Raw genomic sequence first — 56,824 nt, 5'->3', positions numbered from 1 at the left:
AAGTCATTGCAGGTTACACGAGAAGGCGGTTGAAAGCAGTGCGAGGAAGAATGTTTGGCAGAAAAAAAACCTGCGCATCTGCGCAGGCCGGTGCAAGATAATCAGTACGAAACGCGTACTTAAAAACTCACCTATCAATACCTCTGGGACCCTGATTGTCAGGTTTTTTGCCCCTGCCGCACCAGCGATAAAACGCAAGGGAATAAACCTAAGTGCAACCAGTTATTGCCATTTTCGCTATCTGTAACAGCGGCGAGCGGTGGACAGGAAGAGGGGGATCTGCTGCGGGGGGCGAGAGCGTTTCACGGGAGCGGAACGCGACATCTTCCGCCTGCGGGCAAAAAAAAACCTGCGCATCTGCGCAGGCTGGTGTAATTAGAGTGGCCAACGTAACGTTAGCTCCACCTATCAATACCTCTGGGATAGCCAGAATATCAATGCAATGAACGGATAAACCAGCGAACATTCGCAACAGCTAATCGCAAAGTGTAAGCAAAGGTGTGAATGTTCCCGCCGCCGTTTCATTCGTCTGCGTTCCTGCGCTTGTCGCGGTGTAACTTTTTCACCATGAAGGCAAATCTGCATCACATTTGCGCGAAGCCAGGCGCCTCCAGCCTTGAATCTGCCGCACTTTCCCGTAACATAACCGGTATGTAAACGCTTACCCTATAAAAGGTCTGGTATGGCGACAATTAAGGATGTAGCCCGACTCGCTGGAGTGTCCGTCGCTACCGTATCCCGCGTGATCAACAACTCCCCCAAAGCCAGTGAAACCTCGCGCCAGTCGGTGACTGCGGCGATGGAAACGCTCAATTATCATCCCAATGCAAATGCGCGCGCGCTGGCGCAGCAGTCGACGGAAACCGTCGGTCTGGTGGTGGGCGACGTGTCCGATCCTTTCTTCGGCGCTATGGTCAAAGCCGTCGAGCAGGTGGCCTACAACACCGGTAACTTTTTGCTGATCGGCAACGGGTATCACAGCATTAAAAAAGAGCGCCAGGCAATTGAGCAGCTTATCCGCCATCGCTGCGCTGCGCTGGTGGTGCACGCGAAAATGATCCCTGACGACGAGCTCGCCGGGTTGATGAAACAGATCCCCGGCATGGTGCTGATCAACCGTATTCTGGCGGGTTTTGAACAGCGTTGTGTCGCCCTGGACGACCGCTACGGCGCCTGGCTGGCGACCCGTCATCTGATCCAACAGGGGCATACCCGTATCGGCTACCTCTGTTCCAACCACGCGATTTCTGATGCTGAAGATCGCCTGCAAGGCTATTACGCAGCGTTAACGGAGAGCGGTCTGCCCTGTAACGATCGGCTGGTGACCTTTGCCGAACCTGATGAAAGCGGCGGCGAACAGGCCATCACCGAACTCCTGGGACGCGGCAGGAATTTTACCGCTGTCGCCTGCTATAACGACTCGATGGCCGCCGGTGCGATGGGGGTGCTGAATGATAATGGTATCGACGTCCCGCGCGAGATTTCGCTGATTGGCTTCGATGATGTGCTGATCTCTCGCTACGTTCGCCCGCGCCTGACGACGGTGCGTTATCCCATCGTCACCATGGCAACCCAGGCCGCCGAACTGGCGCTGGCGCTGGCGGATCAGCGCCCGGCGCCTGAAATCACCCATTTATTCAGCCCGACGCTGGTTCGCCGTCACTCGGTAATGGCGCCATCGGAAAGCGATAAGTCGTAACGATACAGGCTGACGGCGGTGGCCGGGTAATCCAGCCCTTCACCAATATACTGCCAGCCAAAACGCTCATAAAAATCGCGGCAGGCGGAGTAGAGATACAGCTGCGGGTGCCCAAGCCGGCGGGCATAGTCGATCACATGCTGTTGCAGCTGTCCCGCGATTCCCCGTCCGCGCGCATCCGGGGCGACGTACAGCGCCGCCATCCACGGGAACAGATCCTGACGGCTGATTAAGTCGCAGCGCCACAGCCCCACCGTCCCTACAAGCGTCTCCCCTTCGACGGCGATAAAGGTGAGCGGCAGCGCCTCCGGCGTCTGGCTGTGGGCAACGAGAGTCGCAAAAAAAGGCAGCGGCAGCGTTTCGCCGCCAAAGGCCTGCCAGAGCCACATCGCCACCTGTTCGGCGTGCTGCGGCGCGGCGTATAAGGGCTGAATATGCATAACCGATCCCCTGCTGAAAAATCCTCTGGCTGCCAGTATACCGCGCCCGCAGCGACCGATGGCGAGGACCTCAACGCGTGGAAGCGCCATTTTGCGGACACTTCCTGCAAAAAGCGTGATCGCGATAGTTCTTTGCGCCCGGTTGAGCGCATATCCCTCTGAATGTCTGTGATAAACTGCGGCTTATCACGTGAAATCAGGAATCGATGAATGGCTACAATGCTGGATGTCTCAATTCGCGCAGGCGTCTCTAAAGCGACGGTTTCCCGCGTGTTGAACGGCACAGGTCAGGTAAAAGAGAGCACCCGCCAACAGGTATTCAAAGCGATGGAAGAGCTGGGATACCGGCCAAACTTTCTCGCCCGTTCGTTGGCGAACCGCACCAGCAACAGTATCGGACTGGTGGTTTCTACCTTCGATGGTTTCTATTTTGGCCGCCTGCTACAACAGGCTTCACGCCAGACGGAAGCCTGGGGAAAACAGCTAATCGTCACCGACGGCCACGATGCTCCGGAACGCGAAGAAGAAGCGGTGCAGATGCTCGCCGACCGCCAGTGCGACGCAATCATTCTCTATACCCGCCACATGAGCGAAAAGAAGATCATGTCGCTGATCGAATCCATCGATATGCCGCTGGTGGTGATTAACCGCGACGTCAGCCTGGCGCGGGAACGCTGCGTGTTCTTCGAGCAGGAAGATGCGGCCTTTCAGGCGGTCAATTATCTGATTACGCAAGGGCACCGGGATATCGCCTGCATGACCGTGCCGATGCATACCCCCACGGGCAAAGCCCGTCTGCAGGGATACCGCAAGGCCCTGAAAAAGCATGGTATCGCGTGGGATCCGGCGAAAGTTAAATACGGTGATTCGACGATGACCCGCGGCTATGAGCTGTGCCGCGAGCTGCTTGATGAGAAAACAACGTTCAGCGCGCTGTTTTCATGTAACGATGATATGGCGCTGGGCGCCTCAAAAGCGCTGCATCAGGCGGGGCTGCGGATCCCGCAGGACGTTTCGCTGTTCGGCTTCGACGATGCCCCGAGCGCAAAATGGCTGGAACCCGGCCTGTCGACGGTCTATCTGCCGATCGATAATATGATCACCACCGCGATCGATCAGGCGATCAAGCTCGCCAACGACCAGCCGATCGAAACGATCCCGCCGTTTACCGGTACGCTGGTATTGCGTGAGTCGGTAACGACGGGGCCATATTTTTAGAACAGCTCTAAGGCCAGCAGCTCCTGAATCGTCTGCCGACGACGGATCAGCCGTGCGCTGCCGTTGTCGAACAGCACTTCCGGCAGCAGCGGACGGCTATTGTAGTTTGAGGACATTGACGCGCCATAAGCCCCCGTATCATGCAGCACCAGATAATCTCCCGGCGCGACTTCAGGCAGCAAACGCGTCTCCACCTTGCCCCCTTCCTGCTGAGTAAAGACGTCGCCCGATTCGCACAGCGGCCCGGCCACGACGGTGTCGATAAGCGGTGCGGCGCTCAGGTTGCGGCCATCCGCCGCCAGAGCGGTAATATGGTGATAGCTGCCGTACATTGACGGACGCATCAGATCGTTAAAACCGGCATCAATCAGGACAAAGTGGCGGCTTCCCATCTCTTTGACGCTACGTACCTGAGAGACCAGCACCCCGGATTCGGCCACCAGGAAGCGACCCGGTTCGATTTCCAGCTTCACCGGATGGCCGAGATGTCGGGCGATCTGCTCGCGCGCGGCGTTCCACAAGCCGTAGTAGTGATCGGTATCGATCGCCTCTTCACCTTCGTGATAAGGGATCGACAGTCCGCCGCCGGCGGAGATCGCCTGCAGATCCTGCCCAAACTCAACCACCTGACGCACCATCGCGCCGCAAACCTGTTCCAGGTGGCCATAATCAACCCCGGAGCCAATATGCATGTGGATCCCCACCAGCTGGAGCTGATAGCGACGCATCACTTCCAGCGCCGCCGGCAGATGGCTGTACCAGATCCCGTGTTTGCTGTTTTCGCCGCCGGTGTTGGTTTTTTGGCTGTGGCCGTGACCAAATCCCGGGTTGACGCGCAGCCAGACGCGATGGCCTGGAGAGACTTCCCCCAGCTGGCTCAGCATATCGACTGAACCGGCATTAACCGGAATCTGCAGGGCCTTGACGCGCTCCAGCGTCGCCTCGTCAATCAGGTCGGCGGTAAAAACGATATCTTCCGGGTGCTGCTGCGGGTCATACCCCGCCGCCAGCGCACGTTCAATCTCCCCGAGGGAGACGGAGTCCACCTTAACGCCCTGCTCACGCATCAGACGCAAAATATGGATATTGGAGCAGGCCTTCTGGGCAAAACGCACCACGTCGAACTGGCTGAGCTGGGCTATCTGGCGGCGGATAATCTGCGCGTCATAGACCCACACCGGGCAGCCAAACTCGGCAGGCAGACGGAGCAGGTTCTCGGCAGTCAGGTCGGTATCGGTAGCGTAAAGCGAGCGTGGCATAGTGAACTCCGGCGTTATTGTGTTGTGCGCGTTTTTTTATGATTACGCCATAGCCTGAAGAGAATAAAAAATATCGTTTTATCGTGACTCTATGCAAAAATGATATGGATACCGTCCATCCGCCGAGAGCCGAAATGCCTGCCGTCAATTTACGCCATATTGAAATCTTCCATGCGGTGATGACCACCGGCAACCTCACCGAGGCGGCTCGTCTGCTGAATACCTCTCAGCCGACCGTCAGCCGCGAGCTGGCACGCTTTGAAAAGGTGATCGGGCTGAAGCTGTTTGAACGCACCCGCGGGCGTTTGCAGCCGACGGTGCAGGGGTTGCGGCTGTTTGAAGAGGTTCAGCGCTCCTGGTACGGACTGGACCGTATCGTCAGCGCCGCCGAGAGCCTGCGAGAGTTCCGTCAGGGCGAACTGTCTGTCGCCTGCCTGCCGGTGTTTTCTCAGTCGTTTTTGCCGCTGCTGCTGCAGCCCTTTCTGGCGCGCTATCCCGAGGTCAGCCTGCAGATTGTGCCGCAAGAGTCCCCCCTGCTGGAGGAGTGGCTCTCCGCCCAACGTCACGATCTCGGCCTGACGGAAACCCTGCACACGCCCGCCGGGACCGAACGCACGCCGCTGTTAACGCTCAACGAGGTCTGCGTGCTGCCGCAGAGCCACCCGCTTGCCAGCAAGCAGGAGCTGACTCCGGCCGATTTCCACGGTGAAAACTATATCAGCCTGTCGCGCACCGACAGCTATCGTCAGCTGCTTGATGCCCTGTTTGCCGAGCATCAGGTGAAGCGCCGGATGGTGGTGGAGACCCACAGCGCGGCCTCTGTTTGTGCGATGGTGCGGGCAGGCGTCGGGATCTCAGTCGTCAACCCGCTGACCGCCCTCGACTATGGCGAAAGCGGCGTGGCGGTGCGCCGCTTTAGCGTCGACGTACCGTTCACCGTCAGCCTGATCCGCCCGCTGCACCGCCCGGGCTCGGCGCTGGTCGAGACATTTATTCAGCACCTGCAGGGGAGCCTGCCGCGGATTCAGGGTCCGCTGGACGCGATGCTTAAGAGAGCATAAACGTCACCGCGTCCGCGGCGTGAATCGCGGCGGTATCGAACACCGGCAGCGGGCTGCTCTCCACCGGCACCAGCAGGCCAATCTCGGTACAGCCGAAAATGACCCCTTCTGCGCCCTGCTCCGCCAGCGCGTCAATCACCTGCAGGTAATAATCGCGGGAGTCGTCATTAAACGCGCCCAGGCACAGCTCATCAAAAATAATCCGGTTAATGCGTTCGCGATCGTCAGCTTCCGGAATCAGCGTCTCAATAGCAAACTGCGCCTGCAGGCGCCCACGATAAAAATCCTGCTCCATGGTATAGCGCGTTCCAAGCAGGGCAACCCGCTTTTGGCCTTTGGCGGTAATCGCCCGCCCGGTGGCATCGGCGATATGCAGGAACGGCACCTCACAGCGCGTTTCGATGGCCTGCGCCACTTTATGCATCGTGTTGGTACACAGAACAATCCCTTCCGCCCCCGCCTGCTGCAGGCCAACTGCCGCCTGCGCCAGCATCTCGCCGGCGCGATCCCAGTCTCCTGCGGACTGGCAGGCTTCGATCTCATGGAAATCGACGCTGTGCAGCAGCAGACTCGCCGAATGCAGGCCGCCTAAATGTGCTTTGATACCTTCGTTGATCAAACGGTAATAGGGAATGGTGGATTCCCAGCTCATGCCGCCCAACAGGCCAATCGTTTTCATCATCCGCTCCTGGTTATGCTTTGCTCCAGTGAAACAAACTTGTGATCAACTTTCCACTTCTCTTGTCGATCGTTTCTTTCCCGACGATTCTGCGATAAATTAAATGAAACATTGTTTCACTTAACTACAGGACTGCCGGATGTTTATTTTTCATAACGAGACCACCCTTGAAGATCTGGGCAATGGCGTGACCCGTCGTATTCTTGCGCACGGTGGCAACATGATGGCCGTAGAGGTCAATTTCGACGCCGGAGCCATCGGTCCAATGCATAATCACCCTCACGAACAGTTGACCTATGTGCTATCCGGCGAATTTGAGTTCACCATCGGAGAAGAGAAACGCGTGGTGCGCGCCGGAGATACGCTCTACAAAAAACCGCATATTATGCACGGCTGCATCTGTCTGAAGCCTGGCACCCTGCTGGATACCTTTACTCCCGTTCGTGAGGATTTCCTGTAAACCACGCTTCCCAGGGGCATATTCGTGATGCCCCCTTTCCCCCCCTTCCTTTCCGCCAGAATAATTTGTTAAAAAATATGTAACAGCAAAATGATTAGCCTGCCACTTATCTTGCTCATCCCTGCACAAGATCCCTTCTTCGGCACTATCTCCAGACACCTGTCAGCTCTGGAGAACGCTCGCCATCTCATTTTTTGAAACATCGTTTCGACTTCGATCACACTTCCGCTATGAATCGAATGACTCTGTAATAAATCGCAATAAAATAAAATTAAAACGGCGTTTTATAAAACTGAGTCACCGGACAAGTAAAAACCGAAACATTCAGGCTCAGCAGGGACGCTGCGAGCAAAAGCCCATAACAAACACAAAGTTAAAAAAGGAAGCCAACGCCAGCTGATACACCCGATACCGATTCACTTTCTGGCCGCGACCGGGCGCAGAAAACCACGACACCGAATCCGTTTTACAAACTCGTAAGCCAGGTAGGTATGTATGAATGAAAACAAGATGTTGGGATTGGCATGGATATCGCCCTATATCATCGGGCTGATAGTCTTTACCGCTTTTCCCTTTGTTTCATCTTTCTTTCTCAGTTTCACTGAGTACGATTTGATGAGCCCGCCGGTGTTTAACGGCATTGAAAACTATCGCTACATGTTGACCGAAGATGGCCTCTTCTGGAAATCCATGGGCGTGACCTTTGCCTACGTCTTTTTAACGATTCCGTTAAAACTGGCTTTCGCACTGGGTATTGCATTTGTCCTCAACTTTAAGCTGCGCGGTATCGGCTTTTTCCGCACCGCTTATTACATTCCGTCGATTCTCGGTAGCTCGGTCGCGATTGCCGTCCTGTGGCGCGCGCTGTTTGCTATCGACGGCCTGCTGAACAGCTTTATCGGCGTGCTGGGATTCGACCCGGTGAACTGGCTCGGCGAGCCGTCGCTGGCGCTGATGTCCGTCACTCTGCTGCGCGTCTGGCAGTTTGGTTCAGCGATGGTCATCTTCCTCGCCGCGTTGCAAAACGTCCCGCAGTCACAGTATGAAGCGGCGATGATCGACGGCGCCTCGAAGTGGCAGATGTTTATGAAGGTCACCGTGCCGCTGATTACGCCGGTCATCTTCTTCAACTTTATTATGCAGACCACCCAGGCGTTCCAGGAGTTTACCGGTCCGTACGTCATCACCGGCGGCGGCCCAACCTACTCCACCTATCTGTTCTCGCTCTATATCTACGACACCGCCTTTAAGTACTTCGATATGGGGTACGGCGCGGCGCTGGCGTGGGTGCTGTTCCTGGTGGTTGCGGTCTTTGCCGCCATCGCCTTTAAGTCATCGAAATATTGGGTGTTCTACTCCGCCGATAAAGGAGGCAAAAATGGCTGATATTCAACAAATCACCCCGGCAATGGAAATTGCGGAGCGCGAAGTTGCCCGCACCCTGCGCCGCGAAAAAGTCAGCCGGACAATCCGTTATGTCATCCTGCTGTTCGTCGGCCTGCTGATGCTTTACCCGCTGGTGTGGATGTTCTCGGCGTCGTTCAAACCGAACCATGAGATTTTCACCACCCTGAGCCTGTGGCCGGCCCACGCGACCTGGGACGGCTTTATTAACGGCTGGAAAACCGGCACCGAGTACAACTTCGGGCACTACATGCTGAACACCTTTAAGTATGTGATCCCGAAAGTCCTGCTGACCATTATCTCCTCCACTATCGTGGCCTACGGCTTTGCCCGCTTCGAAATCCCGTGGAAGAAATTCTGGTTCGCCACGCTCATCACCACCATGCTGCTGCCGAGCACCGTCCTGCTTATCCCGCAGTACCTGATGTTCCGTGAAATGGGCATGCTGAACAGCTATCTGCCGCTGTATCTGCCGCTGGCTTTCGCCACCCAGGGATTCTTCGTCTTCATGCTGATCCAGTTCCTGCGCGGCGTACCGCGCGATATGGAAGAGGCGGCGCAGATCGACGGCTGTAACTCTATTCAGGTGCTGTGGTACGTGGTGGTGCCGATCCTGAAACCGGCGATTATCTCGGTGGCGCTGTTCCAGTTTATGTGGTCAATGAACGACTTTATCGGCCCGCTGATTTACGTCTACAGCGTGGATAAATATCCGATCGCACTGGCGCTGAAAATGTCCATCGACGTCACGGAAGGCGCTCCGTGGAACGAAATTCTGGCAATGGCGAGTATCTCCATTCTGCCATCCATCATCGTGTTCTTCCTGGCACAACGCTACTTCGTACAGGGCGTTACCAGCAGCGGAATCAAAGGTTAAGAGGGAAATATCATGGCTGAAGTTATTTTCAACAAACTGGAAAAAGTTTACTCCAACGGCTTCAAAGCGGTACATGCTATCGACCTGAAAATCGCGGACGGCGAGTTTATGGTGATCGTCGGGCCATCCGGCTGTGCGAAATCCACCACCCTGCGTATGCTGGCGGGACTGGAAACCATCAGCGGCGGCGAAGTGCGTATCGGCGAGAAGATCGTCAACAACCTCGTGCCAAAATCACGCGGTATTGCGATGGTGTTCCAGAACTATGCGCTCTACCCACACATGACGGTGCGTGAGAATCTGGCTTTTGGTCTCAAGCTGAGCAAGCTGCCGAAAGATCAGATTGATGCCCAGGTTAACGAAGCGGCCAAAATCCTCGAGCTGGAAGAGCTGCTCGACCGTCTGCCGCGCCAGCTTTCCGGCGGTCAGGCCCAGCGCGTGGCGGTTGGCCGCGCGATTGTCAAAAAACCGGATGTGTTCCTGTTTGATGAACCGCTCTCTAACCTTGATGCCAAGCTGCGCGCCTCGATGCGTATCCGCATTTCCGATCTGCACAAGCAGCTGAAGAAATCCGGCAAGCCGGCGACCACCGTGTACGTCACCCACGACCAGACCGAAGCGATGACCATGGGCGATCGGATCTGCGTCATGAAGCTCGGGCATATCATGCAGGTCGATACTCCGGACAATCTGTATCACAAACCGAAAAACATGTTCGTGGCCGGCTTTATCGGCGCCCCGGAGATGAATATTCGCCCCAGCAAACTGGTTGAACAGGCCGGGCGCCTGCACCTGACTATCGGCGATGAGCTGCTGCCGTTAAGCGCAGCCCTGCAGGATAAAGTCGCCAGCCATAAAAACCAGCCGCTGTTCTACGGCGTCCGCCCGGAGTTTGTCGCCATCGCCGATGAACCGTTCGCCGAAGGCGGCTGCTCGGGCGAAATGGTGCGGGTCGAGAACATGGGGCACGAGTTTTTCGTCTACCTGAAAGTCGCCGACTATGAACTGACCGCCCGCGTCCCTTCTGACGAAGCGAAGCCGATGATTGAAAAAGGGTTGCATCGCAAGGTGTGGTTCAAATTCGACATGAATAAGTGCCATCTCTTTGATGCCGCCACCGAACAGAATATCTCTCTGTAATCACTGGAGTATTAAAATGAAAAAAGTGCTTTTAAGCGCCGCAATCTCCGCCACTCTGGGCCTTACCGCGTTACCGTCTCTGGCAAAGGATGTCGATCTGCGTATGTCATGGTGGGGCGGCAACGGCCGCCATCAGGTCACCCTGAAAGCGCTGGAGGAGTTTCATAAACAGAATCCGGACATCAACGTTAAAGCCGAATATACCGGCTGGGACGGCCATCTTTCGCGCCTGACCACCCAAATCGCCGGGGGAACCGAGCCGGACGTGATGCAGACAAACTGGAACTGGCTGCCGATCTTCTCGAAGAACGGTGAGGGTTTCTACGATCTGAACAAAATGAAGGATGTCATCGACCTCAGCCAGTTCGATGCCAAAGAGCTGCAGTCCACCACGGTCAATGGCAAACTCAACGGTATCCCGATTTCCGTTACCGCCAGGGTGTTCTACTTTAACGACGAAACCTGGAAAAAAGCCGGCGTCACCTTCCCGAAAACCTGGGATGAGCTGATGGCGGCGGGCAAAACCTTTGAAAGCAAGCTGGGTAAGCAGTATTACCCGGTGGTGCTGGAGCATCAGGACACCCTGGCGCTGCTGAACTCTTACATGATTCAGAAGTACAACCAGCCGGCTATCGACGAGAAAACGAAGAAATTCTCCTACAGCAAAGAACAGTGGGTCGAATTCTTCCAGATGTACAAAAAGCTCATCGACAGCCACGTGATGCCGGACACCAAATACTATGCCTCGTTCGGCAAGAGCAACATGTATGAGATGAAGCCGTGGATTCAGGGCGAATGGGCGGGGACATATATGTGGAACTCCACCATCAACAAATACTCCGACAACCTGAAGCCGCCGGCGAAGCTGGCGCTGGGCGACTACCCGATGCTACCGGGCGCCACCGATGCCGGCCTGTTCTTTAAACCGGCGCAGATGCTCTCCATCGGCAAATCGACGAAAAATCCGGAAGCGGCGGCGAAAGTGATTAACTTCCTGCTGAACAGCAAAGAGGGCGTGGATACGCTGGGCCTTGAGCGCGGCGTGCCGTTAAGCAAAGTGGCGGTGAAATACCTGACCGAAGACGGCACGATCAAAACCGACGATCCGGCCGTATCCGGGCTGAAGCTGGCGCAGTCGCTGCCGACAAAACTCTCGGTATCGCCTTACTTTGATGACCCGCAGATTGTTGCCCAGTTTGGCACGTCGCTGCAGTACATCGACTACGGACAGAAAAGCGTAGAAGAGACGGCCGCCGACTTCCAGCGCCAGTCCGATCGTATTCTGAAACGCGCCATGCGCTAACGGTCGATCATTCTCTCTGCCCTGCAGCCTCGGCTGCGGGGCATTTTTTCGTCAGGAGCGAGTCATGAAAGGCAAAATCATCCCGCTGAATTTCCGTACCACGGAAGACAGCGTAACCGGCCGCCAGGTGATCCGGATGACGCCCCCGCACGTTATCTGCCACCGTAACTACTTCTATCAAAAGTGCTTTACCCGGGATGGCAGCAAACTTATTTTCGGCGGCGGATTCGAGGGCCACTGGAACTACTATTTACTCGATCTGGCCGCGCAGCAGGCCGTACAGCTGACCGACGGGCCGGGCGATAATACCTTCGGCGGTTTTCTATCCGACGACGACCGCACGCTGTGGTATGTGAAAAACAATCGGCAGCTGCGCCGCGTGGATCTGGCGACGCGGGAAGAGCAGGTGGTTTACACAGTGGATGACGACTGGGTCGCCTATGGTACCTGGGTGGCAAACAGCGATTGCAGCAAACTGGTCGGCATCGAGATAAAAAAAAGCGACTGGCGGCCGCTGACCGACTGGAGTAAATTCCGCGCCTTTTATTTTACCCAACCCGAATGCCGCCTGATCAATATCGACCTGCATAGCGGCGAGCGCCGCGTTGTCCTGCAGGAGAAACGCTGGCTGGGCCATCCGATTTACCGGCCGTTTGATGACCAGACCATCGCGTTCTGCCACGAAGGACCGCGCGATGCTATCGACGCCAGGATGTGGCTTATCAACGCTGACGGCAGCAATATGCGCAACGTTCGCCAGCACCAGCCGGGAGAGAGTTTCACCCATGAGTTCTGGGTGCCGGATGGCTCCGCGCTCTATTACGTCGCCCACCGGGAAAACGATCCGCATCGCTATCTCTACCGTGCCGACCCCACCACCCTGGATAATCGTCAGCTGCTGACCATTCCTCCCTGCTCGCACCTGATGAGTAACTACGATGGTTCGCTGGTCGTCGGCGATGGCGCGCCGCATCATACCGGCGATATTCAGCTGAACGATCCGTTTATCTGGGTATTTGACGTGCAGTCCGGTACGCAGCGGGCCATTTGTCGCCACGACTCCAGCTGGAAAGTGCTCGACGGCGATCGTCAGGTCACCCACCCGCATCCGTCATTTTCGCCGGATGATCGCTGGGTGCTGTTTACCTCCGATAAAGAAGGGATGCCGGCGCTGTACCTGGCGGAGGTGTAGTCATTCGGCCCCCCCGGCTCGCGCGGTGCCTGGCCGGGCGCCAGGTTCACAGCCGTCTGCGGTCCGGTAGCCCCGGGGAAGGCGTTTGCGCCCCCCCGGGGAAACCTGTCAGAAGAAATATTTAAACCGTACCCGCGCGCCGTAGCGTTCATCGGTATTGCCGCTTTTCGCCGCCGATGAATCCAGCCATGACGCATACGCGCCGAGATAAATATTAAAGTTCGGCATATCCATAATATTCGGCAGTTGCCATGACGTATGAATGGTGTGGATATCATAGCGACCCGGCGTCAGAATCGCGCAGTCGCCATCGCACTCCGCGCTCACGCCGGACATATTGAACTTGTCGATTTTGTTATGCGCATAAATATAGCCCAGCTCTACACGATGCCATAATGCGTTGATACCGGCGCTGAAATCTTTCTCATCCGCCGCATCAAGATAGGCGGTACTCAGATTCACCGCGGCCCCATTTTCGGCATCGGTTTTCAGCGTGTTCCAGCTCATGGTCATCCCGTAACCGGTACGATTTGACTGGTCGACCCAGCCTCCCCCCGTTTTTTCATAGCCGTAAGCGTTATTAACGAGGTTGCTCTCCATTGCCGCCGCCACCGACCAGGCGCCGGACTGCCAGGCCGCGACCGGACGCACGTACACCACGTTTTTACGGTTATCCAGCGCGTTGCCGTGATAGTTCCGATCGACAAACAGCGAGCTGCCGTCCTCCACCAGCGTATTCACCTCAAAATACCAGTTATCGATATTTTTACTGAGCAGGAAGCTGCCGCCGCTGCTGCTGCGCCCGCGTCCCTCTTTCATCATATAGATATAGCCGTAGCCGTCGCTATACAGATCGTTGGCCGTATTACCGGAATATTCAATAAAGGTATCCTGATTCAGCGGGAACATATCGTAGGCCTCAAAGCGGCCGATTTTAATTTTCCAGTCATTCTCCTGTCCAAAGAAAAAGGCCGCATCGTCGAGATTCATTTTTCCATTCATATCCGCCAGCGGCTGCACGCTGAACCCGGCATATTTTCCGTTAGCCCCCTTGCGTAATCCATCAAAGCCCAGAAGAATGCGCCCGTTAATATCCCAGCGTTCTTTATCTCCCGGCGCCCAGTTTTTATTCGCGCTGGTTTTCACCGACGTCAGCCTACCGGTACGGCTGGCGCCGTCCATATTAAACTCAACGTCGCCATAGAATTTTAATTCGCCATAATCATTAAGCTGTAAAGTCGGTTTAGCCGGTGCGGCGCTGACCACCGTCGCTGGCGTTTCCTGGCCTTTCAGCGCCCGGATTTCCGCCTCCGCGCTGGCCGCCCGCTGTTCGGTCGCCTTTAGTCGTTGCTCCATTTGCGCCAGCCGCTCCTCAAGGGATAACGGCGCCTGTGCATTAGCCAGAGGGGTAAATAAAGACGTCAGAACACACCCGACCCAGATTTTATTCATCGGAAAACCCTTTATTAAAATGAAGTTTTTTACCCTCAATAATTCAAGTGACAGGCAGGCGGCGACGCAGTGAGTCCCCTGGCGCTTACTCGCGTAAGTGACGGGGGCGCGAGGAAAGCCAACGCACATGTAACTTGAAGTATGACGGGTATTTTTATTTATGGGCAAAGCACGACGATAATGACAATAATAACCCGCCCATCGTCGAAGACGGGTTATTAACGACCATGCAATAAAATTTATTCCAGCTGCCAGGCTCCTGCTTCAGTTAAAGACGCCAAACCGTTCCAGGCAAATAAAGATAATTCACGGCGAGCGGCATCCGGATATATACGGCTACTAAGACAGGCCTCTCCGTCATTAACAAACACTTCAACGGAAGAGCTATCGAAGAATACCCGCAGTTTCAGATCGGCCCCCTCGTGCAACGGTACGCTGCGCGTGCCGCACAGACCGTACTGCGGGTAGTTCCGCTCCAGCACCAGGCGTTGCATCTGCGCATCAACGTAGACCCGCAGCCCCTCGCCGAAGCTCAGTCCATACTGTTCTGCCGTACTGCCTGCGCAGTTCCAGTGCAGGATCACCTCCATCGCCTCACCGTTTTCCGCCATCAGCGACCGTTGGTTTTTCAGCGTGCTGACCGGCCACGGGAACCAGGCTCTGCGCAGGCACTCCACCTCTTTCGCCGGACGCATCTGCAGACGATTATCGGCGCTCAGCGTCAGCTCACGCGGCAGAGAGAGCATGCCAGCCCAGCCGTCCTGCTGTTCCGGCAGCGGTGACTCCCACATGTCCAGCCAGCCGATAACGATGCGGCGACCGTCGGGCGTCAGGAAACTCTGCGGGGCATAAAAATCATGGCCATGGTCCATCTCAACAAATTCACCTTCCCGGACAAACGGCTGCCCGGGCTGCCAGTCGCCGAGCAGATAGCCGCTCTGGAATAAATTGCGGTTCTGATAGCCCTGTGCCCCCATCCCCTGCGGTGAAAACATCAGTACTCGCTTGCCGCCGAGCGTGAAGAAGTCGGGGCATTCCCACATGTAGCCCATCTTATCTTCGGCTTCATCAAGGATCCCTTCGTCATGCCACTGGCGCAGATCGGCGGATCGATACAACCGCACCTGGCCGGTATCACCGACGCGGGCACCGACGATCATGTACCAGCTATCCCCTTCGCGCCACACTTTCGGGTCGCGGAAGTGGTGCAGGCCCGGCGGGGTATCCAGCACCATGCCCTGGCGTTCAAAATGAATGCCGTCGCGACTGGTGGCCAGACACTGCACCTGATAGAGGTTCTCTTCGTCGCTGGGATCGCCGTGGAATTTATGCCCGGTATAGATCAGTGCCAGCGTATCGCCGTCCACCACGGCCGAGCCGGAGAAGCAGCCATCTTTATCCTCCGGCCCTTCCGGCGCCAGCGCCACCGGCAGGTGTTCCCAATGGACTAAATCCTTGCTGCGCGCATGACCCCAGTGCATCGGCCCCCACTGCGTGGAGTAAGGATGGTGCTGATAAAAGGCGTGATACCAGCCGTCAAACCAGACCAGACCATTGGGATCGTTGATCCAGCCCGCACGAGCGGCGAGATGGTAGCGTGGGTACCAGCGCAGGTTTAACGTCTCGCGTTTCGCCTGCAGTTCCTGTTCAGCGTTAGCAACGGTGTACATCATATTCTTCACTCTTTTCATTCAGATAGCGGAGGGTTGCGACATCATCGGATCCGAAGATGAGCGACTGGATCGCAACAAGAAAATGGAGATAAAGGTGGTGCAGAACACCAGCAGTCCCATAATCAGATAGGACTGGGCGAAGCCGTATTTCTCGTAGCTGTAGCCCGCCAGCGGCGACAACACCGTGGCAATCACCGAGCTGGTGCAGGCAAAGCCCACCAGGTACAGCGTTGAAGAGAGACGTTTATCAAAGTTCAGGCTGTTGTATTTAAAGATGGCGACCAGCAGTACCGGCAGCTCCACCGCATGGAGCAGTTTGGTGATGGAAATCAGCAGCGGCCCTTCCACCAGCCCGGAGGCCACCATACGTAATGCCATGACCATCCCGGCGAAAATCAGGCCGTTTTTCGCGCCAATACGGTTAACCAGCCACGGCGCGCAGAACATCCCGGCCGCTTCGAGGAACACCTGGAAAGAATTCAGGTAGCCGTACATCGCGTTCCCTTCCTGCAGGGTGGCGAACTGCGAGGAAAAGTAGACCGGGAACTGTTGGTCGTAGACGCCGTAAATGCAGGTCCCGACGACAAAAAAGACCAGCGCCCAGAAGCGCGGCAGGGTCAGCAGACGCAGCGCATCCTCCAGCGTCACTTTGCCGCCGGAGATGGCCTCCTGCATAGCCTGCGGTGCGGAGGAGACCCGCAGTCGCGCCAGCAGAACAAAGAACACCAGGCCGGAACAGCTGGCGACCGCAAAGTTAAGTTTCGGATTGATGTTAAACAGCAGTCCGGCAAAAAAGGTCGCCACCGCCCAACCCAGCGATCCCCACATACGCGCCCGACCAAACTCAAACTGGCTCTGGCGCGCGACGCGTTCGGTATAGGATTCGAGTACTCCGATGCCGCCGTTAAAGGTTAAGCCGATATAGATCCCGCCAAAGATACTGCCGAGCAGTACGTTTATTTTCAGCAAATAGCCAAACAGCAGGTAGGCCGGCCCGGAGAGAATCAGTAGCACGGTGATATACCAGAGCAGGTTTTTACGCAGCCCAAGCTTGTCCTGAATAAAGCCGTAGCACACCTGGGCAAACAGCGCTGATACGGAAAGCACGGCGTAGATGATCCCGGTATCCCCCGCCTTGAGCCCGACTTCCTGGTGCAACCAGATAGAGAGCAATGAGCCGGAAGAGGACCAGGTGACAAAAAAGAAAAACAGTAAGGCGCTGAGTAACGGATAGCTGTGAGAGTGATGGGCTTTCATCATGACATTCTCGTGTAGGGGTAATGCACGCAATGGTAACGTTAACAAAAAACATAAATCATGCCGTTTTGCCGAGATACATGATGTTAATCACAAAAGTTAACGTTAACATAACGAGGGTGAGATCGCGATCAAATAATCCGACCCACTGAGACAACACGGCATACGATAGAATATCGTATGATCCTTTTACATCAGCAACTTAGTTGTATAGCCTGTTGCATGGCGGCAACGGTGGAGTGTGAAATATGGCATCTTTGAAAGATGTGGCAAAACTGGCAAACGTATCTCTGATGACGGTTTCACGGGCGCTGAACAACCCGGAACGTCTGAAACCCGAAACGCTGGCTCGCGTTCAGTCTGCGATTGAGCAGACCAACTACGTCCCTGACCTGTCTGCCAAGAAAATACGCGGCGCGCGCGCCACGCCGAATACCATTGGCGTACTGGCGCTGGATACCGTCACCACGCCGTTTTCGGTTGAGATCGCGTTGTCTATTGAAGAGACCGCCCGCGCGCACGGCTGGAACAGCTTCGTGGTGAATATGTTTTCCGATGATAGCCCGGAAACCATCGTCGACCTGCTGCTTTCCCACCGTCCTGACGGTATCATCTACACCACCATGGGGCTGCGCCAGGTACCCGTTCCCGCCAAGCTGCTGACGCTACCCTGCGTCCTTGCCAACTGCGAAAGTCTTAACGACCCGGTCGCCAGCTATATTCCTGATGATGAGCAGGGTCAGTACGCTGCGGTCAAAGCGCTGCTCGCCGCAGGCTATCGTAACCCGCTCTGTTTGCATCTCCCGGCCAACCATCTCGCCACCGTGCGCCGCCGCCAGGGGCTGGAGCGCGCCTGCCGCGAAGCCGATATCGACCCGGATACGTTGGTGCACAGCTATATGGCCTACGGCGATAAGCACTACCATGATATTCCCGCCGTGGTGCAGGCCCATCTCCGTCAGGGAAAACCGTCGTTCGATTCGGTTATCTGCGGCAACGATCGTATCGCCTTTATGGTCTATCAGACGCTGCTGGCGCAGGGATTGCGGATTCCGCAGGACGTTGCGGTGGTGGGCTACGATAATATGGTCGGCATTGGCGATCTGTTTTTACCGCCGCTGTCGACGGTGCAGCTGCCGCACTATGATATCGGGCGCCTGAGCGCCCTGCATATTATTCACGGCGATAGCCATCGGGAAACGGTACGCGTAGCCAGTCCGTGGCTGCCAAGGGCATCCCTGTGATTAATTACCGATATTGCGCAGCTTTTCGCCGGACATCAGTCGGCGCTCGATGTGTTCGAGCGTGACGTTTTTGGTTTCCGGAATCAGCCAGAACGTCACGCCGATAAACGCCACGTTCAGCGCGGTATAGAGCCAGAAGGTCCCCGCCGCGCCAATCGTATCCAGCAGCGTCAGGAAGGTGGCGCCGATAATCATGTTGGACACCCAGTTGGTGGTGGTTGAACAGGTGATGCCAAAGTCGCGGCATTTCAGCGGCTGAATTTCCGAACACAAGATCCACACCACCGGCGCGGCGCTCATCGCATAGCCTGCAATGCACATCATGGTCATGCCGACGGAAAGCCAGGACAGGCCGCTGGAGGCGGTGCCGTTATCAAACTGCATCAGGCAGTAGCCCAGCACCAGCGTTCCGATAGCCATCACGCTAAAGCCGATTTTCAGCGCCGGTTTACGCCCCGCTTTATCGACGGTAAAGACCGCGATAAAGGTCGCAAACATAAAGGTCAGGCCGACCACCAGCGTGGCAATCATCTGCTGCTCGGTGGTGGTGAAACCGGCCATTTTAAAAATACGCGGCGCGTAGTACATGATGATATTCATCCCGGTAAATTGCTGCATCGCCTGCAACAGCATGCCAAGGAATACCGCGCGGCGGACGTTACGATTGATCTTAAACAGCGCCCAGCCGCCTTGCTTAAGCTTCAGGCTTTCGCGGATTTCATTGAGCTCATCACGGGCTTTTTCCGAGGTATCGCGCAGCATACGCAGCACCTCTTCCGCTTCAACGTGGCGCCCCTTTTCAGCCAGCCAGCGCGGGCTGTTTGGCAGGAAAATCACCAGAACGATCAGCAGAAGCGCCGGCAGCGCCAGCACGCCCAGCATCGCCCGCCAGTTGCCGCTGTAGCTGAACGCGGTATCGGACAGGAACGCCATGACGATCCCCAGCGTCACCATCAGCTGATACATACTGATCATCTTGCCGCGCACGTTTTCACTCGCCATTTCAGAAAGATACAGCGGCGCGGTATACGAGGCGATCCCCACGGCGATACCGAGAATAATCCTTGCCGCCAGCAGCATTTCGACGCTCGCGGCAAACGCCGATCCGACCGACCCGGCCACAAACAATACCGCCCCCACCATCAGACTGTATTTACGTCCCAGTCGGAAGGAGAGCCAGCCGTTGAACAGCGCGCCAACCGCCGCCCCCAGCATCATGCTGCTGACCACCCACTCCTGCAGCCGGCTGGATAAGACAAAGTGGTCGGTAATAAAGGGCAGCGCCCCGGCAATCACCCCAATATCGAGGCCAAAAAGCAATCCAGCCACCGCAGCGGCAATAGAGACAAACTGGTTCATGCGTCGGGTATCACGCTGGCTACGCGCCAGGACCGTCGTGCCGTCACTGATTGAGGTCATTTTTTTCCTGCCTGAGCAAAGTAAAACGTGCAGTGAAAGTACGCGATCGGCGCGATAAAGTGTCAGGGAGGAGACGTCAAAGATATGGATTAAATTGCTGGCAGGACTTGTTTTGTGATGGACATTCAACTTTCTATTATTGCCGTTTCATCAATCTCCTTTTATTCATTCCTTTTATTAATTGGCTAACAGCGGGAAATCGCGACGAAATGATATGGACGATCTTCAAATTCAGCGCCATATCAATATGGATAATTAATGTTCATCTTTCATCACTGTTGCGCCGATTGCCGGATGGTGAAGTGACATGGTCTACCGCCAGGCATAAAAAAACCCTGCCATCAAAGCAGGGTTTATCGCCTGTCGCCGCGCGAGCTTAGCGCGCCAGCCAGCCGCCATCGACCGCCACGGTGTAGCCGTTAATGTAATCCGATGCGCTGGAGGAGAGGAAGACCACCGGCCCTTTCAGATCGTCCGGTAAGCCCCAGCGTCCGGCCGGAATGCGGTCAAGAATTTCCGCGCTGCGCTGTTCATCGGAACGCAGCTGCTGGGTGTTGTTGGTCGCCATATAGCCCGGCGCAATCGCGTTGACGTTGATGTTGTACTTCGCCCACTCGTTCGCCAGCAGACGGGTCACCCCCATCACACCACTTTTTGATGCGGTGTAGGACGGTACGCGAATACCGCCCTGGAAAGAGAGCATCGACGCGATGTTGATAATCTTGCCGCCGTTACCCTGGGCAATAAAATGCTTCGCCGCCGCCTGGGACATAAAGAACACGGTCTTGATGTTCAGATCCATCACGTCATCCCAGTCTTTCTCGCTGAATTCAAGGGCATCCTGACGACGAATCAAACCGGCGTTGTTGACCAGAATATCGATATGACCGAATTCGGCAACCGCACGCTCAAGCAGTTGAGGAATACCGTCAATCTGGCGCAAATCGGCGGTCAGGCTCAGGAAACGACGTCCCAGCGCGGTAACACGCTCAATCGTTTCCACCGGCTCAACAATATTAATGCCGACAATATCGCAGCCCGCTTCGGCCAGACCGAGCGCCATACCCTGACCCAGCCCGGTATCACAGCCGGTGACAACAGCCACTTTACCCTGTAAAGAGAATGCATCGAGTATCATACTTTGTTCCTTAGTCTTTCAGAGCCCGTACAACACAGGCAAGGTTCTATTTGTCCGATCCGCATCCCTCACGGTTGCTTACGCCAGGGAAAACGCTCTGGGTATTACCCACCTTAAAAATAAAACACAGTTTCGTTTTACTAGTGTCGACATCTTACCCCTGAGAAAATCTGTTTTCAATTTTTATTAAAACGATGTTTCATATTTTCGCGTTCTATTTATCAGAAATGCAGAACCGATCACGAAGCGATGCAAAAAAAAAGATATAAAAACAATAAAATACAATGAGTTAATTCAACTTTGAAAAATGACAGTAAAACGTAAAAAGTGGGCATGAAAACAAAGATCGCCCCGAGACGCCAGCTGAAAGAGCAGAAAAACCGCGATCCAGCGCAACATTTTATAGTGAATTGCGCTCACCATCACAAATAATGAAACGATGTTTTGATAAATTAACACCTATCTTTTAAATCAACCTCACCTGGCTACACGTCCCCTGCAGACAGGCGACATCGCGGGAAGGAAAAGGAGTACATCATGGCTAAAGGCATGCGGGTAAAATTGAATTATGAAGTCAGTCGCGATCCGGATACCGGCGCGGAGATCACCCGCTTAACCCCTCCGGAAGTAACCTGTCATCGTAACTATTTCTATCAGAAGTGTTTTTTTAATGATGGCAGCCACCTGCTGTTCGCCGGTGAATTTGACGGCCACTGGAACTACTATCTGCTAAATATCGCGACAGCCGAGGCCGTTCAGCTGACCGAAGGCGCCGGCGATAATACCTTCGGCGGCTTTCTCTCACCGGATGATTCCGCGCTCTATTACGTTAAAAATGACCGCACGCTGCTGGAAGTCAATCTTTCAACCCTCCAGGAGCGTCAGGTCTACCGCGTCCCGGATGAGTGGGTCGGATACGGTACCTGGGTCGCCAACAGCGACTGCAGCAAACTGGTCGGCATTGAGATTGCGAAAAGCGACTGGACACCGCTCAACGACTGGCAGATTTTCCACGACTTCTTCCATAAAGGTCCGCACTGCCGTCTGCTGCGCGTCGACCTGCAAAGCGGGGAGAGCCGCGTTATTCATGAAGAGAAAAAATGGCTGGGTCATCCCATCTACCGTCCGTTCGACGACAACACCGTCGCCTTCTGCCATGAAGGGCCGCACGATCTGGTCGATGCCCGGATGTGGATGGTCAACGAAGACGGCAGTCACGTGCGGAAAGTCAAAGAGCATGCCGAGGGCGAAAGCTGTACGCACGAATTCTGGGTCCCGAACGGTTCCGCGCTGATTTATGTCTCTTATCTGAAAGGTCAGCAGGGACGGACGATTTATCGCTTCGATCCGGATACTGGCATCAATACCGCGCTGATGCAGATGCCCGCCTGCTCGCATCTGATGAGCAACTTCGACGGCACGCTGTTGGTTGGGGATGGCTCTGGTACGCCGGTGGATGTGAAAGATACCAGCGGTTACACCATTGATAACGATCCTTATCTCTACGTCTTTGATGTCGCGAAACAGGCTTACTTCCGCGTTGCCCGGCATGATACCTCCTGGGCGACGGTCGCCAATAGCCGTCAGGTCACCCATCCGCATCCTTCGTTTACCCCCGACGATCGGGCGATTTTGTTCAGCTCGGACAAAGACGGGAAACCGGCTATCTACATCGCGAAACTGCCGGCGCATCCGGAGATGCTGCAGGCGTAATATCCGTATTGTTTTTGAGTGTGTTTCTGTAACTGGCCTTGCCCTCCTTCGCGGAGGGCTTTTTTGTTTCATTACCGCCCGGCGGAGTCGTTGAGGCAGGCACAGGCCGTTTCTCCTCACCTTCTGTTGAACCCGTGCTGGTGAAACCTTCCGCAGCCCCTTTCGACTGCGCGAGCGGCCAAGTCTGCTTGCGCCACAATCAGCGCTAACGGGAACCGCATCCGGACGACAGAAACAGAAAACCCCGGCTGACGGCTCCGGGGTCATGACGGAAAAGGGTTTTATCAGAAGCTGTAAGCAACCCCGACGCGGAAACGGGTCTGGCGATCGCTGCGGTCATTCACACCCACGTTGCCCACTTCACCATACGGCGCCCAGTTTTTGTCGAGCTTATAGGCCAGCTTCACGTTGTACTCCTGGGAGTAAGGCTTGTTGTCGTTGCGGTTTACTCCCTCGGAGCTGCGGGCATAAACATAGTTCAGCTCGGTACGCCAGTTGCCCATCACAAAACCGGCCCACGCATCGCCACGGTTCACTTTATCGTCTTCTTTGCCGGCGCTCGCCGGGTAGCGGGTATAGTCGTAGCGATAGCGGGCGGCCACGTAGAAACCATTATCGAAGCTGTATTGCACGCGCAGATTGGGTTTGTAAATTGAGCGGCTATCGTTGCTCTCAATATTAAACCCCGGCGTCACGGAGAAATTCTGATTCGCCTTCCACTGCCAGCTAATGGTCTCTTCGTGGCCGTTGCCGACAAAATCTGAATACGGTTGGGAGGTATTATCGCCGCCTGACTTCCACTTTGCCTCTACGGAGAAGCCGAATCCGTTGGCAAAGCGATGGGAGACCGAGACACGGTCGGCATTGGTTTTATCTGTCTTACCTCCATCAATGAATTCATGACGCAAATCAACCGTGACAGCGGAAGCGGAAAACGCTGCGGCGCAGAGAGTAGCAAGGGCCAGAGATCTTGCAAACATAGGGTACCCCTCAAAATTAAAATTATGTTTCTATTTTATGAAACTGCATTTTATTTTTTAAGGACGTATGTTTTAGTGATCAAGATCGTAATTATTTGTTTCAAAAAACATGGCACAGCAGGACGTGACAAAGCTCAACAAAAAAGGGCTTTATCGCCCCCTTTTCGCTGAATTTTTCCGGGATCTGCGGGAAGAAAATCCAATAAAAAAGCCTCCGTAAGGAGGCTTGAGAAGCAGGTAAAGTAAAGCGGGACTATGCGCGTTCTACCGCCAGCGCAACGCCCTGACCGCCGCCGATACAAAGCGTTGCCAACCCTTTACGGGCATCGCGTTTAATCATCTCGTGCACCAGAGAAACCAGAATTCGACAGCCTGATGCCCCAATGGGGTGGCCCAGCGCAATCGCCCCGCCGTTAACATTGACCCGCCGCTCATCCCATTCCAGCACTCTGCCGACAGAAATCGCCTGGGCGGCAAATGCCTCATTGGCCTCGATAAGATCGACCTCATCCAGCCGCCAGCCCGCTCTTTCCAGACAGCGGCGCGTCGCGTGTACCGGCGCGATCCCCATCAGGGCCGGATCGACGCCGACGCTGGCAAAAGCGCGGATCCGCGCCAGGATCGGCAGACCGAGCTCCTGCGCTTTCGATTCGCTCATCATCATTACCGCCGCCGCGCCGTCATTGATGCTGGAAGCGTTGCCCGCGGTCACTGAACCCAGCCGATCGAAGGTGGGTAGCAGGCTGGCCAGCCCTTCGGCGCTGGCATCAACCCGCGGCTGCTCATCGGTGTCAACGGTGCGCGGCGCCCCGTTCAGCTCGGTGGTTACCGGCACAATCTCATCACGAAAGCGCCCTGAATCAATCGCCCGCCGGGCCTTTTGCTGCGAACTCAGCGCCCAGGCATCCTGCAGCTCCCGGCTGATACCATATTCACGCGCCAGGTTTTCCGCCGTAACTCCCATGTGATAGTCGTTGAAGGCATCCCACAAACCATCGTGGACCAGGCTGTCAATCAGCTGGCTGTTACCCAGCTGAGCGCCGGTGCGGCTATCGGTGAGAACGTGCGGCGCCCGGCTCATATTTTCCTGACCGCCGGCAATCACCACGTCAGCTTCTCCGCACTGGATTGCCTGCGTCGCCAGATGCAGCGCCTTCAGTCCGGAGCCACACACGTCGTTAATCGTAATGGCAGAAACGGTATTCGGCAGGCCGCCGCGGATCGCCGATTGACGGGCCGGATTTTGCCCGGTCCCCGCAGTCAGAACCTGCCCGAGGATCACCTCATCAACACTTTGCGGGTCGATACCGGTACGCTCCACCAGAGCCTTGACCACAAGACTCCCCAACTCTACCGCGGAGTGACGCGACAACGTTCCCTGAAAACACCCTATCGGAGTGCGCAACGCACCCACGATCACGACATCTTTCATCCTCTACCTCTGCCCTGCCTCTGCGCAAAGAAACAGCAACATAGTAGAGAATTGTTATCAAAAAATTTCGCAATTGTTTAAAAAAAGTGAGGCGAATCACAAAGATTAGCCCCGCGTTGCGGGTTCCTGGCGCTGTAAATGCTGACGCAGCCAGCTCCCGGCTTTCCCCGGCGGCACCTTCTTATTCCACAATAAATCAACGGAAATCGCCCGCGGCCAGCCGGGAATGTTCAGCGCCACCAGCGTGTCTGACCCGGCAAACTCGTCAACCAGCGCACAAGGTAAAATGCACCATCCCAGCCCCTGCACCGTCATGCTGAGCAGCAGTAAATAGTTCGGCGCCGACCAGACCTGTCCTTTCGCAGGCTCCAGCGAGCTGGCCAGAAAAGTGCTCAGGCGCAGTTCTCGCCAGCTATGCAGCTCATCCCAGGTGACCCGTCCCTGCGCCGCCAGCGGATGCGCGGGAGCGACGTAAATGGCCATCGCCGTTTGTAACGGCAGCCGGGTACTGCCAATCTCCGTCGGATAGCTATCCCTGGCCTCAATCAGCCCCACCTGCGCGCGCTCCTTCTGCAGCAGGTCAATAACATCCTCATCTTCCCCTATCAGGCACTCAAACTCGGTGTGGGGAAAACGACGATCGAACTGCTGCAGCAGATCCTCCAGCACATCCGGATGCAGCGTGTCGGAGAGTACAAACGTGAGGCGCGCTTCCGTTTCATCAGACAGTGAAATAGCCAGCTCATCCAGCCGATTGCTGGCCGCCAGAATCGCTTTGACGTAGCTCAGCACCTGTTCCCCCTGTGGCGTCAGCGTGGGATGGCGAGTCGCGCGGTCAAACAGCGCGACGCCCAGATCGGCTTCAAGGTTTGAAATGGCGGTGCTGATGGTGGACTGGCTTTTGCGCAGCCGACGGGCGGCGGCAGAAAACGACCCGCAGGCCACGGCTTCAACAAATGCAGTCAGAGCTTCGGGAGAATAGCGCATGAACTATCTACTTTATCGATGGAATCTATCTTTTGTTTATCATATTTATCCATAAAATGCGGAGTAATTTCTCAGAATCTGTTCCCTCCTTAACTGCAGAGGAACCGGTCAGAACCACGGCTTTTCGGAGGTAGCAAGCCATGCAACAGAACACATTTCAGCGTAAAACGCTGACAGAGCGCGTTATCCATGCGGTCAGTTTTGAAGGACTCGCCACGTTAATTCTCGCCCCGACCGCCGCCTGGCTGATGCAGCGTTCGGTTCTTGAAATGGGGGGGCTGAGCGTGCTGCTCGCGACGCTGGCCATGGTATGGAACCTGATTTATAACGCCGCTTTTGACCGCCTCTGGCCGGTATCTCGCGTGGTGCGAACTCTCAAAGTCCGCGCGCTGCACGCTATCGGCTTTGAATCCGGGTTTATTCTTATCGGGGTCACCGCCGTGGCACTGATTCTCGGGGTCTCGTTGATCCAGGCGTTTATGCTGGAAATCGGCTTTATGCTGTTCTTCCTGCCCTACACCATGCTGTTTAACTGGATATGGGATACTCTGCGCGAACGCGTACTGAAATATCGCCAGCAGCGGATCCTGGCACGCAGCTAACTGCTCTTCATCGCCGGGGGATGCCCGGCGATCCCTTGCCCTGTTTGTCATCCGAAAGTATCGCAACGGCTCATTCGTTGTTGTGGTAAATTACACTCCTTTTTTTTGGTCTTACGGTTGATAAATTCACACAATGTCTAAAATTTGGTCTAAAGAAGAAACTCTTTGGAGTTTTGCCTTATATGGCACTGCCGTAGGCGCCGGCACTCTGTTTTTGCCGATCCAGCTGGGGTCTGCTGGCGCCATTGTTCTGTTCATCACCGCGCTAGTCGCCTGGCCGTTAACCTACTGGCCGCACAAAGCACTGAGTCAGTTCATTCTCTCCGCGAAAGTTGCGCCCGGCGTCGGGATCACCGGGGCGGTTAACCATTACTACGGCAAGAAAGTGGGGAATCTGATCACCGCCCTCTATTTCCTCGCCTTTTTCGTGGTCGTCCTGATTTACGCCGTGGCAGTCACCAACTCACTCGCCGAGCAGCTGGCAAGGCATATGCCGATTACACCCGCCGTTCGCGCCATGCTGAGTCTGGCCGTGGTCATGGTGTTGAACCTGATCTTTTTAATGGGCCGCCATATCACGATTAAGGTGATGGGTTTTTTGGTGTTCCCGCTGATTGCCTGCTTCCTGTTCTTGTCGATCTATTTAATCGGCGACTGGCAGCCTGAGCACCTCACCAGCCAGCTGCAGCTGACTTCTCATACGTTCCACCAGGTCTGGATCTCAATCCCTGTGATGGTTTTCGCTTTTAGCCATACGCCCATCATTTCAACTTTTGCTATCGATCAGCAGGAGAAATATGGTGATCTGGCTATGGGTAAATGCAAAAAAATCATGAAGGTGGCCTATACCATCATCTGCGCCAGCGTGCTGTTTTTTGTCTTCAGCTGCCTGCTGGCGATACCGGTCTCCTATATTGAAAACGCCCGCAACGAAGGAGTGACCATTCTCTCCGCGCTGTCGATGATGCCTGGTTCTCCGGCATGGCTGGCGGTAACAGGCATCGTGGTCGCCGTAGTGGCCATGTCGAAGTCATTCCTCGGCACCTATTTTGGCGTGATTGAAGGCGCCAGCGAAATCGTGAAAACGTCGCTGAATCAGGTCGGGATTCGCAAAAGCCGCGCCTTTAACCGCGCGATGTCGATTCTGCTGGTTTCGACGCTGACGTTCATAGTTTGCTTCATCAATCCGAACGCCATTTCCATGATCTACGCCATCAGCGGCCCGCTGATCGCCATGATCCTGTTCATCATGCCGACGCTGTCGACCTACATCATTCCCGCACTCAAACCCTACCGTTCAGTGGGTAATTTCATCACCCTGGTGGTCGGCCTGCTGTGCGTTTCGGTCATGTTCTTTAGCTAATCCTCCCCTCTGCGGCGGCGGTTATCACCGCCGCCGCACGTTCTGCCAATATTTCTGCCATCCGGACTTCCTCGCCAGGTTTACACTTAGGGTTTGCACACCAGTGGGGAATCGCCATGTCCAGCGTAAAACTATCCGGAAGCGGAACATTAGGTCATCGCCAGGTTTATCGTCTGGGTTACGGCGCTATGCAGTTAGCCGGCCCCGGCGTATTTGGTCCGCCTGCCGATCCGGACGCCGCTATTCGTGTCCTGCGCGCGGCGGTAGCGGCGGGAGTCAATCATATTGATACCTCTGATTTTTACGGCCCGCATATTACTAACCAGCTGATTCGCAAAGCGCTCCATCCTTACGCAGACGATCTCTGCATCGTGACGAAAGTCAGCGCTCGCCGTGATGAAAAGGGCAACTGGCTGCCGGCGATGTCGCCCGAAGAGCTCACGCAGGCGGTGGAAGACAATTTGCGTAATCTGGGGCTCGATGTCCTGGAGATCGTGAATCTGCGCAGCATGCTCGGCACCCACGGCCCGGTAGAAGGCTCACTGGAAGCGCCGCTGACCACGCTGCTTGAGCTTAAAGAGCGTGGGCTTATTCGCCACATCGGCCTCAGTAACGTCACGGCGAAGCAGGTGGCCGATGCGCAAAAGCTGACGCCCGTTGTTTGCGTGCAAAACCAGTACAACGTTGCCAATCGCGGAGACGATGCGCTGATTGATGAGCTTGCCGCACAAAATATTGCCTACGTCCCTTTCTTCCCGCTTGGGGGGTTTACTCCGCTACAGGCACAGGAACTTAACGATGTTGCCGCCGCGCTGGAGGCGACACCGATGCAGGTTGCGCTGGCCTGGCTACTACAGCGTTCGCCTAATATTCTGCTGATTCCGGGAACCTCTTCGCTCCAGCACCTGCAGGAAAACCTGGCCGCTGGCGCGTTAACCCTGCCGCCGGAAGCCATCGCAACATTAGCGACACTGCAGAACTAACGGCCTTCGCCACACCTGTGCGTGTCCTTCCGCACAGGTCCTTGCCGGGCGCCATTTTCCCTCCTATTATTTGGCTGGAATTAGCCCAACGCTGCTGGCACTATATATCCTACAAATGGGTATATGCTTGCACTAACCTGCGCTAAACAACCCTATATACAGCATTGATTTATACTATTTTGACAAGTCTCCTTATTGGGGACTTCTGTCGTTTTTGCCTTCCCCAAAAATTTTTACAACTCTTGATTACAGGAAAAACAACATCTGATTCGACGTTTATACAAATCAATTTAGCGACAAAGATAGCTAATAACATCAAACGCTCATAAAAACATCTGGTTAATGCAATCAGAATGTTGGCATTGCCATAAGAAAAATTTAACTAACACAATAAAAAATCAACAAGGACTTTACATGACAGAGGGAACAATAAAGACCAGCCGGTATGAAATCATTGCTATTTTCAGGGAGGAACTCAGGAAACACTCCGAGATAGAAGTTTTCTTTAATAACAAAAACATCATGACCCAACTTACCCGGGTAGACTTTGCTGAGTTCCATATCGTCACCCAGAGCAAAATTCCCCCAGGGCATAAATACAAATTCATTTTGCATAGTGATTCAGGAAAGATTGAGTTCTGTTCATCGTTAAAGAAAAGTTATAACAGCGATGCCGAACGCGGTAATAAAGTCTCATTTGCCTTACCCGAATGCATTCATGTGGTACAACGACGTCGCGACCCCCGCTTTCGTTTGCATCACCGGTATGACTTTTTTTGTCGCGGTCGACACAGAAATGGCGAAAACTATCTTTTCGATATTAAAGACATTTCAGATGGCGGCTGTGCGCTGATCGCGAAAAGTCCGAACCTGAAATTTCTCACGCATAGTTCAATCCTCAAGAATTCAGTTCTGTCGCTGGCTGAGTATGGTGAAATCACCATTGATTTAGCGATAAAAAATGTTGTTGAAGTGACACTTGATGAAGACAGTGAAAGCTATCACCAGGTTTCCTGTCAGTTTAAATTCCGCCACCGCGAAGATAAGACCAGAATAGAGAAAATGCTGCTCGATTTGATTCTGGAAGCTAAGCGAAAAAAGAGAGTCTGACCCCTTGGACAGGATATTTCTGTATACCGATGATAATTTAATCGGTCAATCAATTCATTGGTATATGGTTGATAACAATAAAAATGTCACCACCTTCCGTTATCAGGATATCACTCAGGGGGCAATCGCCCCCCTGTCTGGGATCGTTATTTTCAACGTTATTCATAAGGACTTTTCTGCTGCCGACACGATGTTATTGCTCAACGATATGCGCTGGTGTCTTCTGCACTGTACCCGGCTAATCCTGGTGGTCAGAAGCGATATTGCCAACCTGTTCAGGGAACTAATAAACATAGATAACACCATGATTCTTACAGAAAAAACACCATTGCATGATTTTTATCGCGCCGTCAGTACTCCCGCAGTCGGCAGCGAGTTTTCCGTACCGAAGAAGCTTTCTGCCAGAGAGCGCCAGGTGCTGGAGCTGACCATGACCTGTCACAACAACAAAAGAATTGCCACTCTGCTGAATATTGACCATAAAACCGTACACAGTCACAGGATTCATATCATGCAAAAACTTGGCATGCATAACTCGCGGGCGATGCACAATAAAATTGTCGACATGTATCAATGCTAGAAAAAAACTGTCTCCCCAATCAAAACCAGATAATTAATTGAAAAGTTACTTTTAATAAACATTCCAAACTGCAGAAAGGTCACTTATAATAATTTCACCCTGCAGCGATGTTTTGTAAAGTGCCTGACACGAGAAAATGAACGCTAACATATTTTCCGATTATAACTTATCCCGTGGCGATATCTCTGTTCGTTATGTTTTTCAAAAAATGTTCTCACCGCAGGACACTCTCGTGGCCGTGGAGTGTTTAAGCCGCTTCGATTCTATTCCTGTGGCCCCGGAATTTTTCTTTCGCCATGCTAATGCGGCACTCCGTGAAAGTATTTTCATGGAGCAACTGGCATTGATTGAAAAGCACCGGACATGGTTTATTGACAATGGTATTTCAGCCACAATCAATGTTGACGATCATATTCTCGGAATTTTGCGCCAGCCGCAAATCGAAACCTACATTAACCATCTGAAGTGTGTACATTTTGAGGTTACGGAAAATGCCAATAGCCTGCTGAATAATGCATTAGCCAGCTGGAAAAGTCCCCAGACGTCCACACTGTGGCTCGATGATTTTGGTTCTGGTTATGCCGGCATTAATGCTATTCGCGGATACCATTTTGATTATGTCAAAATTGACAAAGATTTTTTCTGGCATCTCATGCAGAAAGAGTCCGGGCGACCGCTGATGGATGCGCTGGTGACATTCCTGTCACGTAATAACCACAATGTCATTATTGAAGGTGTCGAGAGCGAAGCACATAAAAACTGGCTTAAGGGAATGGAGTGGTTTGCTATTCAGGGCCATTACTGGAAAGAAGTCAGTATTGAACAACTGGTTCAGGAAAGAGTTAGCGCATAAAAATACCGCATGATTGCGGTATTTTTATGCGCTAAATATCACACGCTTAATTATACACAAGTTCCCAGGTTGCCCAGCTGGTCAATGGACCGGTTGTCGCTTTTTCCGGGGACGGTGTGACATAGCCGATATAATAAGTAAATACACCGCCATTAACCGATTTTTCAACAATCGGCACCCGATTTTGCTGCGGGTCGGCGGGGACAATTTTATTACTCTTATCCAGCGTATTATTATCATTGGTGGACAGCGCCAGATAGATATTGCGCGCCCCATCCGCTAACGTGTTCGCCAGATAGCCCGCATTTTCATTCGCGACGGCATCGACCATAAATCCATCAATCCAGCGCACATTCACCGCACGAATCTCATTTTTATCCGCCGCGCCGCCATCATGGCGGAGCTGACAATTCGACAACTCAAGAGTGAAAGGCTGCGGCTTCATAAATGCGCCGGCCCCGCGGCCGTGGACTTCCGCCAGGCTCACCGGCGCCAGCCAGACATTGCCGCTGCCGGCATTATTCGCGCCGTTAAGCGCCACGCTACAGGAGATATCCGTCACCCGGCCGACAAAATCAACGCGTCCGTTATCGTAATTGGTCATAAAACCGTAGGCCGACGAGGCGGCAAGCATCGCGCCAGCGACGGCCAGCCTGATGCATTGTCGGCCATATGTGCCACATCCATATTGCTTCATGCCCGCCTCCTGAATTAATCGTACGTCAGGTTAAAGATCATGTGCGATTCCACCTCGCCGGTACTGGTTGTCGGCAGGTATTGGTAAAATCGCGCATGATAAGGTTGCGTAAAGTAACGCGTCTCCTGAGAACGCAACGTGCCTACGCTGTACTTCTTGTTAAATTCCAGCGGTACGCCATCCTTCAGTACCTGAATCCCGACCCCTTTGGCGGCGGAACTCCCGGTTTTTTCATTGAGCAACGCCCCTTGTTTGAGCGTGGTGCTGGTTGCCAGAGTTCCGGAAAAAGAGGTCTGGATATTGGCATATCCCGACTCGCTTAACCCGCCGCTGCACTGCAGCTCGATATTAAAATCCCGACCGCCCGCCGTTGTGCCGACCCCTTTCAGATCGCTACGCTTAATGGTGCCCACATCAACGTTCATATTCTTCCCGCTCAGGACCGTACAGGAAGGTGAGACAATGGTGATCGCATTGGCGCTCAGGTAGGTTTCCAGAATCGGGTTATTCCCCCTTTCCCAGTCATAGGAGGTATATTTCCCCGCCGCCAGCGTACCGCTGCCGGTCGTCGACGACGTTTTAATAATCTCCAGCGTAAAGCGGGAACCTTCCAGCGAGTAGTTGGTGGTCCGGTTGATGGTGGAGGAGAAAACGTCGGGATAGATGATGTTCACCGTCGCGCCGCCGCGACTAAAGCGCATGCCGATACCGGGCACGTTGGTGGAGTAGATCTTATTCCCCAGATCGGTGGAGCCTGTAGAAACAATCTTCGCCGCAAAGCGGTTAGTACCGGCGGTACAGCTGTAGCTGGCCCCGCCCGGCGCATTCATCGTCCAGTCCCGGGAGACAATCACCGAGCCCACCGGCAGATCGGGGGGAACCACAACCCTGCCAACGACCATATCCAGGTTCACCGTAGGCTGCGAAAGGCGCGTACAGGCAGCCCAGGCGGAGGTGGTCCCCAGCGCCATTAAGCCAATAAAAAGCGTCAGTTGTTTACTCAGCGACATACCGTTTCCTTTAATTTTGCCTGGCCCAGATCCACCGTACATTGTCCGCTGCTCCACTTGACGATCGCCTGCTTAACCCCGGCGTCGCTGATAAACATCATGCTGCCCTGACCAACAACCCCAATATCCTTACCGGACGGATCCAGAATGGTGGCGGCAAACGGCAGCGGTTGGCCATTGGCCTGGCGCGCCTGAAGCGTGAGGGTATTCTGTACCGTGGTATCAAACGAGACTTTCACCACGCTGCCTTCCCACGGAACGACCTGAGCCACCGTACGCTCAAAGGCGATATCCTCCTGGCTGCCTTTCGGATCGATCTCGACGGCGTTGATCCGGTAAGGTCGCAGATAGGGCAGGATGGCATAGCCGTTACTGTCGACGCGCGTCCCAGGTGAACCCGGCAACATGGCGCCCGCCGCATCTTTGGCTTCAATCAGCGCCAGGGTATTGCCGCTCTCCGGTGAGAACACCACGCCATGACGATGGGCGATCAGCGTCCCGCTGGCACCCAGCCCGCTCTGCCGGTAACCTTCACCCTGGCTATAGCTGCCGTTAAGCGTGGTCCACGGCGTACGGTAGCTGCCGTTTAAGGCGACATCATGCTGACCACCGGTCGCTGCGGTCGTTGAAATGCCGTAGTTGAGGTTGTTCTCGCTATCCAGCGAACCGTTAACCCCAATCTGCGAGCTGCCAAAATGCGAATTGTTGAAGGTGGTGTTCGACGTCAGGTTGGCGGTACGGTTCTCACCAAACCACAGCGGATAGCTGAAATTCAGCGAGATGCGATCGTCACGACGATGGCCGGAGTTATCCGGCGTATACACGCGCTGCGCGCTGGCTGACCATGAGAGACGGCCGAACATATTGTTGTAGCTAAGCTGGTATTGCTTCTCGGTACCCGAACGGTTCCAGTAATCTGAAATCTGGCCACTCAGATAAAAACCGCCCCAGCCGTCCGGCAGGTTCTGGTTAACGGTGAAGGTCATGCCGTTTTTCTGTCGCCACAGCGTATAGTTGTTATTGCGGTTCTTCTCCTGATCGACGGCGTACAGCGCATCGTTCAGGTTATAGTAGCCTTTCGTGGAGTAGCGATACGCCGCCAGCACGATGCTGGTCTGGGTATCGGTAAACATCCGGTTAAAGGTGGCGCGATAGCTCTGCCCTTTTTCATCCAGGGTATCGCTCTTCAGTCGCGACTGGGTAATGTCAAATGACAGCGCGCCAATACCGGTATTCATCCCGGCCCCCAGCAGAAACGCCTGATAATCATCAAAACCGGTCACGCCGGTATAGCCGGTAAACATGTTGCTCAGGCCACGCTGCCAGGTAGCCTGGTAGAGCATGGGCTTATTGCGCAGCGAATTATCATCGACTTTACCGGCCGACAGCGCATAGCGAGTCATACCCGGACGCAGCAGCTGTGCCACCGACGCATACGGCACGCTGAAGACCTGCACCGATCCATCGGCCTCTTTTACCGACACCTCAAGGTCGTTACCGTACCCGGACGGGTAAACATCCTGCAAAGTAAACGGCCCCGGCGGTACCGAGGTCTGATAGATAATATTGTTGCCCTGACGCACCGTCACCAGAGCATTGCTCTGCGCCACGCCGCGAATTTCCGGCGCGTAGGAGCGCATTCCGTCCGGGAACATATTGTCGTCGGTCGCCAGGTTGACCCCACGCAGACCGATGGTGTCGAAGAATTCGCCGTTGGTAAATATCTGCCCGCCGCTGACAATCGAGTTGATTTGCGGGATCGGCCGCTGAAGGTAGGTCTGGTTACTGTTCCAGTGCGCCTTCCCCTGCTGCTGCTGCCAGTTCAGGTTACCGATGTGCTTGAGTAACCAACCGTCCCAGGAGAAGCCGGCGTTAACGCCGAGATAGGCGCTGCTGTTGTCGGAGCCGTTGGCGGCAGAGGTATGGCTGGTCCAGGTGTTCGCCATCCAGCCAAGATTCAGCGCCGCAATGCCTTTATCCCAGAATTCCGGGCTGACAAAATTTTTCAGGAGCTGATCTTCGTAGATTTGCGGTACAGAAACTTCCAGCCGCAGCGAGGACTGTATCAGGTTATCTTTAACGTTTTCTTCGTTACGCCACTCCTTCAGCCGTCCACAGTAACCTGCCTGCTGACTCAGCTGAGGATTGAGTTTTTCTGCCGCAATCCCGTAGCGCTCAAGCATTTCACGGGTGTAGCAGATCCCCATGTTGCCGTCTTTATCGCGGGTGACGTTCAGTTCATAGCGCCCTTTCCACTCATTGTTGGTATACACATCGAGCGAATAGGTCCCTTCCGTGATAGCACTGGCGGAGAAGCGAGACAGATCGACCTTTTCCCGGCTGCCAACGATAAAACCATCATTAAACTGGTATACCGTTCCCGGGCTTTCCTGTCCGCTGGAAACTGGCGGAAAACAGAACAGCGCCATCGCGATCGCTGTACTTAATCTTCCCGGGCAGATAGACCTCTGCTTCATGATCGTGTCCCTTATTTAACGGCTACTTTCACTGCCACATCTGCGCCATAGTCATTGATATTATTAATCGTCAGGGTCTCGCCTCGACTCACAGAAGAAGAGAGGGCCACGGTCTGACTGGACTGCGGAGCCAGCATCACCGTTTTGCTGTTCAGGGCTTTACCGCCATCGCGGGAAATACGGCTGACGGTGAGATAAAATGGCGTAGGGTTGCTGATAGACAGGCTGCTACCGCTGACTGAAAGTGCTAATTTCTCCGGCGCCGCGTCGCGGTTACCCAGTCCGACAGGACGGTAAATAAACTTAAAGCGCGAACGGATCGCCAGCTGGAGGACGTTTTGCCCTTCATTTTTCTGGTTGGCCACCACCGGCGGGATTTCCAGAAGATTCAGCCACCACAGCGTCTCTTTATTTTGTGCCAGTCCGGCGGCGCTACCCAATTTAATACGTAAAGTCTGCCCGCTCTTTGCATCAACGCGTGAAATCGGGGGCGTAATAATAAACGGCGTGGTAATGGTATCCGGCGTAGCATCGGCATTGCCGTTATCCAGCCAGGCTTGCGCCAGCGCCGGACGGTCTGCGGTATTAGAAAGCTGTACCGTTATTTCTTTTTCATTTCCAGGATAAATAAAGCGGGTGCCGTTGACGATAATATTGTTGGCATTGGCCGCAACACTAAAAATGAAACAGAAAAAAAGGGCAATATGCTTCATGCTGACCTCAGAATAAAAAAATAAGCGGCAGCAACTGCCGCTTTATCATTGTTTTAAACCGCCTCGAGAAAGGCGGTTTTATTTTCTGGCGATAATTACTGGTAAGTAATTTCGTAGGTCGCGTAGCTGTTAACCACACCGGTGGTAACAGAAGCCGGGGTGTTGGTTGCATAACCAACGTAGTAAGTGAAGCGTGCGCCATCCTGAACGGCGGTTGCGTCGCCTTTCGCTTTCGGCTGAGTGCTCACGCCCGGGATGATTTTGTTGGTCAGCGCAGTCGCGCTATCGGTGGACAGAACCAGCTGAATATCTTTCGCGCCAGAGGCTTCGGTGTTTGCCAGGTAGCCCTGCTGCTCAGTCGTTGCGCCAGCCAGCAGGTTACCGCCGGTCCAGTTCACACCCAGTTTGCTCACGTCGTCTTGTTTGTCGCCGTTAGCAGCCTGGCAATCAGAGACGTCAATGGTGAAAGATTTAGGCTTCAGGTAGGTATTAGCCGCCGCTGCTTTAACTTCGGTCAGGGTAACCGGTGACAGGTAAACGTTAGCATCGCTGCCCTGGCCGTTAACGGAAACAGTACAGGAGACATCGGTAACTTTACCGAAGAAATTAACCTGGCCACCGCCAACATTCGTATCAGCTGCGTTCGCTGCAGTCATACCGAAAAATGCTGTTGCCATAGCTGCAGAGAGAAGAACCTTTTTCATTGCCATTTCCTTGTCAGAGTGAGTTTTATATCAATAAACCAACAGTAAACCTGCACAAAAGTCAGAAGCGTTATGCGATGCTCACTTGTGCAACTGTGAATAGAAACTTCGACTGACCGGAAGCCGCAATATTTAAGGCGTCAGGACGCGAACTCCGTTTAAAGAATTCGTTAATGCTGTCGGCGTCAAAGAATGCTATTTTTCGCCAACAAATATACATTTGCTTAAAACTTGTTACATCGGGTTAGAGATAGATTTCAGCTATTGATAATCGAAAAACAATAGACAAAAACAAATACAAAGTTATTTACATCAGAGGGAATAAGGCGCGGGTGATATATTTCGCAGAGGGATTATCATGGCAAATAATACGATCCCATGACTATAGCGAACATTCTGAATAATACTGAGAGGTGGCTTGCTGAAATAGCATAAAAACGGTTAAAAAAAAATATTCACCTCCTGCAACCTGGCGTTTAGCTGCCCGCTACAGCGGCAGATGGAAGTGCTGCCTCAGCGCGAGCCTGCCTGTCGGGGTGATACTCACTTCGCGAAATCCCGGCGTCAGGGTGAACCAGCCTTTTCGCTGACCATGCTGCAACAATGCAGCCCCGACGGCGCCACCGGGATGGAAACGCCGCTCGCTCCAGTCCAGACATGCGCAGCATACCCTGCGCCGGTTCCCGGCCGGCAAAGTGATGCCTGAACGGGCAAACTGCGCCTCGCCGACCGGCGTCAGCGCGCTCCCGTCCGGCACAATCCACGCCTCGCGCAAGAGAAAATCATAAATCGCCACCGCCACTTCACCAGCAAGATGATCGTAGCAGGTTCGCGCCGTACGCAGATTCACCGGGGTCCGGGTGGTCAGCACAATGGCACTTTTCCCGGCCATCGCCATCATATTCTCCAGCAGTCCGGCGACATCGGCACTCGCCAGCCGGTAATAGCGATGCCGTCCCTGCGCCAGACAAACCAGCAAATGGGTGCTGACCAGACGGCTGAGATGGGCGCTGGCGGTTGAGGCCGAGACTTCGGCCACCGTCGCCAGCTCCGTCGCGGTCCACGCGCGCCCATCCATTAATGCACAGAGCATTTTCACGCGTGAAGCATCGGCCATGGCGGACGCCAGCGCGGTGATGGCCACGGGCAACGACTCATCATCTTCAATAACATGGGCTGGTTTTAGCATAACGCCTCACAAGGTGGTGGCCCAGGAACGCGTGACTTCCTGTGCCAGTGGAAAGTTATCGGTCACCAGAATCAGGCGGTTCGCATGATCGCTGTACTGGGTCAGGATATTCACCCCGCGTTCGGCCAGCGCGTGAGCTATCGCGCCCAGCTCGCCGGGCTGTTCCTGTTTTAATCTGCGAATAAGCGGCAGGTAGACGCCCGCTACCGGGATCCCCGCCTGCTCCAGCACCGTTCTGGCCCGCTCCCCTTCTGCGACCAGAAAATGGGCGTGGCATTGATTGTCGACGGTGAAAACCCCGCCACCTTCAAGCCCCACGCCATGTTTCCCCAGCGTTTGGCCTAACAGCGCCAGCTGACCAGGACGATTTGGCAGAATGACATGAATATCATACATCGCCGCGCCCCTCCTGCATTTCTGAACCCCAGCCGCGAATGACCTGCACAATGCGAATCTGGTAAGAGGCAAAAATAGTCGCTTTGCCCTCCTCCTGGGCCGCCTGATGGCAGAGATTGTTTTTCCAGGCCCGCACCGCCTCTTCATCGCGCCACCAGGACAGAGACAGGATCTTGCCCGGCGTGGTCAGACTTTGAAAACGTTCAATGCTAATAAAGCCGTCAAGCGTATCAAGCAACGGCCTGAGCTCCGCCGCCAGCGCCAGGTAACGGGCCTGTTTTGCCGGGGTGACATCGGCTTCAAAGAGTACCGCAATCATCGTGTCGTCCTTCCTCAATCAACAGTGACGCCACTTTATCGTATCCATAAAGCCCGATACTTCGCCGCCAGACGAAGTATGCCCTGCCCAAAAACACGGGAAAATCCCGCCCGCGCATCCACTCAGGCCATCCATGGCGGCGGTTTTCAAAAAAACACATGGTGATAGCAATATTTTTTTAATGCATAAGGGTAGCGGGAGTCGCGTTCAATGCATTGTTTTTTAATTAAAAAATAAAAACACTTTCAAATTCCCGTCATCTTACCGACATGAAAGTGTGATCTAAATCGCACTTTTTGCAACGCTGGTTATAGTTAGCAGGCTTATTATAAACCCATCGAAAGCACAACGCTTTCCACCTGAAAAGTTAAAAGGAAAAACACCATGAAAAACGTAAAATTACTTGCCGCTGCCGGTATGCTCTCTCTGGTTTCTTTCGCCAGCTTCGCTCAGCACCCGGTCAGCGTAACGGCTGATACCCTGGATAGCGCAGAAGCTAAAATTGCGACCATCGCTAAAGATCAAGGCGCGTCTTACCACATTACCGAAGCCTATACCGGTAACCAGGTTCATATGACCGCTGAGCTGTCCAAATAAGAGAATGGTTGCAGAGGGAGCTGCCGGACAGGCCGCCTTACGGCGGCTCGTTTCGCTCCCGCTTCACGATAACCACGCAGCAATGTCGGGCCCCTTTATGGGGCTTTTTTTGTTAATGCGCGCTGTATCGACAGCACGCTCAGCAACACCACGATTAGCCCCACCAGCGCCACCCCTTCAATCTTCTGTCCAAGACAGATCCAGCCCAGAAGCACTGCCGTCACCGGACTCAGCAGACTGAGTGCTGAGACAGCGACCGATGGGAGACGGCTAATCCCGCGGAACCACAGCCCATAGGCCAGCATCGCGCCGGCCACGCAGAGCCACAGATAGCCGGCCGCCTGGGTCCACGTCACCCCCTGCAGCGGCGGATCCACCAGCCATGCAACGGGAGCCAGTACCACGCCGCCAATCAACAATTGCCAGCCGGTCAGCGCCACCACCGGTAGCGAAATCGCCCAGCGGCGAGACAGCCAGGTCCCCAGCGCCATGCTGACCGCACCTGAAAATGCCGCCATGATCCCCAGCGGATCCAGCACCGTATGCGGCGACAGCAGCAGCAGCGCCATGCCGATAATGCCAGTCACTGCCGAGAGCACCGCCACCCACGGCGAGCGCTGCCTGTCGACACCCCACGCCAGCATCATGACCAGCAGCGGCTGAATTGCCCCAATCACTGCAGCCAGCCCGCCGGGTAACCGGTAAGCGGCAATAAACAGCAGCGCCTGAAAAGCGCCGATATTGAGGATCCCGGTAACAATAAGCTTCCACCACTCATTGCGCAGAGGAAAACGGCGGCACCAGATAAGCAGCGCAATCCCTGCGGGCAGCACCCGCAGCAGCGCCGCAATAAAAGGTCTGTCCGGGGGTAAAAACTGGGAGGTGACAATGTAGGTCGTCCCCCAGATGGCCGGAGCCAGGGCGGTCAACAGCAAATCAATAACGGGAGAGCGTGAGAAAAAGGTCATGATTTTATCTTCACATCAAGGTAAATTAGTCGTTAAAGTATGTATCGACAGATATCTTGATATCAAGATAAGTAGGCACAATTGGACAAATCATCTCAGGCTGACGCCGTAGATCGCATTCTTGAACAGTGGAAACGGGAGCGCCCGGATCTGGATTGCAGCCCGATGGGCCCCATCGGGCGCCTGAAGCGCTGCGCTCTGCTGCTGGAGCCGCGCGTAGAGTCCGCCTTTATCCGCCACGATCTGGTGCGCTGGGAGTTTGACATGCTGGCCACCCTTCGTCGGGCAGGCTCGCCGTTTATCCTCTCCCCGACTCAGCTTTTCTCTACGCTGATGATCACCTCTGGCACCATGACGCATCGGCTTAAGGCGCTGGAAAAAAGGGGTTTTATTACCCGTTTGCCGGATCCTGACGATGCGCGGAGTCTGCTGGTCGCCCTGACCGAGGCGGGGCGCGAGCGGATCGATGAGGCTGTGGAAAGCCACGTGGAAAACGAACGCCAGCTGCTGGCCGGACTCTCCACGGAGCAGCGCCAGCAGCTGGATCGGGCGCTGAAGGTCTTTATGCGCCTGCTGGAAGAGCCCTAGCAACCGGCAGCAATATAATCGCCGTTGGCGCTCATCGGGATCACGGTCAGAAACAGCACGCAGGCAAAGAGAATCAGAAGGACGCCGCCGGCAATTTTTACCGCCGGCAGCAGCCATTTCAGGCGACCGTCATCCCAGGCAAACAGGCCGATCGCCCGTTCACGCGCGTAGCGTACCGCCAGCGAGAGGCCGAGAATTGATATTGCCGTCCCCAGTGACATCGTCATGACCGCGGCAATTCCCCAGCTGACGATCCCCAGCGCATTGGAAAACAGCAGGATCATTATCGCCCCGCTGCAGGGCCTGGCGCCGATAGCCAGGACCACGCCAAGCCGGGTTTGCCAGTCAGCTCCCAGCCCGCGGCCAACGCCGTGAGCTCCGCAGCCGCACGTTTCGCTATGTTCATGCAGCGGAGTCAAGGTCGCGATCGTCATTTTTCGCGGCCGCAGGCTTTTGAGCGCTTGATATATCACATATGCGCCAAACGCCCCCACCATCAGGGCGCTGATTTTCTCTACGAACCAGCGGCTGGTACTGAGATCGCCGGACGCAAGGTTCAGCCCTACGGCCAGAATAAATACAAACAGGATAGCGCTCACCCCCTGCATCAGGCTGCCAAGAAACGGCACTACCCGCGCCGCCAGCAGGCTCTCTTTGTTGGTGCTGAGATAGGTGGTGACGATAAATTTACCGTGTCCGGGGCCAACGGCATGCAGCACACCGTAAAGGAATGCGCCGCCCAGCAGCCACATCCCGCCGCTATACTGATGGTTATTGAGCTGCAAAAGATACATCACCAGGTAGCGATGGAGCATAATTTGCGTTGCCAGACACCACTGTAAAAAAGCCCCCCAGTGCGCATACAGCGTCAGCCCGGCCCACAGCAGCGCCAGGAGTGGTAACCCCAGCGACAGCAGACGCCAGTCACGGGTTAGCATGCGAGTTGTCATCATTTTTACCATTACGTGAATCTGAATATCCGCCCGGCGGTAGCGGTGAGCGTCGCCGCCAGCCCGCGATATTGCCTGTAGATTGCATTTTGCAATGCCCGTCAAATACGCATACCATCTGCCCATTCTACCGTCGTCGGGCAAGGAGAGGCTTGTGGAACATAATAACGCATCAGCGCAACCAGACAGCCACGAGAGCCGCTTTCATAAAGAAGAGTTTCCCTTCTTCTGGGTGGTCAACGTTTATGCAAAGTATACGCAGCTGATGGAAATCGAATTAAAAAAAATCGACATCGACCTTTCCCGCTTCCGGGTATTGATGCTGGTCCATCAGTACCACAGAGCCAGTATCTCCCGCATCACCGAATACGCCGTCAGTAAAATGCCCACCGTCACCAAAATCGTAGGGCGCCTGCGTGACGACGGGCTGCTGACTACCCACGTCAGCGCCAGCGATGGTCGGGTCACCGAAGCGGAACTCACCCCCGCAGGCCAGGCAAAGGTCGCCGAGGCCAAAGTACTGAGTCAAAAAGTGTTCGCCCGGGCATTTAAGGGCATTACCCCTGCCCAAGAGAAGAAAATGAACCACGTGCTGTCCCTGCTGCTGCACAACCTCAATGACTGATCTCCCTCTTCCACAGTCGCGACAATAACCTTTATAAAGAAAAGGCTATTGTCGTTTTCTCGCCCTACCCTTCGTTTTTCGCACGCTTTTTTATCATTTTTTTAACTTATATTTTGCGGTTTATTTTGTGAGCTCCCTCAAGAGATTAAAATATAACTATCAAAAAATAAACATACAAATCAATTAATTAAAAATTTTTATTTGTTTATAAAATGTTCTTATAGCCCAGGATGATGTGAAAAATACGTTACAAATTACTTGAAGTTTCAAGTTTTAATGACAAGATTATCTCAGATTCAATTCAGTCTGTTTTTTATACATTCGTCCTTCACTCGTTATCGTTAAACGGAAAAGTGAACCATGGCTAATGAACATCGTACAGGCATGACATCCGCCCATTCCGGGTTTATCTCGCGCTTTACGCTGGGTACCGGCGCGCTGACGTTTGCCGCCAAAGATACTCTCGATATCGCCGGTTATCCCACTCGTGCCGGCAGCCCGGTGTTACAAAATGCCCCGGAGGCGACAGCGCATGCGACGGTGATTCAACAGCTGCTCGATAGCGGTGGTTGTCAGCTGCAGGGGAAAACGACGCTTCATGAGCTGGCCTTTGGCGTGACCGGGATCAATGCCTGGAGCGGAACGCCGCTCAACCCGCGCTACCCGGCGCTGATTCCCGGCGGTTCGTCGAGCGGTTCGGCAACCGTGGTGGCCGCCGGAGAGGTCGATTTTGCGATTGGCACCGATACCGGGGGTTCCGTGCGGATGCCTGCCGCCTGCTGTGGCATCGTCGGCCTGAAGCCGACCTGGGGGCGGGTGAGCCGTCAAGGGGTGATGCCGGCCGACAGTTCGCTGGACTGCGTGGGATTTTTCAGTCGCGATGTCGCCACGTTACGTCAGGTGTTGGCGCGAATCCCAGGCGAAATCGCCCCAGCCGTCAGCGCCCACCAGGCGGCCACGGCCTTTCTCTTCGGCCATGCCACGACGGACATTGAACAGCTGATTCGCGCCCGTCTGACGCAGGCGGGAATGTTTCCCGCAGACGCGACGCTGCCGGCATTTGCCGAGGCGCATCAGGCAGGGCTGACGGTCATCTCCCAGGAGAACTGGCAGGCGTTTCAATCTCTCGCGGAGGAGCCTGAACTGGCCGAGGATGTCGCCGTGCGCCTGCGCGCCGGCGCGGAAATCAGCCCGCACCAGCGCCAGGCGGCAGAGCGCATTCGCCAGACCTTTACCGAGGCTGTCGATGCGCAACTCGCCCGCACGCCGTTTATTTTACTGCCGACGCTGCCGGCCTGCCCGCCGACGCTGGAAGAGGCGGCGAATCCACTCAATGTGGTGAACCTGACCCGGCTGGTGCGCCCGTTCAATTTAAGCGGTCATCCGGCGCTAACGCTTCCCGTTGGCGAGATAAACCAGCGGCCGGTCGCCCTGCAAATTGTTGCGGGGAAAAATAAAGACTATGAATTACTCTGTTTTGCTGAATCGCTAATGGCAAAACTGCAATACCCGTCAGACTCGCAGAGCAAATAAAATAATACATCCTGAATAATCTGCTTTACCGTGCCGCGGCCACTCAGTGGCTAAGCGAAATAAATATCGCCAGCGCACCGATAATCAGAAACATGACGGACATAAATATTTATTCTATTTAACTGGAAGAGGCTCAGTCGTATGTTAAACCCATCTGCAACGCTGCGTGCGGAAAAGACCCCGTACGCCAGTAATAGTGAATTCAGCGAATTGCTCGACGAATTAAAAAAGCGCAGCGAGGAGTTCGAACAACAACGCTATATCTCTGACGATATTATTTCGCGTTTTAAACAGGCTGGTGTTTATCGTGCGCTGGTGCCCACGCAATATGGCGGCGATGAAATCTCGCCAGCCGAATTCTGTCAGCTGATTGAGACCATCGCCACCGCCGACGGTTCCGCCGGATGGGTCGCCAGCTTTGGCATGAATCCCTTCTACCTCGGCGGCCTGCCGCTCAGTACGCTGGATGAGATCTATCGCCACGGCCCGGACGTGGTGTTTGCCGGCGGTATTTTTCCCCCGCAGAAAGCCATCGCTCAGGACGGCGGTTTTCAGGTCAGCGGGCGCTGGAGCTTCGCCAGCGGCTGTACCGGAGCCGAACTGATTGGCGTCGGTATTCTGCCGGACGACGGCTCCGCTCGTCCGCTGCCGCGTATCGCGGTGCTCCCCGCCGATCGCTTCATCATCGATCCGGTGTGGAATACCGTGGGTCTGGCGGGGACCGGCAGTCATGACGTGGTGCTCAAGGAGGCGTTTGTCCCCCAGGAGTGGACCTTTATCCGCGGCGGCGAACTCAGTCTCGAGGGCGCACTCTACCGCTACCCGGTGCTGTCGCTGGCGACGCAGGTGCTCTCAGTGGTGGCGCTGGGCATCGCCCGCGCCGCGCTGGCCGAAATCTATGCCATCGCCGAACGCCAGAGTTCGGTCACCGGCGCCCCCTGTCTGGCCGATCGCCAGTTTGCGCAGATGGATATTGCCCATTGTGAAGCGGAGCTGCGCTCGGCCCGCTGCTGGTTTTACGATGCCATCGACGATGTCTGGCAGGTCATTTTACGCGGCGATGAACCCGATGCCGGGATGATCAACGCCCTGCGCCTGTCATCGACGCACGTTACCCGCGTCTCTTCATCGGTGACCACCCGCGCGCTCAGGCTGGCCGGAATGCCCGGTATTACCATGCGCAGCCCGCTCCAGCGCTACGCCCGCGACACGATGGTCATCACTCAGCACGCCTTTATGGGCGAGCTGACCTATATCAACGCCGGAAATATGTTCTTCGGCCACCCGCCGCTGCCCGGCTATTTATAACCCTTTAAGGAGTATGACGATGATCCGCGTTCTGTTTTGTATTGGCGTAAATCAAAACTTTTTCGATGCCCCCCCGGAGGTCGGCAAACAGGTCTGGGCCGCGTTTGGCGAGATGATGAAAGGTATCGAACACACTGACGGCATTCAGGTTATCGGCAATATGGATGACGATCGGGTAATGGTCGGGCCTTCTACCGGCTGGCCGTGGACCACCTACGTCCTCGCCGATGCGCATGATTTTGACGCCGTCACCGCCGCCTGCAATCTGTTCCGCAGCATTCAGGTCGGCCCGGGACCAGACCGGCTGTGGAAATATTGCAAAGTTGAAGCTCGTACCGGGCGCGAATTAATTATTCAGGCGTAACTTATGAATCTGGAAAAGTGTCTGCAGCGTCTGGATAAACTCGAAGCGGCCAATCAGATTCGCAACCTGATGAGTCAATATATGCATTTATGTGACGATTTATCTTATCCGGATATCGCGCAGGAAATTGCTGACTTATTTTGTGAAGATGCTATCTGGGAAGGCCTCGGCAGTTTATACCAAAACAAACTGGGACGTTATTCCGGGCGAAAGAACATTGCCCAAATGATGGCCCGTTATATTAGCGAGCCCGCACACTTTGCCATCAACGTTCATTATTTAACGTCCGAATATATTGATATTGGCGCAGAGAATGAGGCTATCGGGCGCTGGAAAATGTTACAGGTTTCCACCTTTCGCGCCGGAGGGTCGCATCTCAACAGCGCAGAACTGGTGATTCGCTTTAAAAAAGCAGGCGAGCGCTGGCTCATAGACCATTTCACCACCCGTAACTTATTGAGTCGTCCGGTGGATTACTGGCACTCGCCGGTGGATTTACCCGTACCCGACACTACGCGGTCCCCGGAATGATTCCGCGGGCAGCCGATGCCTCTGCCCGCAGAAACATCACCGAGACTCAGGAGATTAAGCAATGTCTGAATGTATTCCGGTAAAAAATATTGAGAGCGGCTACGACGCCGCCACGCTGGGCGCCCTGGTACAGTCCGACCGGGTTCATACCTCGCTGTACACCTCCGGCGACATTTTCGCCCTTGAGATCGAGAAGATTTTTAACCAGACCTGGGTCTGGGTCGGACACGAAAGTGAAGTCCCGGACGCGGGCAGCTTTAAGTCCTCTATGGTCGGAACGCAGCCGGTCATCGTGGTACGCGATCGCAAAGGCAACATCAACGTCCTGCTGAACCGCTGTCGCCACCGCGCCGCCACCGTTTGCGAACACCGCAGCGGCAAAACCAACAGCTTTGTCTGCCCCTATCACGGCTGGGGTTACGGCCTCGACGGCGCCCTGCGCGGCGTACCGCATCCGGAAAGCTACGGCGATACCCTGGATAAAGCGCAGCTCGGCATGGTGCGTCTGCGCAGCGAAAGCTACGCGGGAATGATTTTCGCCACCTTCAACCAGCAGATGGAACCGCTGACCGACTTCCTCGGACCGGCCATGAAATGGATGGATCTGTTTATGAAACAGGGGGCGGGCTACCCGCTGCAGGCGACCACCGCCCACCGCTTCCGCTTCCCCGGCAACTGGAAGATTCAACTGGAAAATACCACCGATGGCTATCACTTTCCCATCGTACATAAGTCCTTTCTGAGCTCCGTCGATAAGCAAACGGAAGAGATGCTCAACTTCGTTGACGGCAAAGGTTTTGTCGAAGATCTCGGAAACGGCCACAGCGTGATGGTGATGATCCCGGAACTGATTGACCTTGAAGAGAATCTCGATGCGCCGGTGCCGGATCGCTTCCTTGAACTGGCTCAGGCGCTGCGAGAAGAGGGCCACGAAGAGCAGCAGGTGCGCCGCATCGTCCGCGCCGTGGGCGGCAGCGGCTTCAACCTGAACCTGTTCCCCAACGTTGCCTGCTCGATGGCGTTCTTCCGCGTGCTGCAACCCGTCTCAGTGCAGGAGACCGAAATCCACCACGTGGTGCTGACGATGAAAGATGGCCCGGCGATTGCCAACCAGGCGCGTCTGCGGATGCATGAACACTTCCAGGGCCCGATGGGCTTTGGCACGCCGGATGATTCTGAAGCCTGGGAGCGCGTCCAGCGCGGCGGCGGCGCGGGCAACGATCTGTGGATCATGCTCAATCGCGGCCTGCCGGGAGAGACGCGCACCGCCGATGGACTGCGCAGCGACGTCAGCGCCGAAACCGGCATGCGTGCCGCCTATCAGCAGTGGAAAAAGTACATGACCGCAGAAAACCGGGGGCAAAAATGAGCGCACAACAGACTTTAACCGCCGCCATTCACTTTATTAATCAAGAGGCGGACCTGCTCGACCAGGGCGAATTCCACGAGTGGCTGACGCTGTGGCAGCCGCAGGGGATGTACATCATTCCTGTCGATCGGCAGACGATCGATTTCGCCAACGCGCTGAATTACGCCTATGACAACCAGGCCATGCGCGAGAAGCGCGTCCATCGTCTGTACAGCGGCGAGTCGATCTCGACGACGCCGCGCGCACGCACCATCCGCATGATCGGCCGCCACCGCCTGATCGAGGCCAGCGACCAGCGTGTCGAGATCCGCTGCGCCCAGTTTCTGTATGAGTACCGCAAAGGCAAAGAACACCATTACGTCGCCGACCTGAGCTACACCCTGGTGCCGCAGGGCGAGCGCTTTCTTATCGCGCAGAAGGTCGTCCGGCTGATTAACGCCGACGATTATCTGCATAGCATTGGCTACATCCTGTGAGGCTGCAATGACAAGAACCGTACTCGTAACCGGCGCCGGCAGCGGCCTCGGGTTGACGATTAGCCGCCATCTGTGGCAGCTGGGTTATCAGGTGGCGATGGCGGATATCGCCATCGACATCGCGTGCGAGGGGGCCCGGCAGATCGATACCGATCGACGGCGGCTGCTGCCCCTGGCGCTGGATATCCGCGAACCCGAACACTTTCACGCTGCGCTGGCGCAGATCGACGAACGATTTGGCGGGCTGGATGTGCTGGTGAACAACGCGGCGCTCACGCTGACCACGCCGATCATGGAGATCTCCGTTGAGGAGTTCGATCGCGTCACCAGCACCAACCTGCGGGGCACCTTTCTCGGCTGTCAGATTGTTGGCCGTTATTTTAGTCAACGCCGACAGGGCAACATTATCAATCTCGCCTCGCTGGCGGGACAAAACGGCGGCACCGCCTCCGGCGCCCATTATGCAGCCTCGAAAGGCGGCATTCTGACGCTGACGAAAGTGTTTGCCCGCGCGTTGAGCGCCGCCGGAGTCAGCGTCAACGCCATAGCCCCCGGCCCGCTCGATTTACCGTCCGTTCATGCGGCGGTAGCGGAAGAAAAAATGCCGGCGCTGCTGGAGATGATCCCGATGAAACGCCTGGGCGATCCGCTGCTGGTCGCCCGCGCGGTAGAGCTGCTGGCCGACCCGTCCGCCACCTTTATCACCGGGGCGACCTGGGATATCAACGGCGGCATCTATATGCGTTAAGCCCTGTCAGGGTGGAGAAGAAAGATGGCTGAAACACTGACCGTACGCGTCGCAGAACGCGAAATCCAGGGCGCCGATGTGGTGGTCCTGACCCTGGCTTCGCTGGACGGCGCTCCCCTGCCGCCGTTTAGCGCCGGGGCGCATATCGATCTCTATCTCGAGGAGGGGATCGTTCGCCAGTATTCACTGTGCGGCAGCCCTCATCATCCGCAGCAGTATCGCCTGGGCATTCTCAAGGATCGGACATCGCGCGGAGGATCGCTGGCGGCGCATCGGCTCCAGGTCGGCGCCACGGTGACGATCGGCACGCCGCGCAATCTGTTTGCGCTTGAGATGGATGCCAGCCACAGCCTGCTGATTGGCGGCGGGATCGGGATTACGCCGATGCTGGCGATGGCGGATACGCTGTTCCGCGCCGGAAAATCTTTCGCTATCCATTATTGCGGGCGGCGCCGCGACGGGATGGCCTTTTTGCACGAGCTGGCGGATTGCCCTTTTAGCGACCGCGTCCATCTGCACATCAGCGAGGAAGGAGAAAAAATCCGCCCTCACGAAGTGCTGGCCCCGCACCGCGCCGCCGCTCACGTCTACGTCTGCGGCCCGGAAGGGTTTATGGACGGGATAGCCGATGCGGCGCGCGGCTGCGGTTATCCGCCCGAACAACTGCATCAGGAGTTTTTTAACCGGGAAGTGGAAACCGGCGGCGCCAGCTTTACCGTCGAGGTCCCCGAGCTGGGCCTCACCGTTGCCGTCGGGGAGAACGAAACCATTGTCGCCGCGCTGAAAAATGCGGGGATCAAGGTCAAAGTCTCCTGCGAACAGGGGGTCTGCGGAACCTGCCTCGCCAATGTGTGCAGCGGCGTGCCGGATCACCGCGATGAGTATTTAACCGATGAAGAACGCGAAGATAACGACCAGATCCTGCTGTGCTGTTCGCGGGCCAAAACGCCCCGGTTGGTTATCGAAAGCTTCGAATACGTCAAACTGAAATAACGGATACCGCTATGAACCTGACATCTGATTTCCGTAACGCCATGGCACAACTGGGCAGCGCTATCACGATCATCACCACCGATGGTCCGGCAGGCCGCTTTGGCTTTACCGCCTCCGCCGTATGCAGCGTCACCGATTCGCCCCCCACGCTGCTGGTCTGTATGAACCGTTCTTCTTTCGCCCATGGCAAATTTAAAGAGAACGGCGTGCTGTGCGTGAACGTGCTCTCCGGTCAGCATCAAAACCTGTCCGCCATCTTTGCCAATAGCCAGCTGCGTTCGGAAGAGCGTTTTTTACACGACCAGTGGCTGACGCTGGAAACCGGCTCACCGGTGCTGGCGACGGCCGTCGCCAACGTCGACTGCACCATTTCTACCAGCCATGAAGTGGGCAGTCACAGCGTGTTTTATTGCGAGGTCAGACAGATTCGTCATCACCAGGCCGGCGACGGGCTGGTGTGGTTCAACCGCCAGTTCCATACCCTTAGCGCGCAGCCGTACCGCTAAGGTTCACCCTAACGAAAAATACCCTATCGCATAATGCCGCCCTCATACGCTTCGGGTTGCATCATGGCGTCAGCTCTTCGGCGCCCTCTTTTCACCTGTACTGGAGTAGATGTGATGTCTGGAACTGCAAGCGATACGCCGGTTAGCACTCCCCAATCAATGCGCAAATTGATTATCGGCTCTTTTCTGGGTAACTCCCTGGAATGGTATGACTTTTTTCTTTACGGTACGGCGGCGGCGCTGGTCTTCGGCCCCCTGTTCTTTCCGGCAACCGATGATCCGCTGCTCGGGGCCTTTCTGGCCTTTTCCGGTTTTGCCATCGGCTTTATCGCCAGGCCGCTGGGCGGCATTGCCTTTGGTCATCTCGGGGATAAATACAGCCGTAAAATGACCCTGATTATCACCCTGACGTTAATGGGCGCCAGTACCTTTCTGATTGGTCTGCTGCCAACCTATGAACACATCGGTATTCTGGCGCCAGTCGCCCTGATAACCCTGCGTTTTATCCAGGGCGTCGCCTCCGGCGGCGAATGGGGCGGCGGCGTCCTGATGCTGAGTGAGAATGCCCCGGCGCAACAAAAAGGCTACTACACCGCCTGGAGCCAGGTGGGGGTCTCCGGCGGATTTGTACTCTCTTCGCTGGCTTTTTATCTGGTGCAGCTGCTGCCGCAGGAAGATGTGCTGGCCTGGGCGTGGCGCATCCCTTTCCTGCTGAGCCTGTTTATCTTTCTGGTCGGCGTCTATATCCGGCGCAACATTGAGGAAAATGCCGAGTTTGTCGCCCGAAAACATGCCTCCGGGGAGAGGGAGGTGCAGCTGCCGGTGCTCAGCGCCTTTAAACATCACCCGAAAGCGATCTTGCAGGCCATTGGTCTGCGGCTGGCGGAAAACGGCGCGGTCTACATCTTTTTCACCTTTTCCGTAGTCTATTGCAAACATATCGGCATTGAGACCAGCCAGGTGATTGCCGCCGTGACCCTTGCCATGACGGTGGAGATCGCCACGATTCTCGGCTGGGGCTGGCTGTCGGACCGTATCGGCAGGAAAACGCTCTACTATATTGGCGTGACCGGCATGGCGCTGGTCGCCTTCCCGTTCTTCTGGCTGCTACAAATGCATAGCTTCCCGGCGATTCTGCTGGCGATGCTGCTGGCGCTGCCGGTATGTCACGGGGCGATGATCGCCGCCCAGCCGTGCATGATGGTGGAGCTGTTTCCAGTTGAAGTGCGCTATACCGGTCTGGCGCTGGGCCACGAGATTGGCGCCGTTATCTCCGGCGGGATAAGCCCGATGCTGGCGGTCGCATTTTTAATGAAATGGGACAGCTACGTCCCGGTGGCGCTGATGCTGCTGGCCTTTGCACTGCTGGCCCTGGTGGCGCTGTTCAGCATTCGTCATCCCGCGACGCCGCGCCAGCAGCAGCCGGCGCTGTAAATCCCTTCGGATCGGTCCGCAGGGATGCGCGCCGCTCCGGCAACCAGAACCACCGGCTGAGGCGATTGCCTGCCGCCGCTCTGATAAATTTAATTTTAAACAAAACAATGAATAAACAGGCACTTATTGCCGAGAAATAAAAAATATTTCCACGCCACAATAACGCTTAATTATTATTCATATATCAGTATGTTTGGTTTATCAGAAAGGCAATATTTATGAAAAAACTCCTTCTCGCTCTGGTTACCGCAGCGCTGTTGCTGCCGAGCCTCTCGGCTAACGCGACTTACCGCAGTGATAACCGCCAGGACGCACGCGATACCCGCCAGGATTCACGCCAGGGCGGACGCGATGCCAAACAGCAGTGCGTCAGAGACAATAATCAAAGCAACGCCAGCTGCCGCCAGGATAAACGCGATAACCGTCGCGATGGCCGCCAGGATGCGCGCGACGAAAAATGGTAAGTTAAGCGCGCACGGGCAGGCGTGGCTACCGCGCCCGCCTTCCCCCGCGCCTTGAGATTCAGCACAACGCCTCCCCTGTTATCAGAAATGCCGGCCTGCCTCGGGGCGAATCAGCGCGTCAGGTTTAAGCTTTCCAACGGAAAGGGACGATCCTGCACCACGGTTTTCATCACCAGCGTCGAGCGCAAATGCTGCACCCCGGGCATCGCCGAGAGCTTGTCATCATAGAGTTTTTGAAACGCCGGGAGATCCCGGGTGACCACGTGCATCAGGTAGTCCGGATCGCCAAACAGCCGCTGGGCCAGCACGATCTGAGGGATCTCTTCAACCGCCTCTTCAAACGCGCTCACCGCTTTTTTATCACCCTCTTTTAAGGTCGCAAACACGATGGCCAGGAAATTAAAGCCCATTTTCAGGGGATCGAGGTTGGCCCGATAGCCGGTGATAACCCCTTCCTGCTCTAAAGCCCGCAGCCGTCGATGACAGGGAGAGAGGCTCAAATTGACCCGTTCAGCCAGCTCGGTAATCGACAGACGACCATCGGATTGCAGCTCAGCAATAATTTTTCGATCTATGCTATCCATTTGGAAGATTTTCTCTTAAACAGGGGGTTTTCAGCATAACATTGAAAACTTATTTCCCGTAAATCCCGATATTCTTTTCCTCTACAGAATACGGATACCGACGGGGGATCGTTATGCGCAATACCTTGAAACACGGTGGAGAGAGCCGGTCATGGAGATGAGTTTTATCGCCGGGTTCTGGGTTGTCTCTTTCCTGCTGATCATCACACCCGGTGCCGACTGGGCCTATACCATTAGCGCCGGCATCCACGGACAACGGGTGCTTCCCGCGGTGATCGGACTGATGTCCGGGCATCTGCTGGCGGCCATTATCGTGATCGCCGGGATCGGCGTGGCCGTTACCGGTCACCCGCTGGTGCTATCGCTGATCACGCTGCTGGGCGCAGCCTATCTGCTGTGGCTAGGGATCGCGATTTTGCGTCACCCCACCACGCCTGACGCCGCAACGCAGCAGGCCGGAAGCTGGAACCGTTGGGCGCTAAAAGGGTTATGTATTAGCGGGCTGAATCCAAAAGTCTTTCTCTTATTCCTCGCCCTGCTGCCACAATTTACCGATCCTGAAGGACGCTGGCCGGTTGCACTGCAAATGTCGGCCCTGGGAAGCATTCATCTGTTGACCTGCACGCTGATCTATTTTCTGGTTGGCTACGGGTCAAAAAGGCTATTAACCCACCGGCCGGAGGTGGCAAGAAGAGTCAGCATGACCTCCGGAGCGATGATGGTGGCGATAGCCATCCTGCTATTCTACAGCCAGCTGAAATAACGCTGCAGACGCGGGATGAACAAAATAGATTCACACCGGTTTAAGTTATTTGTGCCCTCTCGACAGGGGGCCATCGCCCTGTCTGCATATTTCGCGGCAAGGGTTTGAATCTATTCGCCGTAAAAAACACCCTTTCTCTGTGATACCGGGGAAAGGCTCCAGATAACTCCAGTAATCTTCATAAAACCCCAAAACTGCATCTTAACAAACAACAGGATAGCCAGAACCCTCAAGCGAAAAGCGTCAAATAACTCCAGTAACCCCCCTGACCCCCACCATTTTCAGCGCGCTACGCATACGAAATCGCCCTCCGGCCCTTAGCCGAAATTAAGTCCCGCGCTGAGAGGAGGCTTGTGCCGCCGGGCTTATTATTACTATTCTCGAACATAATTTTGCAGTATGGTTTAATCATTGTTGTAGTGATGCAGTGAATGCTACCCAGGCGAGTATATCGTTCTTCGCGTTCTGCGAAGCGCTTCGTGGAATATTCACCAGGCCAGAGCCGGATTCACTTTTGTAAGGAATGGCGGCAGGTTAACGGGCATTTAATTATTAGCAGACCAGACACAAAAATCCTTCAACCTGCGCCGAGGCGACAAGGGAGAACCCGGAGATGATTTATCCATCCCCGTCCGCTAAGAGATCCGCCAGTCGTGATATCTCATGGCAGAGCGGCATGTATCAGGATGTCGATATTCGTTGGGCTAGCGCCAGAGCGATGCCCTGCGCCCCTGTATCACCGGCGTGTGCAACCAGGAGGAATGAAGGATGATCGGGACATGCTCCCCCCCAGGAACAGCGTCATTGTTTAACCCAAAAAGATTTAATCCATTGTATTCCATGAAGTCATTCGTTCCAGAGCATGGAGATACTTCATGATTCAACTAAATACCCGCCTTCTGATGACCCGGTTCAGCTTGATACAAGCTGGAGTACGTGACACGTTTTAAAAGTGCCTGGCGCGATGGCGAAATATAAGCGAAAAAATGTTCAATCGGACAACAAAGCTGGCCTGACGACAACGAATAGTTCGTAATATACGCCTGCAATTAAAAGGGAATATAATGAAGAATAATGCCGATATCAAAAAAAGGAACTTCCTTACTCAGAATGAGATTGAATCGCTTCTTAAAGCGGCGAACACCGGAGCACATGCTGCCCGAAACTATTGCCTGACATTACTCTGTTTTATTCATGGGTTTCGCGCCAGTGAAATTTGCCGCCTGCAAATATCTGATATTGACTTGCGCTCTAAGTGTATTTATATCCATCGTCTTAAAAAAGGATTTTCCACTACCCATCCTTTACTCAATAAAGAAATTCAGGCACTGAAAAACTGGCTGGATATTCGAAAAACCTATCCGCATGCCGACAGTGAATGGCTGTTTTTATCGCGTAAAGGCAATCCGCTTTCCCGCCAGCAGTTTTACCAGATAATATCCTCCTCCGGAGGCACCGCCGGATTAACGATTGAAATTCATCCCCATATGCTTCGCCATTCATGCGGATTTGCGCTGGCGAATATGGGTATCGATACCCGCCTTATTCAGGACTACCTTGGCCACCGAAATATCCGCCATACCGTCTGGTACACCGCGAGCAACGCCGGGCGTTTTTACGGCATCTGGGACAATGTAAAAGAGAAGCAGCGTAACAGCATTTTGCAATGACGGTCCGGGCGTCAAAAGGAGTTGACGCCTGATACTCTTGATGGCGTTAAAATGAACAACGATCGCTGAAAACATTAATAAATATTAACCATGCGTTAATTACGATTATTGTTCCCGCAAGTTCTTATTTCATACATAATACGGTTCCTGCTGAAACCCTTGTAAATACTCAGGATTTCAATTCGTTATTTATTGTCAGGTTAAACCATTCAGCATTATATTTTCCGTCCAAAGCCAGCTTCTCATTCACTTTTTTTCCTCGTAATTTGATGTACCTGGCAAGAAGCCTTGCTGTCACTATTGTGATATGCCATAAAATCTATAAAAATAAGAATTGTCGTGTAGCTATATTTTAACGATGTGTGAATGTAATGTGACCATCTATTTTTACAGCTTCAACATCATGGCAACGTGAAGAATGAACTGTATATGTACCTTTATATAATACGCCTTTAACACTGCGGATTATTTTTTAACCGTCCTGATAATTGCTTCAGGACGCTGTCTTCGTGCAAATTAATTTCAGGAGCATTGTATTGTGAATCGACGTCGTTTTCTTACCGCCAAAGAAGTTCAGGCAATGATGCAGGCGGCACGGCAGGGTCCAACCGGAGAGCGGGATTATTGCCTTATCCTGCTGGCCTTTCGTCACGGGATGCGCATCAGCGAACTGCTCGATCTGCACTATCGCGATCTTGACCTCAATGAGGGCCGCATCAACGTCCGTCGGTTGAAGAATGGATTTTCGACCATCCACCCGCTGCGATTCGACGAGCTGGAAGCTATTGCGCGCTGGACCCAGGTTCGCGCCGGCTGGAAAGCGGCACAAAAAACCAATGCGATTTTTATTTCCCGCCGCGGCACTCAGCTTTCCCGCCAGCAGGCCTATCGGATTATTCGTAGCGCCGGCGAAGAGGCCGGAACCGCTACCCACACTCACCCGCATATGCTGCGCCATGCCTGCGGCTATGAACTTGCGGAAAGAGGGACAGATACCCGTTTAATTCAGGATTATCTGGGTCATCGCAATATTCGACATACAGTGCGTTATACCGCCAGCAATGCCGCGCGTTTCGCAGGATTATGGGAAAGAAATAATCTGCTTGAAGAAAATTCTCATGGTTCGAAGAAATGATTTATTCATTTGATAAATAAGGATAAATTTAAAAATGAACAAGTCAATTGGGGCCAAACTGTTTATATCATAAAAATGTTTTGCAATCTTTTGCAACTGGCAAGTACATATATTCTCACGAATTAAATTCATCCGATTGATTACTATCATATTTTACCCTTAAGAAACTTTACTTATCTCTTCATCCTTTCCGCT

At 54.7% G+C, this 56,824-nt stretch carries 56 protein-coding genes; 34 read left to right on the top strand and 22 right to left on the bottom strand.

The window, feature by feature from the left end; all coding sequences use genetic code 11:
• Positions 1–682: 682 nt before the first annotated feature.
• Positions 683–1,699 carry an HTH-type transcriptional regulator GalR gene (gene galR / locus OQV00_RS04660; protein WP_004867133.1) on the top strand — a complete coding sequence of 339 codons (1,017 nt, stop codon included), beginning with the start codon at positions 683–685 and terminating at the stop codon, positions 1,697–1,699.
• On the opposite strand, the gene OQV00_RS04655 is transcribed toward galR, so the two are convergent.
• Positions 1,660–2,139 (bottom strand): GNAT family N-acetyltransferase, encoded by a 480-nt coding sequence (locus tag OQV00_RS04655; protein WP_004867136.1) that lies wholly within the window; start codon positions 2,137–2,139, stop codon positions 1,660–1,662. The genes galR and OQV00_RS04655 overlap by 40 nt on opposite strands.
• A 219-nt stretch (positions 2,140–2,358) precedes the next feature.
• Between OQV00_RS04655 and OQV00_RS04650 the strand changes: the two genes are divergently transcribed.
• Positions 2,359–3,357: a LacI family DNA-binding transcriptional regulator gene (locus tag OQV00_RS04650; RefSeq protein ID WP_160873358.1), complete on the top strand. Its 999-nt coding sequence runs from the start codon at positions 2,359–2,361 to the stop codon at positions 3,355–3,357.
• On the opposite strand, the gene lysA is transcribed toward OQV00_RS04650, so the two are convergent.
• Positions 3,354–4,616, bottom strand: a complete 1,263-nt coding sequence (gene lysA, locus OQV00_RS04645) for a diaminopimelate decarboxylase (protein ID WP_004867144.1) — start codon at positions 4,614–4,616, stop codon at positions 3,354–3,356. The two genes, OQV00_RS04650 and lysA, sit on opposite strands and share 4 nt — an antisense overlap.
• A 134-nt stretch (positions 4,617–4,750) precedes the next feature.
• On the opposite strand from lysA, the gene OQV00_RS04640 reads away from it, so the two are divergent.
• Positions 4,751–5,677 (top strand): LysR family transcriptional regulator, encoded by a 927-nt coding sequence (locus OQV00_RS04640; protein ID WP_004867147.1) that lies wholly within the window; start codon positions 4,751–4,753, stop codon positions 5,675–5,677.
• On the opposite strand, the gene OQV00_RS04635 is transcribed toward OQV00_RS04640, so the two are convergent.
• On the bottom strand, positions 5,664–6,356 hold the full coding sequence (locus OQV00_RS04635; RefSeq protein ID WP_004867150.1) for an aspartate/glutamate racemase: 693 nt from the start codon (positions 6,354–6,356) through the stop codon (positions 5,664–5,666). The genes OQV00_RS04640 and OQV00_RS04635 overlap by 14 nt on opposite strands.
• Positions 6,357–6,495: 139 nt before the next feature.
• On the opposite strand from OQV00_RS04635, the gene OQV00_RS04630 reads away from it, so the two are divergent.
• From OQV00_RS04630 to OQV00_RS04605, 6 genes are all read left to right on the top strand, one after another.
• Positions 6,496–6,816: a cupin domain-containing protein gene (locus OQV00_RS04630; protein ID WP_004867153.1), complete on the top strand. Its 321-nt coding sequence runs from the start codon at positions 6,496–6,498 to the stop codon at positions 6,814–6,816.
• Positions 6,817–7,311: 495 nt separating this feature from the next.
• Positions 7,312–8,202: a carbohydrate ABC transporter permease gene (locus OQV00_RS04625; RefSeq protein WP_004115132.1), complete on the top strand. Its 891-nt coding sequence runs from the start codon at positions 7,312–7,314 to the stop codon at positions 8,200–8,202.
• Positions 8,195–9,097, top strand: coding sequence for a carbohydrate ABC transporter permease (locus OQV00_RS04620; protein WP_004867156.1), 903 nt, complete (start codon positions 8,195–8,197; stop codon positions 9,095–9,097). Before OQV00_RS04625 ends, OQV00_RS04620 begins: the two co-directional genes overlap by 8 nt.
• A 12-nt stretch (positions 9,098–9,109) precedes the next feature.
• A complete protein-coding gene (locus OQV00_RS04615; RefSeq protein ID WP_266279909.1) occupies positions 9,110–10,237 on the top strand; it encodes an ABC transporter ATP-binding protein in 1,128 nt (375 codons plus the stop codon).
• 16 nt (positions 10,238–10,253) lie between these two features.
• Positions 10,254–11,540, top strand: coding sequence for an ABC transporter substrate-binding protein (locus tag OQV00_RS04610; protein ID WP_015585833.1), 1,287 nt, complete (start codon positions 10,254–10,256; stop codon positions 11,538–11,540).
• Between the two features lie 64 nt (positions 11,541–11,604).
• Positions 11,605–12,732 (top strand): oligogalacturonate lyase family protein, encoded by a 1,128-nt coding sequence (locus OQV00_RS04605; protein WP_015585832.1) that lies wholly within the window; start codon positions 11,605–11,607, stop codon positions 12,730–12,732.
• A gap of 108 nt (positions 12,733–12,840) precedes the next feature.
• Here OQV00_RS04605 and OQV00_RS04600 read toward each other — a convergent pair whose 3' ends face one another.
• The 3 genes from OQV00_RS04600 to OQV00_RS04590 all read right to left on the bottom strand — a co-directional run bounded on the left by OQV00_RS04600 (position 12,841) and on the right by OQV00_RS04590 (position 17,117).
• Positions 12,841–14,184, bottom strand: coding sequence for a carbohydrate porin (locus tag OQV00_RS04600; RefSeq protein ID WP_266279907.1), 1,344 nt, complete (start codon positions 14,182–14,184; stop codon positions 12,841–12,843).
• Between the two features lie 239 nt (positions 14,185–14,423).
• Positions 14,424–15,857, bottom strand: a complete 1,434-nt coding sequence (locus OQV00_RS04595) for a glycoside hydrolase family 32 protein (RefSeq protein ID WP_266279905.1) — start codon at positions 15,855–15,857, stop codon at positions 14,424–14,426.
• 18 nt (positions 15,858–15,875) lie between these two features.
• Positions 15,876–17,117, bottom strand: coding sequence for an MFS transporter (locus OQV00_RS04590; protein WP_004867177.1), 1,242 nt, complete (start codon positions 17,115–17,117; stop codon positions 15,876–15,878).
• Between the two features lie 245 nt (positions 17,118–17,362).
• Between OQV00_RS04590 and OQV00_RS04585 the strand changes: the two genes are divergently transcribed.
• The gene (locus tag OQV00_RS04585; RefSeq protein ID WP_004867180.1) at positions 17,363–18,358 is read left to right on the top strand and encodes a LacI family DNA-binding transcriptional regulator; all 996 of its coding nucleotides are present in this window, start codon (positions 17,363–17,365) and stop codon (positions 18,356–18,358) included.
• Here the strand turns inward: OQV00_RS04585 and araE are convergent, their stop codons facing one another.
• Both araE and kduD read right to left on the bottom strand, forming a co-directional pair.
• Complete coding sequence (gene araE, locus OQV00_RS04580) at positions 18,359–19,777, bottom strand: arabinose-proton symporter AraE (RefSeq protein ID WP_004867182.1); 1,419 nt, start codon at positions 19,775–19,777, stop codon at positions 18,359–18,361. It abuts the gene before it with no gap.
• A 376-nt stretch (positions 19,778–20,153) separates the two neighbouring features.
• Positions 20,154–20,915: a 2-dehydro-3-deoxy-D-gluconate 5-dehydrogenase KduD gene (gene kduD, locus OQV00_RS04575; RefSeq protein ID WP_004867185.1), complete on the bottom strand. Its 762-nt coding sequence runs from the start codon at positions 20,913–20,915 to the stop codon at positions 20,154–20,156.
• A gap of 537 nt (positions 20,916–21,452) precedes the next feature.
• On the opposite strand from kduD, the gene OQV00_RS04570 reads away from it, so the two are divergent.
• Complete coding sequence (locus tag OQV00_RS04570; RefSeq protein WP_004867187.1) at positions 21,453–22,628, top strand: oligogalacturonate lyase family protein; 1,176 nt, start codon at positions 21,453–21,455, stop codon at positions 22,626–22,628.
• Positions 22,629–22,912: 284 nt separating this feature from the next.
• Here OQV00_RS04570 and OQV00_RS04565 read toward each other — a convergent pair whose 3' ends face one another.
• The 3 genes from OQV00_RS04565 to OQV00_RS04555 all read right to left on the bottom strand — a co-directional run bounded on the left by OQV00_RS04565 (position 22,913) and on the right by OQV00_RS04555 (position 26,027).
• A complete protein-coding gene (locus OQV00_RS04565) occupies positions 22,913–23,608 on the bottom strand; it encodes a porin (RefSeq protein WP_004867190.1) in 696 nt (231 codons plus the stop codon).
• A gap of 253 nt (positions 23,609–23,861) precedes the next feature.
• Positions 23,862–25,040 carry an acetyl-CoA C-acetyltransferase gene (locus OQV00_RS04560; RefSeq protein ID WP_004867193.1) on the bottom strand — a complete coding sequence of 393 codons (1,179 nt, stop codon included), beginning with the start codon at positions 25,038–25,040 and terminating at the stop codon, positions 23,862–23,864.
• A gap of 105 nt (positions 25,041–25,145) precedes the next feature.
• Positions 25,146–26,027 carry a LysR family transcriptional regulator gene (locus tag OQV00_RS04555; protein ID WP_266279903.1) on the bottom strand — a complete coding sequence of 294 codons (882 nt, stop codon included), beginning with the start codon at positions 26,025–26,027 and terminating at the stop codon, positions 25,146–25,148.
• A gap of 140 nt (positions 26,028–26,167) precedes the next feature.
• Here OQV00_RS04555 and OQV00_RS04550 point away from each other — a divergent pair, with 140 nt between their 5' ends.
• From OQV00_RS04550 to mrkJ, 6 genes are all read left to right on the top strand, one after another.
• On the top strand, positions 26,168–26,629 hold the full coding sequence (locus tag OQV00_RS04550) for a multidrug/biocide efflux PACE transporter (RefSeq protein ID WP_015585829.1): 462 nt from the start codon (positions 26,168–26,170) through the stop codon (positions 26,627–26,629).
• Positions 26,630–26,762: 133 nt separating this feature from the next.
• Positions 26,763–27,992, top strand: a complete 1,230-nt coding sequence (locus OQV00_RS04545; RefSeq protein ID WP_266279900.1) for an amino acid permease — start codon at positions 26,763–26,765, stop codon at positions 27,990–27,992.
• A 116-nt stretch (positions 27,993–28,108) separates the two neighbouring features.
• Entirely contained in the window at positions 28,109–28,975 is an 867-nt protein-coding gene (locus tag OQV00_RS04540; protein ID WP_097358052.1) for an aldo/keto reductase family oxidoreductase, read from the top strand.
• A gap of 414 nt (positions 28,976–29,389) precedes the next feature.
• On the top strand, positions 29,390–30,085 hold the full coding sequence (locus tag OQV00_RS04535; protein ID WP_004867206.1) for a flagellar brake protein: 696 nt from the start codon (positions 29,390–29,392) through the stop codon (positions 30,083–30,085).
• A gap of 4 nt (positions 30,086–30,089) precedes the next feature.
• Positions 30,090–30,665: a response regulator transcription factor gene (locus OQV00_RS04530; protein ID WP_004867209.1), complete on the top strand. Its 576-nt coding sequence runs from the start codon at positions 30,090–30,092 to the stop codon at positions 30,663–30,665.
• A gap of 136 nt (positions 30,666–30,801) precedes the next feature.
• Positions 30,802–31,518, top strand: a complete 717-nt coding sequence (gene mrkJ / locus OQV00_RS04525) for a cyclic-di-GMP phosphodiesterase MrkJ (protein ID WP_015585827.1) — start codon at positions 30,802–30,804, stop codon at positions 31,516–31,518.
• Between the two features lie 46 nt (positions 31,519–31,564).
• Here the strand turns inward: mrkJ and OQV00_RS04520 are convergent, their stop codons facing one another.
• From OQV00_RS04520 to OQV00_RS04485, 8 genes are all read right to left on the bottom strand, one after another.
• Positions 31,565–32,152, bottom strand: coding sequence for a fimbrial protein (locus OQV00_RS04520; RefSeq protein WP_077266776.1), 588 nt, complete (start codon positions 32,150–32,152; stop codon positions 31,565–31,567).
• Between the two features lie 77 nt (positions 32,153–32,229).
• A complete protein-coding gene (locus OQV00_RS04515) occupies positions 32,230–33,225 on the bottom strand; it encodes a fimbrial protein (RefSeq protein WP_004867219.1) in 996 nt (331 codons plus the stop codon).
• On the bottom strand, positions 33,216–35,702 hold the full coding sequence (locus OQV00_RS04510; protein WP_163980377.1) for a fimbria/pilus outer membrane usher protein: 2,487 nt from the start codon (positions 35,700–35,702) through the stop codon (positions 33,216–33,218). The genes OQV00_RS04515 and OQV00_RS04510 overlap by 10 nt, the downstream gene beginning before the upstream one ends.
• A gap of 11 nt (positions 35,703–35,713) precedes the next feature.
• Positions 35,714–36,415 carry a fimbrial biogenesis chaperone gene (locus OQV00_RS04505; protein ID WP_266279896.1) on the bottom strand — a complete coding sequence of 234 codons (702 nt, stop codon included), beginning with the start codon at positions 36,413–36,415 and terminating at the stop codon, positions 35,714–35,716.
• A gap of 95 nt (positions 36,416–36,510) precedes the next feature.
• Positions 36,511–37,119, bottom strand: a complete 609-nt coding sequence (locus tag OQV00_RS04500; protein WP_004867230.1) for a fimbrial protein — start codon at positions 37,117–37,119, stop codon at positions 36,511–36,513.
• Positions 37,120–37,606: 487 nt separating this feature from the next.
• Positions 37,607–38,308, bottom strand: a complete 702-nt coding sequence (locus OQV00_RS04495) for an ArsR/SmtB family transcription factor (RefSeq protein WP_266279894.1) — start codon at positions 38,306–38,308, stop codon at positions 37,607–37,609.
• Between the two features lie 6 nt (positions 38,309–38,314).
• Positions 38,315–38,704 (bottom strand): amino acid-binding protein, encoded by a 390-nt coding sequence (locus OQV00_RS04490; RefSeq protein ID WP_044350963.1) that lies wholly within the window; start codon positions 38,702–38,704, stop codon positions 38,315–38,317.
• Positions 38,697–39,023 (bottom strand): antibiotic biosynthesis monooxygenase family protein, encoded by a 327-nt coding sequence (locus OQV00_RS04485; protein ID WP_015585823.1) that lies wholly within the window; start codon positions 39,021–39,023, stop codon positions 38,697–38,699. The genes OQV00_RS04490 and OQV00_RS04485 overlap by 8 nt, the downstream gene beginning before the upstream one ends.
• 384 nt (positions 39,024–39,407) lie before the next feature.
• Between OQV00_RS04485 and OQV00_RS04480 the strand changes: the two genes are divergently transcribed.
• Positions 39,408–39,620, top strand: coding sequence for a YdgH/BhsA/McbA-like domain containing protein (locus tag OQV00_RS04480; protein WP_015585822.1), 213 nt, complete (start codon positions 39,408–39,410; stop codon positions 39,618–39,620).
• A 95-nt stretch (positions 39,621–39,715) separates the two neighbouring features.
• Here OQV00_RS04480 and OQV00_RS04475 read toward each other — a convergent pair whose 3' ends face one another.
• Positions 39,716–40,588: an EamA family transporter gene (locus OQV00_RS04475; protein ID WP_032718199.1), complete on the bottom strand. Its 873-nt coding sequence runs from the start codon at positions 40,586–40,588 to the stop codon at positions 39,716–39,718.
• An 81-nt stretch (positions 40,589–40,669) separates the two neighbouring features.
• On the opposite strand from OQV00_RS04475, the gene OQV00_RS04470 reads away from it, so the two are divergent.
• Positions 40,670–41,176: a MarR family winged helix-turn-helix transcriptional regulator gene (locus OQV00_RS04470; protein ID WP_004867242.1), complete on the top strand. Its 507-nt coding sequence runs from the start codon at positions 40,670–40,672 to the stop codon at positions 41,174–41,176.
• Here OQV00_RS04470 and OQV00_RS04465 read toward each other — a convergent pair.
• Positions 41,173–42,126, bottom strand: coding sequence for a nickel/cobalt transporter (locus OQV00_RS04465; protein WP_044023635.1), 954 nt, complete (start codon positions 42,124–42,126; stop codon positions 41,173–41,175). The two genes, OQV00_RS04470 and OQV00_RS04465, sit on opposite strands and share 4 nt — an antisense overlap.
• 154 nt (positions 42,127–42,280) lie before the next feature.
• On the opposite strand from OQV00_RS04465, the gene OQV00_RS04460 reads away from it, so the two are divergent.
• The 12 genes from OQV00_RS04460 (at position 42,281) to OQV00_RS04405 (ending at position 52,477) form a co-directional block, all read left to right on the top strand.
• Complete coding sequence (locus OQV00_RS04460) at positions 42,281–42,751, top strand: MarR family winged helix-turn-helix transcriptional regulator (RefSeq protein ID WP_015585819.1); 471 nt, start codon at positions 42,281–42,283, stop codon at positions 42,749–42,751.
• Positions 42,752–43,111: 360 nt separating this feature from the next.
• Positions 43,112–44,284 carry an amidase gene (locus OQV00_RS04455; RefSeq protein ID WP_113990853.1) on the top strand — a complete coding sequence of 391 codons (1,173 nt, stop codon included), beginning with the start codon at positions 43,112–43,114 and terminating at the stop codon, positions 44,282–44,284.
• 141 nt (positions 44,285–44,425) lie between these two features.
• Positions 44,426–45,592, top strand: a complete 1,167-nt coding sequence (locus OQV00_RS04450; protein WP_032718200.1) for an acyl-CoA dehydrogenase family protein — start codon at positions 44,426–44,428, stop codon at positions 45,590–45,592.
• A 19-nt stretch (positions 45,593–45,611) separates the two neighbouring features.
• The gene (locus OQV00_RS04445) at positions 45,612–45,956 is read left to right on the top strand and encodes a hypothetical protein (RefSeq protein ID WP_015585816.1); all 345 of its coding nucleotides are present in this window, start codon (positions 45,612–45,614) and stop codon (positions 45,954–45,956) included.
• Positions 45,957–45,959: 3 nt separating this feature from the next.
• Positions 45,960–46,487: a nuclear transport factor 2 family protein gene (locus OQV00_RS04440; protein WP_004867256.1), complete on the top strand. Its 528-nt coding sequence runs from the start codon at positions 45,960–45,962 to the stop codon at positions 46,485–46,487.
• A 61-nt stretch (positions 46,488–46,548) separates the two neighbouring features.
• Entirely contained in the window at positions 46,549–47,856 is a 1,308-nt protein-coding gene (locus tag OQV00_RS04435; RefSeq protein WP_004867258.1) for an aromatic ring-hydroxylating oxygenase subunit alpha, read from the top strand.
• A complete protein-coding gene (locus tag OQV00_RS04430; protein WP_266279891.1) occupies positions 47,853–48,332 on the top strand; it encodes an aromatic-ring-hydroxylating dioxygenase subunit beta in 480 nt (159 codons plus the stop codon). The genes OQV00_RS04435 and OQV00_RS04430 overlap by 4 nt, the downstream gene beginning before the upstream one ends.
• Positions 48,333–48,339: 7 nt before the next feature.
• Positions 48,340–49,080: an SDR family NAD(P)-dependent oxidoreductase gene (locus OQV00_RS04425; protein ID WP_088883681.1), complete on the top strand. Its 741-nt coding sequence runs from the start codon at positions 48,340–48,342 to the stop codon at positions 49,078–49,080.
• A 24-nt stretch (positions 49,081–49,104) separates the two neighbouring features.
• Positions 49,105–50,073, top strand: a complete 969-nt coding sequence (locus tag OQV00_RS04420) for a PDR/VanB family oxidoreductase (protein WP_032718204.1) — start codon at positions 49,105–49,107, stop codon at positions 50,071–50,073.
• An 11-nt stretch (positions 50,074–50,084) separates the two neighbouring features.
• Positions 50,085–50,579, top strand: a complete 495-nt coding sequence (locus OQV00_RS04415) for a flavin reductase (RefSeq protein ID WP_032690848.1) — start codon at positions 50,085–50,087, stop codon at positions 50,577–50,579.
• Positions 50,580–50,738: 159 nt separating this feature from the next.
• The gene (locus OQV00_RS04410; protein ID WP_015585811.1) at positions 50,739–52,013 is read left to right on the top strand and encodes an MFS transporter; all 1,275 of its coding nucleotides are present in this window, start codon (positions 50,739–50,741) and stop codon (positions 52,011–52,013) included.
• A gap of 218 nt (positions 52,014–52,231) precedes the next feature.
• On the top strand, positions 52,232–52,477 hold the full coding sequence (locus tag OQV00_RS04405) for a hypothetical protein (RefSeq protein ID WP_004867273.1): 246 nt from the start codon (positions 52,232–52,234) through the stop codon (positions 52,475–52,477).
• Positions 52,478–52,587: 110 nt separating this feature from the next.
• Here OQV00_RS04405 and OQV00_RS04400 read toward each other — a convergent pair whose 3' ends face one another.
• On the bottom strand, positions 52,588–53,061 hold the full coding sequence (locus OQV00_RS04400) for an Lrp/AsnC family transcriptional regulator (protein ID WP_004867276.1): 474 nt from the start codon (positions 53,059–53,061) through the stop codon (positions 52,588–52,590).
• A 151-nt stretch (positions 53,062–53,212) separates the two neighbouring features.
• Here OQV00_RS04400 and OQV00_RS04395 point away from each other — a divergent pair, with 151 nt between their 5' ends.
• From OQV00_RS04395 to fimE, 3 genes are all read left to right on the top strand, one after another.
• Positions 53,213–53,824 carry a LysE family translocator gene (locus OQV00_RS04395; protein WP_032690846.1) on the top strand — a complete coding sequence of 204 codons (612 nt, stop codon included), beginning with the start codon at positions 53,213–53,215 and terminating at the stop codon, positions 53,822–53,824.
• Between the two features lie 1,064 nt (positions 53,825–54,888).
• Positions 54,889–55,494: a tyrosine-type DNA invertase gene (locus tag OQV00_RS04390; protein WP_015585808.1), complete on the top strand. Its 606-nt coding sequence runs from the start codon at positions 54,889–54,891 to the stop codon at positions 55,492–55,494.
• Between the two features lie 538 nt (positions 55,495–56,032).
• Positions 56,033–56,629 carry a type 1 fimbria switch DNA invertase FimE gene (gene fimE / locus OQV00_RS04385; protein WP_004867283.1) on the top strand — a complete coding sequence of 199 codons (597 nt, stop codon included), beginning with the start codon at positions 56,033–56,035 and terminating at the stop codon, positions 56,627–56,629.
• Positions 56,630–56,824: the final 195 nt, after the last annotated feature.

This window comes from Klebsiella sp. DY2415, from assembly GCF_026314315.1.
Lineage (GTDB): Bacteria > Pseudomonadota > Gammaproteobacteria > Enterobacterales > Enterobacteriaceae > Klebsiella > Klebsiella ornithinolytica.
This window is presented reverse-complemented; position numbering and strand designations above follow the sequence as displayed.

What these genes read in the sequence shown, in the direction of transcription:
- galR (WP_004867133.1), top strand. Translation starts at nt 683, where the DNA reads ATGGCGACAATTAAGGATGTAGCCCGACTCGCTGGAGTGTCCGTCGCT.
- OQV00_RS04655 (WP_004867136.1), bottom strand. Translation starts at nt 2,139, where the DNA reads ATGCATATTCAGCCCTTATACGCCGCGCCGCAGCACGCCGAACAGGTG.
- OQV00_RS04650 (WP_160873358.1), top strand. Translation starts at nt 2,359, where the DNA reads ATGCTGGATGTCTCAATTCGCGCAGGCGTCTCTAAAGCGACGGTTTCC.
- lysA (WP_004867144.1), bottom strand. Translation starts at nt 4,616, where the DNA reads ATGCCACGCTCGCTTTACGCTACCGATACCGACCTGACTGCCGAGAAC.
- OQV00_RS04640 (WP_004867147.1), top strand. Translation starts at nt 4,751, where the DNA reads ATGCCTGCCGTCAATTTACGCCATATTGAAATCTTCCATGCGGTGATG.
- OQV00_RS04635 (WP_004867150.1), bottom strand. Translation starts at nt 6,356, where the DNA reads ATGAAAACGATTGGCCTGTTGGGCGGCATGAGCTGGGAATCCACCATT.
- OQV00_RS04630 (WP_004867153.1), top strand. Translation starts at nt 6,496, where the DNA reads ATGTTTATTTTTCATAACGAGACCACCCTTGAAGATCTGGGCAATGGC.
- OQV00_RS04625 (WP_004115132.1), top strand. Translation starts at nt 7,312, where the DNA reads ATGAATGAAAACAAGATGTTGGGATTGGCATGGATATCGCCCTATATC.
- OQV00_RS04620 (WP_004867156.1), top strand. Translation starts at nt 8,195, where the DNA reads ATGGCTGATATTCAACAAATCACCCCGGCAATGGAAATTGCGGAGCGC.
- OQV00_RS04615 (WP_266279909.1), top strand. Translation starts at nt 9,110, where the DNA reads ATGGCTGAAGTTATTTTCAACAAACTGGAAAAAGTTTACTCCAACGGC.
- OQV00_RS04610 (WP_015585833.1), top strand. Translation starts at nt 10,254, where the DNA reads ATGAAAAAAGTGCTTTTAAGCGCCGCAATCTCCGCCACTCTGGGCCTT.
- OQV00_RS04605 (WP_015585832.1), top strand. Translation starts at nt 11,605, where the DNA reads ATGAAAGGCAAAATCATCCCGCTGAATTTCCGTACCACGGAAGACAGC.
- OQV00_RS04600 (WP_266279907.1), bottom strand. Translation starts at nt 14,184, where the DNA reads ATGAATAAAATCTGGGTCGGGTGTGTTCTGACGTCTTTATTTACCCCT.
- OQV00_RS04595 (WP_266279905.1), bottom strand. Translation starts at nt 15,857, where the DNA reads ATGATGTACACCGTTGCTAACGCTGAACAGGAACTGCAGGCGAAACGC.
- OQV00_RS04590 (WP_004867177.1), bottom strand. Translation starts at nt 17,117, where the DNA reads ATGATGAAAGCCCATCACTCTCACAGCTATCCGTTACTCAGCGCCTTA.
- OQV00_RS04585 (WP_004867180.1), top strand. Translation starts at nt 17,363, where the DNA reads ATGGCATCTTTGAAAGATGTGGCAAAACTGGCAAACGTATCTCTGATG.
- araE (WP_004867182.1), bottom strand. Translation starts at nt 19,777, where the DNA reads ATGACCTCAATCAGTGACGGCACGACGGTCCTGGCGCGTAGCCAGCGT.
- kduD (WP_004867185.1), bottom strand. Translation starts at nt 20,915, where the DNA reads ATGATACTCGATGCATTCTCTTTACAGGGTAAAGTGGCTGTTGTCACC.
- OQV00_RS04570 (WP_004867187.1), top strand. Translation starts at nt 21,453, where the DNA reads ATGGCTAAAGGCATGCGGGTAAAATTGAATTATGAAGTCAGTCGCGAT.
- OQV00_RS04565 (WP_004867190.1), bottom strand. Translation starts at nt 23,608, where the DNA reads ATGTTTGCAAGATCTCTGGCCCTTGCTACTCTCTGCGCCGCAGCGTTT.
- OQV00_RS04560 (WP_004867193.1), bottom strand. Translation starts at nt 25,040, where the DNA reads ATGAAAGATGTCGTGATCGTGGGTGCGTTGCGCACTCCGATAGGGTGT.
- OQV00_RS04555 (WP_266279903.1), bottom strand. Translation starts at nt 26,027, where the DNA reads ATGCGCTATTCTCCCGAAGCTCTGACTGCATTTGTTGAAGCCGTGGCC.
- OQV00_RS04550 (WP_015585829.1), top strand. Translation starts at nt 26,168, where the DNA reads ATGCAACAGAACACATTTCAGCGTAAAACGCTGACAGAGCGCGTTATC.
- OQV00_RS04545 (WP_266279900.1), top strand. Translation starts at nt 26,763, where the DNA reads ATGTCTAAAATTTGGTCTAAAGAAGAAACTCTTTGGAGTTTTGCCTTA.
- OQV00_RS04540 (WP_097358052.1), top strand. Translation starts at nt 28,109, where the DNA reads ATGTCCAGCGTAAAACTATCCGGAAGCGGAACATTAGGTCATCGCCAG.
- OQV00_RS04535 (WP_004867206.1), top strand. Translation starts at nt 29,390, where the DNA reads ATGACAGAGGGAACAATAAAGACCAGCCGGTATGAAATCATTGCTATT.
- mrkJ (WP_015585827.1), top strand. Translation starts at nt 30,802, where the DNA reads ATGAACGCTAACATATTTTCCGATTATAACTTATCCCGTGGCGATATC.
- OQV00_RS04520 (WP_077266776.1), bottom strand. Translation starts at nt 32,152, where the DNA reads ATGCTTGCCGCCTCGTCGGCCTACGGTTTTATGACCAATTACGATAAC.
- OQV00_RS04515 (WP_004867219.1), bottom strand. Translation starts at nt 33,225, where the DNA reads ATGTCGCTGAGTAAACAACTGACGCTTTTTATTGGCTTAATGGCGCTG.
- OQV00_RS04510 (WP_163980377.1), bottom strand. Translation starts at nt 35,702, where the DNA reads ATGAAGCAGAGGTCTATCTGCCCGGGAAGATTAAGTACAGCGATCGCG.
- OQV00_RS04505 (WP_266279896.1), bottom strand. Translation starts at nt 36,415, where the DNA reads ATGAAGCATATTGCCCTTTTTTTCTGTTTCATTTTTAGTGTTGCGGCC.
- OQV00_RS04500 (WP_004867230.1), bottom strand. Translation starts at nt 37,119, where the DNA reads ATGAAAAAGGTTCTTCTCTCTGCAGCTATGGCAACAGCATTTTTCGGT.
- OQV00_RS04495 (WP_266279894.1), bottom strand. Translation starts at nt 38,308, where the DNA reads ATGCTAAAACCAGCCCATGTTATTGAAGATGATGAGTCGTTGCCCGTG.
- OQV00_RS04490 (WP_044350963.1), bottom strand. Translation starts at nt 38,704, where the DNA reads ATGTATGATATTCATGTCATTCTGCCAAATCGTCCTGGTCAGCTGGCG.
- OQV00_RS04485 (WP_015585823.1), bottom strand. Translation starts at nt 39,023, where the DNA reads ATGATTGCGGTACTCTTTGAAGCCGATGTCACCCCGGCAAAACAGGCC.
- OQV00_RS04480 (WP_015585822.1), top strand. Translation starts at nt 39,408, where the DNA reads ATGAAAAACGTAAAATTACTTGCCGCTGCCGGTATGCTCTCTCTGGTT.
- OQV00_RS04475 (WP_032718199.1), bottom strand. Translation starts at nt 40,588, where the DNA reads ATGACCTTTTTCTCACGCTCTCCCGTTATTGATTTGCTGTTGACCGCC.
- OQV00_RS04465 (WP_044023635.1), bottom strand. Translation starts at nt 42,126, where the DNA reads ATGACAACTCGCATGCTAACCCGTGACTGGCGTCTGCTGTCGCTGGGG.
- OQV00_RS04455 (WP_113990853.1), top strand. Translation starts at nt 43,112, where the DNA reads ATGGCTAATGAACATCGTACAGGCATGACATCCGCCCATTCCGGGTTT.
- OQV00_RS04450 (WP_032718200.1), top strand. Translation starts at nt 44,426, where the DNA reads ATGTTAAACCCATCTGCAACGCTGCGTGCGGAAAAGACCCCGTACGCC.
- OQV00_RS04445 (WP_015585816.1), top strand. Translation starts at nt 45,612, where the DNA reads ATGATCCGCGTTCTGTTTTGTATTGGCGTAAATCAAAACTTTTTCGAT.
- OQV00_RS04440 (WP_004867256.1), top strand. Translation starts at nt 45,960, where the DNA reads ATGAATCTGGAAAAGTGTCTGCAGCGTCTGGATAAACTCGAAGCGGCC.
- OQV00_RS04435 (WP_004867258.1), top strand. Translation starts at nt 46,549, where the DNA reads ATGTCTGAATGTATTCCGGTAAAAAATATTGAGAGCGGCTACGACGCC.
- OQV00_RS04430 (WP_266279891.1), top strand. Translation starts at nt 47,853, where the DNA reads ATGAGCGCACAACAGACTTTAACCGCCGCCATTCACTTTATTAATCAA.
- OQV00_RS04425 (WP_088883681.1), top strand. Translation starts at nt 48,340, where the DNA reads ATGACAAGAACCGTACTCGTAACCGGCGCCGGCAGCGGCCTCGGGTTG.
- OQV00_RS04420 (WP_032718204.1), top strand. Translation starts at nt 49,105, where the DNA reads ATGGCTGAAACACTGACCGTACGCGTCGCAGAACGCGAAATCCAGGGC.
- OQV00_RS04415 (WP_032690848.1), top strand. Translation starts at nt 50,085, where the DNA reads ATGAACCTGACATCTGATTTCCGTAACGCCATGGCACAACTGGGCAGC.
- OQV00_RS04410 (WP_015585811.1), top strand. Translation starts at nt 50,739, where the DNA reads ATGCGCAAATTGATTATCGGCTCTTTTCTGGGTAACTCCCTGGAATGG.
- OQV00_RS04405 (WP_004867273.1), top strand. Translation starts at nt 52,232, where the DNA reads ATGAAAAAACTCCTTCTCGCTCTGGTTACCGCAGCGCTGTTGCTGCCG.
- OQV00_RS04400 (WP_004867276.1), bottom strand. Translation starts at nt 53,061, where the DNA reads ATGGATAGCATAGATCGAAAAATTATTGCTGAGCTGCAATCCGATGGT.
- OQV00_RS04395 (WP_032690846.1), top strand. Translation starts at nt 53,213, where the DNA reads ATGGAGATGAGTTTTATCGCCGGGTTCTGGGTTGTCTCTTTCCTGCTG.
- OQV00_RS04390 (WP_015585808.1), top strand. Translation starts at nt 54,889, where the DNA reads ATGAAGAATAATGCCGATATCAAAAAAAGGAACTTCCTTACTCAGAAT.